General features: G+C 61.2%; 55 protein-coding genes, 2 tRNA genes and 5 pseudogenes (1 of these 62 cut by a window edge). 35 read left to right on the forward strand and 27 right to left on the reverse strand.

The annotated features are described in order from the left end of the window. Window positions 1-5: 5 nt before the first annotated feature. The 3 genes from phaC to EJ079_RS26360 all read left to right on the forward strand — a co-directional run bounded on the left by phaC (window position 6) and on the right by EJ079_RS26360 (window position 3,819). Window positions 6-1,841 carry a class I poly(R)-hydroxyalkanoic acid synthase gene (gene phaC / locus EJ079_RS26350; RefSeq protein ID WP_127396079.1) on the forward strand — a complete coding sequence of 612 codons (1,836 nt, stop codon included), beginning with the start codon at window positions 6-8 and terminating at the stop codon, window positions 1,839-1,841. A gap of 216 nt (window positions 1,842-2,057) precedes the next feature. Then, entirely contained in the window at window positions 2,058-3,305 is a 1,248-nt protein-coding gene (locus tag EJ079_RS26355) for a YcbK family protein (protein WP_127396080.1), read from the forward strand. A gap of 439 nt (window positions 3,306-3,744) precedes the next feature. Continuing rightward, window positions 3,745-3,819, forward strand: a tRNA-Glu gene (locus EJ079_RS26360). Window positions 3,820-4,197: 378 nt separating this feature from the next. Here EJ079_RS26360 and EJ079_RS26365 read toward each other — a convergent pair. The 9 genes from EJ079_RS26365 to EJ079_RS26410 all read right to left on the reverse strand — a co-directional run bounded on the left by EJ079_RS26365 (window position 4,198) and on the right by EJ079_RS26410 (window position 9,324). After that, window positions 4,198-4,500: a DUF1330 domain-containing protein gene (locus EJ079_RS26365; RefSeq protein WP_127327465.1), complete on the reverse strand. Its 303-nt coding sequence runs from the start codon at window positions 4,498-4,500 to the stop codon at window positions 4,198-4,200. A 114-nt stretch (window positions 4,501-4,614) separates the two neighbouring features. Next, the gene (locus EJ079_RS26370; RefSeq protein WP_127396081.1) at window positions 4,615-4,857 is read right to left on the reverse strand and encodes a hypothetical protein; all 243 of its coding nucleotides are present in this window, start codon (window positions 4,855-4,857) and stop codon (window positions 4,615-4,617) included. A 411-nt stretch (window positions 4,858-5,268) separates the two neighbouring features. After that, complete coding sequence (locus tag EJ079_RS26380; protein WP_127270088.1) at window positions 5,269-5,676, reverse strand: TadE/TadG family type IV pilus assembly protein; 408 nt, start codon at window positions 5,674-5,676, stop codon at window positions 5,269-5,271. Continuing rightward, window positions 5,666-6,106 (reverse strand): TadE/TadG family type IV pilus assembly protein, encoded by a 441-nt coding sequence (locus tag EJ079_RS26385; RefSeq protein WP_245466311.1) that lies wholly within the window; start codon window positions 6,104-6,106, stop codon window positions 5,666-5,668. Before EJ079_RS26385 ends, EJ079_RS26380 begins: the two co-directional genes overlap by 11 nt. Before the next feature lie 4 nt (window positions 6,107-6,110). After that, window positions 6,111-7,337, reverse strand: coding sequence for a pilus assembly protein TadG-related protein (locus EJ079_RS26390; protein ID WP_164873857.1), 1,227 nt, complete (start codon window positions 7,335-7,337; stop codon window positions 6,111-6,113). Window positions 7,338-7,618: 281 nt separating this feature from the next. After that, complete coding sequence (locus EJ079_RS34015) at window positions 7,619-8,047, reverse strand: DUF6074 family protein (protein WP_245481740.1); 429 nt, start codon at window positions 8,045-8,047, stop codon at window positions 7,619-7,621. Between the two features lie 46 nt (window positions 8,048-8,093). Continuing rightward, complete coding sequence (locus EJ079_RS26400; RefSeq protein WP_127271426.1) at window positions 8,094-8,390, reverse strand: DUF982 domain-containing protein; 297 nt, start codon at window positions 8,388-8,390, stop codon at window positions 8,094-8,096. Window positions 8,391-8,550: 160 nt separating this feature from the next. Then, the gene (locus EJ079_RS26405) at window positions 8,551-8,790 is read right to left on the reverse strand and encodes a hypothetical protein (RefSeq protein WP_127396082.1); all 240 of its coding nucleotides are present in this window, start codon (window positions 8,788-8,790) and stop codon (window positions 8,551-8,553) included. 111 nt (window positions 8,791-8,901) lie between these two features. After that, a complete protein-coding gene (locus EJ079_RS26410; RefSeq protein ID WP_127272230.1) occupies window positions 8,902-9,324 on the reverse strand; it encodes a hypothetical protein in 423 nt (140 codons plus the stop codon). 200 nt (window positions 9,325-9,524) lie between these two features. Between EJ079_RS26410 and map the strand changes: the two genes are divergently transcribed. Next, window positions 9,525-10,352 carry a type I methionyl aminopeptidase gene (gene map, locus EJ079_RS26415; protein WP_013532002.1) on the forward strand — a complete coding sequence of 276 codons (828 nt, stop codon included), beginning with the start codon at window positions 9,525-9,527 and terminating at the stop codon, window positions 10,350-10,352. Window positions 10,353-10,378: 26 nt separating this feature from the next. Here the strand turns inward: map and EJ079_RS26420 are convergent, their stop codons facing one another. The 3 genes from EJ079_RS26420 to EJ079_RS26430 are packed head-to-tail and all read right to left on the reverse strand — an operon-like array spanning window position 10,379 to window position 13,361. After that, window positions 10,379-11,704 (reverse strand): HAMP domain-containing sensor histidine kinase, encoded by a 1,326-nt coding sequence (locus EJ079_RS26420; protein ID WP_127810576.1) that lies wholly within the window; start codon window positions 11,702-11,704, stop codon window positions 10,379-10,381. Then, entirely contained in the window at window positions 11,701-12,462 is a 762-nt protein-coding gene (locus EJ079_RS26425; RefSeq protein ID WP_164873858.1) for a response regulator transcription factor, read from the reverse strand. Before EJ079_RS26425 ends, EJ079_RS26420 begins: the two co-directional genes overlap by 4 nt. Before the next feature lie 41 nt (window positions 12,463-12,503). After that, entirely contained in the window at window positions 12,504-13,361 is an 858-nt protein-coding gene (locus tag EJ079_RS26430) for a MipA/OmpV family protein (protein WP_127396957.1), read from the reverse strand. A 236-nt stretch (window positions 13,362-13,597) separates the two neighbouring features. Between EJ079_RS26430 and radC the strand changes: the two genes are divergently transcribed. After that, window positions 13,598-14,359: a DNA repair protein RadC gene (gene radC / locus EJ079_RS26435; RefSeq protein ID WP_127810578.1), complete on the forward strand. Its 762-nt coding sequence runs from the start codon at window positions 13,598-13,600 to the stop codon at window positions 14,357-14,359. Window positions 14,360-14,406: 47 nt separating this feature from the next. Here the strand turns inward: radC and EJ079_RS26440 are convergent. Then, window positions 14,407-14,910 (reverse strand): annotated as a pseudogene (locus tag EJ079_RS26440) (DJ-1/PfpI family protein); the annotation flags it as partial. 552 nt (window positions 14,911-15,462) lie between these two features. Between EJ079_RS26440 and EJ079_RS26445 the strand changes: the two are divergent. From EJ079_RS26445 to EJ079_RS26495, 10 genes and pseudogenes are all read left to right on the forward strand, one after another. Then, window positions 15,463-17,259, forward strand: a complete 1,797-nt coding sequence (locus EJ079_RS26445) for an autotransporter domain-containing protein (RefSeq protein WP_127810579.1) — start codon at window positions 15,463-15,465, stop codon at window positions 17,257-17,259. Between the two features lie 785 nt (window positions 17,260-18,044). Next, window positions 18,045-18,188 (forward strand): annotated as a pseudogene (locus tag EJ079_RS26455) (JAB domain-containing protein); the annotation flags it as partial. A 254-nt stretch (window positions 18,189-18,442) separates the two neighbouring features. Beyond that, a pseudogene (locus EJ079_RS26460) lies at window positions 18,443-19,021 on the forward strand (PfkB family carbohydrate kinase); the annotation flags it as partial. Window positions 19,022-19,136: 115 nt separating this feature from the next. Further along, window positions 19,137-19,337: pseudogene (locus EJ079_RS26465) on the forward strand (JAB domain-containing protein); the annotation flags it as partial. A 154-nt stretch (window positions 19,338-19,491) separates the two neighbouring features. Continuing rightward, window positions 19,492-20,376 carry a cytochrome c oxidase subunit II gene (locus EJ079_RS26470; RefSeq protein WP_127321125.1) on the forward strand — a complete coding sequence of 295 codons (885 nt, stop codon included), beginning with the start codon at window positions 19,492-19,494 and terminating at the stop codon, window positions 20,374-20,376. Between the two features lie 24 nt (window positions 20,377-20,400). After that, on the forward strand, window positions 20,401-22,170 hold the full coding sequence (ctaD, locus tag EJ079_RS26475) for a cytochrome c oxidase subunit I (RefSeq protein ID WP_127321124.1): 1,770 nt from the start codon (window positions 20,401-20,403) through the stop codon (window positions 22,168-22,170). Continuing rightward, window positions 22,167-22,871 carry a cytochrome c oxidase subunit 3 gene (locus EJ079_RS26480; protein ID WP_127396523.1) on the forward strand — a complete coding sequence of 235 codons (705 nt, stop codon included), beginning with the start codon at window positions 22,167-22,169 and terminating at the stop codon, window positions 22,869-22,871. The genes ctaD and EJ079_RS26480 overlap by 4 nt, the downstream gene beginning before the upstream one ends. Window positions 22,872-22,883: 12 nt before the next feature. Beyond that, entirely contained in the window at window positions 22,884-23,606 is a 723-nt protein-coding gene (locus EJ079_RS26485) for a heme-copper oxidase subunit III family protein (protein ID WP_127379816.1), read from the forward strand. Window positions 23,607-23,615: 9 nt separating this feature from the next. Further along, entirely contained in the window at window positions 23,616-24,017 is a 402-nt protein-coding gene (locus EJ079_RS26490) for a cytochrome C oxidase subunit IV family protein (RefSeq protein WP_127379815.1), read from the forward strand. A gap of 177 nt (window positions 24,018-24,194) precedes the next feature. After that, window positions 24,195-24,669 (forward strand): annotated as a pseudogene (locus EJ079_RS26495) (aminoacyl-tRNA deacylase). Between the two features lie 49 nt (window positions 24,670-24,718). Here EJ079_RS26495 and EJ079_RS26500 read toward each other — a convergent pair. The 5 genes from EJ079_RS26500 to tig all read right to left on the reverse strand — a co-directional run bounded on the left by EJ079_RS26500 (window position 24,719) and on the right by tig (window position 29,702). Continuing rightward, the gene (locus tag EJ079_RS26500; protein WP_127379813.1) at window positions 24,719-25,531 is read right to left on the reverse strand and encodes a DUF2189 domain-containing protein; all 813 of its coding nucleotides are present in this window, start codon (window positions 25,529-25,531) and stop codon (window positions 24,719-24,721) included. A gap of 337 nt (window positions 25,532-25,868) precedes the next feature. Continuing rightward, a complete protein-coding gene (cyoE, locus tag EJ079_RS26505; RefSeq protein WP_127396522.1) occupies window positions 25,869-26,840 on the reverse strand; it encodes a heme o synthase in 972 nt (323 codons plus the stop codon). Between the two features lie 137 nt (window positions 26,841-26,977). Further along, a complete protein-coding gene (locus EJ079_RS26510; RefSeq protein ID WP_127323209.1) occupies window positions 26,978-27,358 on the reverse strand; it encodes a cytochrome c family protein in 381 nt (126 codons plus the stop codon). Window positions 27,359-27,550: 192 nt separating this feature from the next. Further along, the gene (locus tag EJ079_RS26515; RefSeq protein ID WP_127810582.1) at window positions 27,551-28,075 is read right to left on the reverse strand and encodes a hypothetical protein; all 525 of its coding nucleotides are present in this window, start codon (window positions 28,073-28,075) and stop codon (window positions 27,551-27,553) included. A 160-nt stretch (window positions 28,076-28,235) separates the two neighbouring features. Continuing rightward, complete coding sequence (gene tig / locus EJ079_RS26520; protein ID WP_127270945.1) at window positions 28,236-29,702, reverse strand: trigger factor; 1,467 nt, start codon at window positions 29,700-29,702, stop codon at window positions 28,236-28,238. 375 nt (window positions 29,703-30,077) lie between these two features. Between tig and EJ079_RS26525 the strand changes: the two genes are divergently transcribed. Further along, window positions 30,078-30,162: transfer RNA gene (locus EJ079_RS26525), tRNA-Leu, on the forward strand. A gap of 90 nt (window positions 30,163-30,252) precedes the next feature. Here EJ079_RS26525 and EJ079_RS26530 read toward each other — a convergent pair. Then, window positions 30,253-30,831 carry an NUDIX domain-containing protein gene (locus EJ079_RS26530; protein ID WP_127379810.1) on the reverse strand — a complete coding sequence of 193 codons (579 nt, stop codon included), beginning with the start codon at window positions 30,829-30,831 and terminating at the stop codon, window positions 30,253-30,255. A gap of 224 nt (window positions 30,832-31,055) precedes the next feature. Here EJ079_RS26530 and EJ079_RS26535 point away from each other — a divergent pair, with 224 nt between their 5' ends. The 3 genes from EJ079_RS26535 (at window position 31,056) to EJ079_RS26545 (ending at window position 32,955) form a co-directional block, all read left to right on the forward strand. Continuing rightward, entirely contained in the window at window positions 31,056-32,159 is a 1,104-nt protein-coding gene (locus tag EJ079_RS26535) for an NADH:flavin oxidoreductase/NADH oxidase (RefSeq protein WP_127810583.1), read from the forward strand. A 247-nt stretch (window positions 32,160-32,406) separates the two neighbouring features. Then, on the forward strand, window positions 32,407-32,685 hold the full coding sequence (locus EJ079_RS26540; protein ID WP_127810584.1) for a DUF982 domain-containing protein: 279 nt from the start codon (window positions 32,407-32,409) through the stop codon (window positions 32,683-32,685). Window positions 32,686-32,715: 30 nt separating this feature from the next. Next, window positions 32,716-32,955, forward strand: coding sequence for a DUF2188 domain-containing protein (locus EJ079_RS26545; protein WP_095090749.1), 240 nt, complete (start codon window positions 32,716-32,718; stop codon window positions 32,953-32,955). Window positions 32,956-33,108: 153 nt separating this feature from the next. Here EJ079_RS26545 and EJ079_RS26550 read toward each other — a convergent pair whose 3' ends face one another. After that, window positions 33,109-33,390 (reverse strand): hypothetical protein, encoded by a 282-nt coding sequence (locus EJ079_RS26550; protein ID WP_127810585.1) that lies wholly within the window; start codon window positions 33,388-33,390, stop codon window positions 33,109-33,111. Between the two features lie 321 nt (window positions 33,391-33,711). On the opposite strand from EJ079_RS26550, the gene EJ079_RS26555 reads away from it, so the two are divergent. From EJ079_RS26555 to EJ079_RS26590, 8 genes are all read left to right on the forward strand, one after another. Continuing rightward, window positions 33,712-34,455: a competence/damage-inducible protein A gene (locus EJ079_RS26555; RefSeq protein WP_127810586.1), complete on the forward strand. Its 744-nt coding sequence runs from the start codon at window positions 33,712-33,714 to the stop codon at window positions 34,453-34,455. A gap of 81 nt (window positions 34,456-34,536) precedes the next feature. Further along, window positions 34,537-35,370: a universal stress protein gene (locus tag EJ079_RS26560; protein WP_127810587.1), complete on the forward strand. Its 834-nt coding sequence runs from the start codon at window positions 34,537-34,539 to the stop codon at window positions 35,368-35,370. A gap of 133 nt (window positions 35,371-35,503) precedes the next feature. Beyond that, entirely contained in the window at window positions 35,504-36,004 is a 501-nt protein-coding gene (gpt, locus tag EJ079_RS26565) for a xanthine phosphoribosyltransferase (protein ID WP_057145797.1), read from the forward strand. Window positions 36,005-36,216: 212 nt separating this feature from the next. Continuing rightward, window positions 36,217-36,705 carry an NUDIX hydrolase gene (locus EJ079_RS26570; protein ID WP_023810435.1) on the forward strand — a complete coding sequence of 163 codons (489 nt, stop codon included), beginning with the start codon at window positions 36,217-36,219 and terminating at the stop codon, window positions 36,703-36,705. Between the two features lie 132 nt (window positions 36,706-36,837). Next, on the forward strand, window positions 36,838-37,149 hold the full coding sequence (locus EJ079_RS26575) for a PilZ domain-containing protein (RefSeq protein ID WP_127810588.1): 312 nt from the start codon (window positions 36,838-36,840) through the stop codon (window positions 37,147-37,149). Between the two features lie 599 nt (window positions 37,150-37,748). Beyond that, window positions 37,749-41,531 (forward strand): vitamin B12-dependent ribonucleotide reductase, encoded by a 3,783-nt coding sequence (locus EJ079_RS26580; RefSeq protein WP_127810589.1) that lies wholly within the window; start codon window positions 37,749-37,751, stop codon window positions 41,529-41,531. Window positions 41,532-41,537: 6 nt separating this feature from the next. Continuing rightward, window positions 41,538-41,738, forward strand: coding sequence for a type II toxin-antitoxin system HicA family toxin (locus tag EJ079_RS26585; protein ID WP_013532021.1), 201 nt, complete (start codon window positions 41,538-41,540; stop codon window positions 41,736-41,738). 4 nt (window positions 41,739-41,742) lie between these two features. Further along, a complete protein-coding gene (locus EJ079_RS26590; protein ID WP_127810590.1) occupies window positions 41,743-41,949 on the forward strand; it encodes a type II toxin-antitoxin system HicB family antitoxin in 207 nt (68 codons plus the stop codon). A gap of 329 nt (window positions 41,950-42,278) precedes the next feature. Here EJ079_RS26590 and fghA read toward each other — a convergent pair whose 3' ends face one another. From fghA to EJ079_RS26625, 6 genes are all read right to left on the reverse strand, one after another. Further along, window positions 42,279-43,109, reverse strand: coding sequence for an S-formylglutathione hydrolase (gene fghA / locus EJ079_RS26600; protein WP_127810591.1), 831 nt, complete (start codon window positions 43,107-43,109; stop codon window positions 42,279-42,281). A gap of 102 nt (window positions 43,110-43,211) precedes the next feature. Further along, a complete protein-coding gene (locus tag EJ079_RS26605; RefSeq protein WP_127810592.1) occupies window positions 43,212-44,021 on the reverse strand; it encodes a formylmethanofuran dehydrogenase subunit C in 810 nt (269 codons plus the stop codon). Then, a complete protein-coding gene (gene fhcD / locus EJ079_RS26610) occupies window positions 44,018-44,926 on the reverse strand; it encodes a formylmethanofuran--tetrahydromethanopterin N-formyltransferase (protein ID WP_127810593.1) in 909 nt (302 codons plus the stop codon). The genes EJ079_RS26605 and fhcD overlap by 4 nt, the downstream gene beginning before the upstream one ends. After that, window positions 44,914-46,545: a formylmethanofuran dehydrogenase subunit A gene (locus EJ079_RS26615; RefSeq protein ID WP_127810594.1), complete on the reverse strand. Its 1,632-nt coding sequence runs from the start codon at window positions 46,543-46,545 to the stop codon at window positions 44,914-44,916. Before EJ079_RS26615 ends, fhcD begins: the two co-directional genes overlap by 13 nt. Continuing rightward, window positions 46,539-47,402 carry a tungsten formylmethanofuran dehydrogenase gene (locus EJ079_RS26620; protein WP_245270310.1) on the reverse strand — a complete coding sequence of 288 codons (864 nt, stop codon included), beginning with the start codon at window positions 47,400-47,402 and terminating at the stop codon, window positions 46,539-46,541. Before EJ079_RS26620 ends, EJ079_RS26615 begins: the two co-directional genes overlap by 7 nt. A gap of 343 nt (window positions 47,403-47,745) precedes the next feature. Further along, window positions 47,746-48,126 (reverse strand): 4a-hydroxytetrahydrobiopterin dehydratase, encoded by a 381-nt coding sequence (locus EJ079_RS26625; RefSeq protein ID WP_027036898.1) that lies wholly within the window; start codon window positions 48,124-48,126, stop codon window positions 47,746-47,748. A 156-nt stretch (window positions 48,127-48,282) separates the two neighbouring features. Between EJ079_RS26625 and EJ079_RS26630 the strand changes: the two genes are divergently transcribed. From EJ079_RS26630 to fae, 7 genes are all read left to right on the forward strand, one after another. Beyond that, window positions 48,283-49,254: a beta-ribofuranosylaminobenzene 5'-phosphate synthase family protein gene (locus tag EJ079_RS26630; RefSeq protein WP_127397427.1), complete on the forward strand. Its 972-nt coding sequence runs from the start codon at window positions 48,283-48,285 to the stop codon at window positions 49,252-49,254. A gap of 29 nt (window positions 49,255-49,283) precedes the next feature. Further along, window positions 49,284-50,177, forward strand: coding sequence for an NAD(P)-dependent methylenetetrahydromethanopterin dehydrogenase (locus EJ079_RS26635; RefSeq protein WP_127397428.1), 894 nt, complete (start codon window positions 49,284-49,286; stop codon window positions 50,175-50,177). A gap of 13 nt (window positions 50,178-50,190) precedes the next feature. Continuing rightward, on the forward strand, window positions 50,191-51,285 hold the full coding sequence (locus EJ079_RS26640; RefSeq protein ID WP_127810595.1) for an ATP-grasp domain-containing protein: 1,095 nt from the start codon (window positions 50,191-50,193) through the stop codon (window positions 51,283-51,285). Next, on the forward strand, window positions 51,282-52,238 hold the full coding sequence (gene mch / locus EJ079_RS26645; RefSeq protein WP_127327523.1) for a methenyltetrahydromethanopterin cyclohydrolase: 957 nt from the start codon (window positions 51,282-51,284) through the stop codon (window positions 52,236-52,238). The genes EJ079_RS26640 and mch overlap by 4 nt, the downstream gene beginning before the upstream one ends. Before the next feature lie 132 nt (window positions 52,239-52,370). After that, the gene (locus EJ079_RS26650) at window positions 52,371-53,318 is read left to right on the forward strand and encodes a RimK family alpha-L-glutamate ligase (protein WP_127810596.1); all 948 of its coding nucleotides are present in this window, start codon (window positions 52,371-52,373) and stop codon (window positions 53,316-53,318) included. Between the two features lie 11 nt (window positions 53,319-53,329). Continuing rightward, window positions 53,330-54,190, forward strand: a complete 861-nt coding sequence (locus tag EJ079_RS26655; RefSeq protein WP_127810597.1) for a triphosphoribosyl-dephospho-CoA synthase — start codon at window positions 53,330-53,332, stop codon at window positions 54,188-54,190. 149 nt (window positions 54,191-54,339) lie between these two features. Further along, on the forward strand, window positions 54,340-54,846 hold the full coding sequence (gene fae / locus EJ079_RS26660) for a formaldehyde-activating enzyme (protein ID WP_127810598.1): 507 nt from the start codon (window positions 54,340-54,342) through the stop codon (window positions 54,844-54,846). A 137-nt stretch (window positions 54,847-54,983) separates the two neighbouring features. Here fae and EJ079_RS26665 read toward each other — a convergent pair whose 3' ends face one another. After that, the gene (locus EJ079_RS26665) at window positions 54,984-55,778 is read right to left on the reverse strand and encodes a HisA/HisF-related TIM barrel protein (protein WP_245481741.1); all 795 of its coding nucleotides are present in this window, start codon (window positions 55,776-55,778) and stop codon (window positions 54,984-54,986) included. Between EJ079_RS26665 and EJ079_RS26670 the strand changes: the two genes are divergently transcribed. Continuing rightward, window positions 55,728-55,791: the 5' portion of a hydantoinase/oxoprolinase family protein gene (locus EJ079_RS26670; protein ID WP_127810599.1), read on the forward strand. The gene runs 974 nt beyond the window's last position; 64 of the gene's 1,038 nt are visible here — the first part of the coding sequence; the start codon lies at window positions 55,728-55,730; its stop codon lies beyond the right edge, outside the window. The two genes, EJ079_RS26665 and EJ079_RS26670, sit on opposite strands and share 51 nt — an antisense overlap.

A 55,791-nucleotide genomic window follows, 5' to 3' on the forward strand; every position in this document is an offset into this window, starting at 1 on the left:
CAACCATGTCCAAAACACCCGATTCGGGCAAAGCGGAAGATGACGAGCCTTCGACCGTCGAGCAATATCTGGTGAAGGACCCGGAACGCTTCGCCCTGAACATGGCGCGCATGATCGAGCAGGCCGGCAAGGCCGCTTCCGCCTGGGCCGAGCCGCGCGAAAAAGGCGACGTGCGCGACCATGTCGCTGAGCCCGTTGTCGATATGGTGAAGACCTTTTCCAAGCTCAGCGAATACTGGCTTGCCGATCCGCAGCGCGCGCTGGAAGCGCAGACGCGGCTGTTCTCCGGCTATATGACGGTCTGGGCCAACGCCATTCAGCGCACCAGCAACGCCGCGCAAGACACCGAAGACGCGGTCAAGCCGGAGCGCGGCGACAAGCGGTTCCTCGACCCGGAATGGGGCCGCAACGCCTTCTTCGATTTCCTCAAGCAGGCCTATCTCGTCACCTCGCGCTGGGCGGCCGATCTGGTCGAGCACGCCGAAGGCCTTGACGAGCACACCCGCCACAAGGCCGGCTTTTACGTCAAGCAGGTGTCCAACGCCATCTCGCCGTCGAATTTCATCCTGACCAATCCGGAACTGTTCCGTGAAACCGTCGCGTCGAACGGCGAAAACCTGGTGCGCGGCATGAAGATGCTGGCCGAGGACATCGCCGCCGGCAAGGGCGACCTGAAGCTGCGGCAGGCCGACTACTCGCCCTTCGAGATCGGCAGGAACATCGCCACCACTCCTGGCAAGGTGGTCGGCCGCAGCGACGTCGCCGAAATCATCCAGTACGACCCGGCGACCGAGACGGTGCTCAAGCGGCCCTTGCTGATCTGCCCGCCATGGATCAACAAATTCTACATCCTCGATTTGAACCCGCAGAAATCCTTCATTCGCTGGGCGGTTGAACAGGGCCACACCGTGTTCGTCATCTCCTGGATCAATCCGGACGAGCGCCACGGCACCAAGAGTTGGGAAGCCTATATCCGCGAGGGTCTGCAATACGGCCTCGACACCGTCGAGAAAGCCACCGGCGAACGCGACGTCAACGCGATCGGCTATTGCGTTGGCGGCACGCTTCTGGCGGCGGCACTGGCGCTGATGGCGCAAGAGGGCGACGACCGCATAAAATCGGCTACCTTCTTCACCACGCAGGTCGACTTCACCTATGCAGGCGACCTGAAAGTGTTCGTCGACGAAGAACAGGTCGCCGCTGTGGAAAAGTCGATGAGCGAAAAGGGCTATCTCGACGGCACCAAGATGGCGACCGCCTTCAACATGCTGCGCTCAGGCGACCTGATCTGGCCCTATGTCGTCAACAACTACATGCGCGGCAAGGATCCCCTGCCCTTCGACCTGCTCTACTGGAATGCAGATTCCACCCGCATGGCGGCGGCCAATCACTCTTTCTACCTGCGCAACTGCTATCTCGAGAACAACCTTTCGCAAGGCACGATGGAACTGGCGGGCCACACGGTCTCGCTTGGGGACATCACCATCCCGGTCTACAACCTCGCCTCCAAGGAAGATCACATCGCGCCGGCGCTTTCGGTGTTCCTCGGTTCGAAATATTTCGGCGGCACGGTCGAGTATGTGATGGCCGGGTCGGGCCATATCGCAGGGGTCGTCAATCCGCCGGCATCCAACAAATACCAGTACTGGACCGGGGGTACGCCGACGGGCGACTTCAGCCAGTGGATAGCCAATGCCACCGACCATCCAGGATCCTGGTGGCCGCACTGGCAAGACTGGATAGAGGCCAAGGACAACACCCGCGTGCCTGCCCGCAAACCGGGCAAGCATATGAAAACCTTGGGTGATGCTCCCGGCACCTATGTGAAAGTACGTGTGTAACGGACTGTAATGTGTGGTGAGTTGACGGACCGCCAAAAGCGGGCGAAATGGTGTCGTCAACCATCAAGCGGCCGTAATTCGGCAATCACCGCAAAAATACTTCCAGGCTTGCGGATTTGACACAGGTCTCGTTTCCGGATCGGAGACAAAGGTCACCCTGGCATCGACGCATGCGTGTGGCGCCAAGGATATACCGACCGGACATCGAGGGGGAATTTGACTTTGAAATCAGCAGGATGGAGCCTCGCAAAGGGAGAACGCCGCGCCATTGTGGCAGCGCTCTGCTCCTTGCTTCTGGCCTCCTGCACTTCGGCTGGCGACCCGACAATGTCGGTCGGAATGCCCGGTTACAATGCCACCGCATCGGATATGAATGCCGCCTCAAGTGGCAAGTCGGCCGCTGTCGCCGATTCGTCCGAGATCACGACCGAGCAGTCGACCGTGATGACGAGCGATACGGCGCTGCCTGAAAAAGTCGCCTACGTGCCTATGTCCAAACCGGGAGCTGCCTTTCCGCTGACCACGCCGGCGGGCGCCGAAACCATCGTTGGAAACACGCCGCAATCGCTGACGCAGCAGGCACAGACCGCGCAGCAAACCGACGCGGTCGCCCAGCAGATTGCCGCGGTCGACGGCGACGTGGCGGCGCCGAAGCCCGCTGCCGCTCCGGCCATGAACAACCCGGTCTATGTGACGGCTGGCGAGATGCCGCAGGCCGAAGCACCAAAGAAGAAAGGCTTCCTCGCCTCGATGTTTGGCGCAACGCCAGCCTCGGCGACACCATCCCCCATCATCAGCAACGCCCGGACGGGCGAGCAGCCCCCGGCGCAGGCAAAAGCGGCGCCAGCAGCGGCAAAGCCGATCATCACGCTGGCCTCGGCCAATTCCACGGCCAAGCCGGTGCAACTGGCTTCGCTCGGTGGCGATAGCGGTCACATCACCGGCAGCGATGCCCTGCCCGGCGTGCGCCAGACGGCCCTGTTCGAGATCAAGCGCAAGTCCGGCCTGGACGACGAAAGCGACGTCGACCTCAACGAGGATGAGGGGCCAATCGGCGGCTCCTATCAGGTTGCGTCAGCCGCCGGCATGGCCCGGTTGGCGCCCAACGGGCTGCTCAAGCAGAACGAAAGCGTCGATGTGGCCTGCCTGAAGCCGTCGCTGGTGCGCGTGCTGAAGACGATCGAAGGCCACTACGGCCGCAAGATGACGGTGACGTCAGGCTATCGCGACCCGGCCCGCAACCGGCGCGCCAACGGCGCCAAGAATTCGCTGCACATGTATTGCGCCGCCGCCGATATCCAGGTTCCCGGCGTTTCGAAATGGGAACTGGCGAGCTACATCAGAAGCATGCCCGGCCGCGGCGGCGTCGGCACGTACTGCCACACAGAATCGGTTCACGTCGACGTCGGCCCCGAGCGCGACTGGAACTGGCGCTGCCGCCGGCGCAGCGGCGGTGACGGCTAGTCTAGCAGACGGTCTTAGGCCTATTAGCAGCCAAGATCGTACCGGTGACCATTCTGAGCATTCGGGATTAGCCGAAGCCTCCCACAAACTTCGTCATCCTAGGGCGAAGCAGGAGCGAAGCTCCGTCGCGAGACCCTGGGATCCATGCCGCGACGGCTGTCGAGGAATGCGACGGAGCAGAATTCTGCACCGTGGTGATGCGTTTGAGTCGCGGCATGAATCCCTTGGGTTGCGGAGCAGCTCCAGGGGTCTGCGCTGCGTCGCTGCGCTCCTTGCTCCGCCCGAGGATGACGAAACGATGGGTGTCGCCGCTAATTATCAAAGCCTGCCAACCCTCGGGAAATCGTTGATTTGGCTGGCCCGGAAAAAAGTTGTCCAAGGTGGCACCTGACGGGTTGCCGGTTGCGCACAACGCCAGTATAAGCCGCTTCGTCTGAGCGCGCCCATCGTCTAGCGGTTAGGACACCGCCCTTTCACGGCGGTAACAGGGGTTCGATTCCCCTTGGGCGTACCAGAAAAATAATGCGTTTAGCGCAAACCTCCCTCCCAATGTGGCCAATTTCGACTGGCTCCCTGCCGCGGTCTTCAACTGACGCGCAGCTTCCGCGATCACACCATAGGCTAACGCGGCCACACAGGTCATAATCCTGCTACAAAGTGGTCGATTCCTCAGGGATGTAGCCGCTCCAAGAGCCCGCCGCAGGTCGCCCCCGTGGCGGGCTTTTCATTGCACGGTCGAGTTGGGTTCTCGGGCACCGCGACAAATGAGAAAGCCCCGCAGTGGTAAGCCCGCATTTATTGCCTGGTTTCCCGGCTTTAAACAGCTGACTTCGCGGTGTACGGATTCGGGCGCAAAAGCCGGATACTACCTGATGAACGCGAGCCACCACGGTCAAAGAGTGGGTGTTGCAACCCCCTCAAGCGCAATGATCCTGGTGTTGGCGCAACGCTTCCGGATTTCAATAAGGCGGGCGTATTCCGGCGAATTGTACCAGCCCATCAACGACGTCATGTCGGGGAATTCGATAATAACCAAACGGTGTGGCTCCCAATCGCCCTCCAAAACCTTGGTCGCACCGCCACGACCTAGATATCTCCCACCATAACGCTCCTCGGTGGCTGGCACATCCCGCCGGTATTCCTCGAACGCGGCAGCGTCCTTTACGTCTACATCCGCGATCAGATAGGCGGCCATTTGCGCTTCCTCCTTCTCGACGGCGCCCGACCGTTACGGTCCGGTCCCGGGGGCGGGGCCTGTCGGTTAAGACGACTCTCTTCAGCGCTTCAACCGGCATCCGCCAACGCGAAGTCAAAAGCCTGTTATAATCCACGGATTGGCGTCGTATCCGAGGCGCGGCTCTGCCTTTGCGCCGCTATCTTCCGATTTGGCTGTTCCCGTGAAACCACAGTCCAGATTTGGAGCGGGCTTCTTGGCTGACGGGTTGGTGGAACATAAAGCGGCGGCGTCACTGACCGCCGCCTTCTTTTCCTTGGCAACAGCGATACCAGTCGCAGCGAAAACGACAGCCACGCAAAATACAGCCACTCTCATTGGAACCCCCATATTGCACCCGACAGATGGTCGGACATGACCTAGCGTCACCTTAATATTAGCACTACGAAATATATTATCTAGCCCCGTGCCATCAAAAGCAGGCTGATTGCCAAGCTTGCATCGTGACCGCCAAAACCGGTGCCGATCTGGACACCAGCCGGCATGAGTCGCATTCTGCTCGTGGAGAAGGACCTGGATCGACAAAACACAGGGGCTGATCAGGCCAACGCTGGCGGGACCGGGCCCTGCGCAGTCGCCGGAGGCGTCCGTCACACAACATTGTGTCGTGGGCGCTGATCCTCATGGCGATAACCATTCTCGGCGGTCTGATCGCGCTCAAGGCGTATCTGATCGCGCTCAAGGCGTACAAGTAAGCAGAGCCCCAGCGCGAGGCTATCAGGCCACAGCCTAGCCGCTGCCAAGCAGCGGCACCGTAACGGTTGTCGCGTAGTTGATCGGGAAGGAACTGAAGTAGGGAAAGTCGATGACGAAGGCATAGGCGGCGGTCAGATGCGCCATGCGGAAGCCGCCGCTCACGGGGTCGATGGCGATGGTGACGTTCACGTCCTTGAACCCCAAGGCCTGCAATTTCTGCGTGGCGATCGATTGAATGTCGGCCTGGGTCAGCGTGTTTTTAAGCTGCAGCGAGCGCGCTGACGTCTCCAGCGTATAGCGAACACTGGAGACCGAGTGCATCGACCAGCCAAAGGCGAAGATTCCGAACAGCAGCATGACAAGGAAGGGCGCGATCAGCGCGAACTCCAGCCCGGCCCCGCCCGATCGATCCCGCCGGAACGCGCTTACCCTAGCGGACACGGATCGTCTCCTGGTGACCGATGACGGTGGAAGTGGCAAAGGCGCCGAAGGCAATTGGCGGCACCCAGGTGCCCGATGCCTGTATCTGGACATAGACCGCTGGCACCTTCGGCCCACTGCACATGGTGGACGCGTCGACCACCGTCGCCCCGCACATACGGATGCGGCTTAGCGTGACCTGGCCGTCTTCCGGCCGATTTTCCCAGCTCGCAATGGCAAGGGCCTGGGTCGCCGCATCATCGGTCGATCCGCTCATGACCAGGTTCGCGGCGGTCTTCACACCGGCGCGCATCGACAGTGAACTCGTTACGTAGGACCAGCCGTCCAGAATGCCAAGCAGCACCAGGCACAGAATCGGCAGCACCATCGCGAACTCGACCGCCGCAACGCCCGAATCATCGCCAAGGATCGGTATCGATCGGTGACGCACGGCGCTACTCGGACAGTGCCACGGACCGCGCGGCTGGAATGTTGGGCACTCCGAGGCTCGAGCAATCCTGACTGATGGTTGAGTTACCGGACCATTGGATCGTGTTGGCGACGACCCTGGTGCAGCCGCCATTGCCCGAGAAATTGCCAAGATAGTTCACTTGCTGCTTAGGGAAATAGATGGCCCCGGTCAAAAGCGAGTCCGCGGTGCCGTTGAACGTGCTGGATGCGCTCATGCCGGTCCTGTCGCCGTAGAACAGAACGCCTGAATAGGTGCCCGAAGTCGCCGCGCTGAGCTTCACGGACGCATTGCCATTCATGCTGACCGTCGAACTGCCCGACATGAAGATGGTCACCCCGCTGCCGGTGATGGCTGCGTTGGCGTTTATCTTGAAACTGCCCTGGACGACATAGACGCCGGGCGAAAGCGTGACATTGCCCTTCAGGTTCATGCCGCTGCAATAGGTGCCTGGACCGAGCGTCGCCTTGTTGTCGTTCTGGCAGGGGGTTGCGGCCACTGGGGCCGGCAGGTCGACAAAGGGATCGCCGGCAGGCAGTGCCTGGGTGATCGGGGCCGCGCAGACGGTGGTGACGGGATTGCTGAGAGAGACCCCGCCCGCCGATATAAGACAATCGGCCTGCAGACCAGCCGAGCCCTGAAGCTTGATGGCGTCCGAAGCGATCGAATTGGACATGACCGAGCAGCCGTTGAGCTTAACGCTGGTGCTGCCGGAAAACAGCGCCGCCTGCGAAGCGGACGGATCGAGCGCGAGCATGCAGGCACTCGAGGCATCGGTAATAACGGCCACCGCCCTCGCCTGTTCGGGGACCTTGTCCTGCGTGAAGATCAGGGTGAACATCCGGTCGAGCTGCTGGCCGACGATCACCTCGACCGCTTTTTTCGCCGTATTCGGTCCGGACGCCGGCGGCGTATTGACGACGATCGTGCCCGAACCCAGTCCGTTCGACGCCGCGGACTGGGTCGCGGCCGCGACGATCGTCGGCTTGTCGGAACCCGAAATCTGTTCGAGCGCACCGGCATAGGCGGCTGCATCGGCCGTCGCCTGCAATCTCAGGCTGTTGTAGTACCAATAGGAGGTCTCGACGCCGAAGCCCGCAGCGCCGACAACGACCGGCAAGGTGAGGGCAAAAATGGTGGCGACATTTGCGCCCGTGCTCCGGCGCAGGGCGTCCATTACAAGCCGAACACGGGTGAAGCTACTCAAGGCCATGGATTAAATTAGAAAGCACGCATAAATGAACGAATGGCTAAAAAGTTCGTTGCATTTTCGAGCAGTGGTCGATTGGCTTCAAAAAAAAGTGTTTCGCTGGCTGACCTACGCGCAAGCGCGTCGATGTCTCAGAGTGGGCCGCCCCTCAAGGCCGGCGGGAAATTGCCGGATTCGCAGCCGAGACCGCGCGAACAACGACCGGGTCTCCGAAAACCACACCGGAGCAAACGTATTTACAAATTATTGAAGCATGTATTGAGGCTGGAGGTTCAGGATTTGCTTCAAGCGGAAAGAATTGGCATCGACTCTGCGACCGTATCAGCCAACATCTCTCGCTGCACGGCCAGGAAAAACCTGCGCACTTCATCGCTGGCTGCCGTTCTGTCCCTGCCGGACCCGACGACGAGATCGAGCAACTCCGACGCCTTGGCTCTCCAGAACGAGGTGGCGGTCTCGCCATGCAGATTGCCGAGCTTGGCGGCAACCTCCCTGACCAAGAATACCTGACGGTCGATCGGGAATGCACGGACTTTTTCTGGGGACATCTTCCAAACCATGAGACTGACGCAACGAATCAACCATTGCCAACAAGCAAAGGCGTAGCCGGGAAGATGGAAACGGAAGCTTAACAGGGCCGGCCTTGGTGCGGTGCAGTCGTCGGGACGAAACGCGCGCAGCGGCGCGCTCACGACATTGCCGCGTGCGTTCAAACACGATCGCCGGTGTTTTGATCGGGCAACGAACAGGGCACAGCCCTCAGGCCTGGAGCGCCCTCGCCTCACCGCCGCGCTTGCGCGGCGTCATCATGTCCCTGGCCATCAGTCCACTGGCGCGGCAAAACGCCATGAACGCCCGGCAGGCATCCTCGGTCTTGACCACGTCCACCGTGGCGCCAAAGCAGGCGTTGAACGCTTTCTGATAGATCGGGCCCTGACGGCGCGCAGGCCAGTCCTGGAGAAAATCGAGCGCCTGTTCGACGCCATAGATTTCCTCGACTGGCAGACCGGGTCCAGGCGCTATGCGCACAGGCACCTCGAATTGCAGTCTATCCATTTCCTGTCTCCCGAACGGCATCGCCGAGGCAACGCCGTTCGTCGTCAAAAGTTGCTTTGACCGGCCTCTGGCCCAGAAATGTGTCGTCACTTGGGTCGCGGGCCGCCATGTCGCGCCAAACAAATCGCGCACCCGAGATCTGTCCTGGGGTGACATATGCTCACTGGTTCGCCGGATCCGTCTCCGCGTCGAAGGCCATGCGACTGGCGGTGATCAGTACAAATACCGTCGGCACGGCGAAGATGCCGCCGAGAACAAGGGCCGCCATCGCCGACAGGCCGAGCGTCTCGGCAACCGCCCAATAGACGGTTCCGATGCAGATGAGCGCCTGGACGCAGAGGAACGCGGCAGCCGAGGCCACGCGCGACAGGGTTTTGAAGGTCTTGATGCGTTGTTGCATTGAAAAAATCCGGAAATGACGCGCCGCGCGACCGCCGCGCGACCGACAGCCGCCGCACGATCACTACGCGAACAGGAATAGCGATGAGGTGGGGGTACGGCCCTGGGCCGCTCAGGCCGTGATGGTCGGGGGTGCGCGCGGCTGGTTGGTGCTCGCCCCGGGAACCGAGGCGGCCCCATATCCCGAAACCATCGCTCTTTGCGATGGCCGTTCGGCCCAAAGAAAAACAGCGTCGGGGACCGGAAGCGCGGGGTGGCCGCCGGCGAACTTGACCAGGACCGGACGGCCGGCACGAACCTCCAGCGCTTGCGCCTTGCCGGTGACACGCAGCAGCGCCGCCACTTCGCCCGACCGCTCGACACCGACGCTGACACCGCTTGGCGCAGACCCCGCAAAGCCTGACGCCACCGGCAGGCCGAAGCACAGCATCGCGAGCAGCACCATGCCCATCAGGCATGAGCACGCTGCCGTCAGCGGCGCTTCAGGCCATCCGGTTTGCCTGGCCGCCGCGAAGGGTCGCGATCTCGAAAACATCACCCGCCCTAACGCACCATGGCCAGAAAGGGAAGCAAACCGGGCAAAAACCGGCAAGACATCGCCCTTGCGAGGCAAATATCGGGAAGCGCGCGGCCGCATCAGACAGTTCTTCCTTGAACCTTTTGCCCTCAAGTGCCAAATCTGGGGAAATTTTCACGCTGGCTCTCCTGCAGAGCCCTACCCGCTACACGGACAAAATGGTCACCTATCTCGACGCTGCCACGGCCCCGCTCAGAAATACCGGCCAGATCCGCCTCTATGGCGAGGACGGCTTTGCCGGCATGCGCAAGGCATGCGATCTCACCGCACGCTGCCTCGACGAGCTGGTGCCGATGGTCCAGCCCGGCGTCACCACCGAAGCAATAGACCGCTTCGTCTTCGAATTCGGCATGGACCACGGCGCGCTGCCGGCGACGCTCAACTATCGCGGCTACACGAAATCGTCCTGCACCTCGATCAACCATGTCGTCTGCCATGGCATTCCCGACAACAAGCCGCTCAAGGATGGCGACATCGTCAACATCGACGTCACCTATATCCTCGACGGCTGGCACGGCGATTCTTCGCGCATGTATCCGGTCGGCACGATCAAGCGCGCCGCCGAGCGCCTGCTCGAAGTCACGCATGAATGCCTGATGCGCGGCATTGCAGCGGTCAGGCCGGGCGCCCGCACCGGCGCCATCGGCGCCGCCATCCAGACCTTTGCCGAAGGCGAGCGCTGCTCGGTGGTGCGCGACTTCTGCGGCCACGGCGTCGGCCAGTTGTTCCATGACGCGCCGAACATCCTGCATTACGGCAGCGCCAATGAAGGCGTCGAGATGCGGCCAGGCATGATCTTCACCATCGAGCCGATGATCAATCTGGGCAGGCCGCACGTGAAGGTTCTGTCGGACGGCTGGACTGCGGTGACGCGCGACCGCTCGCTGTCGGCGCAGTACGAGCACACGATCGGCGTGACCGACACAGGGTGCGAGATTTTCACGCTGTCGCCCAAAAAGCTCGATCGCCCCGGCCTGCCGGCTTAGAGCGCGTCTACCCGGTAGGAGGCCGTCTATGCCGACTGCACGCCAGCGGCATTCGGCAGGTCGATGGTGACGACCAGTCCGCTGGGCTGGTTGTCCTGCAATTCGATCCTGCCGCCGTGGCCCTGGACGATGTCGGCAACGATCGAGAGGCCCAGACCGAAGCCATGCTTCGATGCAATGCCGCGCGACGCATCTTCCTTGAAGAATGGTTCGAAAACACGGGCGCGTGCCGTCATCGGAATACCCGGCCCGTCGTCCCCTACCGTGATGCGCGCCGCCGTGCCGGTCGCCGTCAAGGCGACCGTAACGTTGCCAGCGAATTTGACCCCGTTGTCGCAGAGATTGGCGATCGCACGCGCCAATGCATTGGGCTTGCACCAGCCCAGGAGCCGGTCCGGCCCGGAATATGAGACAGGAAATCCGACATCGGAGAATTCGGCGCAGACGGTTTGCAGAACGCTGGCAATGTCGGCGCGCTGCAGCTTCTCCGTCGAAACATCGTTGCGCAGATAGGTCAGGGTCTCGTCGATCAAGATTTCGATGTGCTGGACATCGGACAGGATTGCGGTTCGGATGGGGCCATCATCCATACGCTCGGCGCGAAGCCGCAGCCGCGTCAACGGCGTGCGCAGATCATGACTGACGCTGCGCAACATGCGCGTGCGGTTTTCGATCATCGTGCGGATGCGCGTCCTCATCCTGTTCAGGGCGCGCGCCAATCCCACCATTTCAATGGAGCCGTGTTCGACGAAGAGCTGGTCGCCATTCTCGATCTCGGCGGAACCGACTGCTGCCGAGATGCGCTTCAATGGATCCGTCACGGCCCAAACCGCAAACAGCCAGATCAGCACGGGCAAGGCGACGAAAGCCATGAACCTGTAGAACGAGGCACGGACGAGGCCTGATGTCAGCCAGGAATCGGGCATGCCAAAATGGGCCAGGACGTCCTGCTGGTCCAAGTCGATGACAAACGCGTATCGGCCGCCGATCCTTAGCCAGCGTCCATCAACCGTCCCCCTGTCGATACGCAAAAGCCATTCGACACTTCGCCATTGCAGATAGGACTGGGGAATGCCGGCTATCTGGTCCTTAGGCAATATCTCGAAATCAAAGCCGGCCCGCTTTGCTGTCGCCAGAATTGCGCTACGCGCCTCCGCCGGCGTTTCTTGCAACAAGGCAGCAACAACGCCTGCACGCCTTGCGTTATCTTCCGCGGCGGGAAGGTCGACGTTCTCTATGAAACTCTCAACGACCGAGCCGACGAACATGATCACGATCACCGCGATGAAAATGATCGCCACAAACTGCCCACGCACGGACTGCGGCAGGAAACGGCGGAGGATACCACTCATGCTTCCTCCACCGTCGCGGTGAAGATGTAGCCACCCAACCGAACGGTCCTCAAAAGCACCGGATCGCGCGCATCCTTTTCGATCTTCCTGCGGATTCGACTGATATGGACATCGACGCTACGCTCGATCGGCCCCGCGAGCCCGGCATGGGTTACGCCCAGAAGTTCCTCGCGAGAGAGAACCCGGCCCGCATTGCGACAAAAGGCAAGCAACAGGTCGAATTCATGTGTCGTGGTCGTAACCCGCGCATTGTTGGGGTCATGCAATTGCCGGCGTATTGGATCGAGGCGCCAGCCGTTGAAACGGAGCACCTTCGACCAGTCCCGCTCGTCTGGAGCATAGGCTGTACGGCGCAGCAGCGCCCGTATCCTGGCCGTCAGTTCGCGCGCGCTGAACGGTTTCGTCACATAGTCGTCGGCGCCGATTTCCAGCCCGAAGATGCGGTCGATTTCCTCGCCGAGCGCGGTCAGCATCAGGATCGGAATGTTGGTTCCGGCCCGAAGACGGCGGCAGATGTTGAGACCGTTTTCGCCCGGCAGCATGACATCGAGCACGATGAGATCGAATTTCTGGTTGCGAAGCGCGGCGTTCATCTGGACGCCGCTCTCGGCAATTTCCACGATCATGCCGTTGTCGGTGAGCGTCTCGCCCAGCATGCGCGCGATCTCAAGATCGTCTTCGACAATGAGGATGCGCGAACCTTGCCATGCCGACCTGGATTCGGCGCTCAAATCGCTTTGGTGCCGTTGCTGTGCCATTCCGGAGTTTGTCTAGCCTGCATTTGGTGCCTGGGTAGGCGTCAGAACCGATATCCGACGAGAAGCATCCCTGAAGGCTGGATCTTTTCGACGACAACAGGGCTGTCGGCAGCGTCACCCAAGAGAACACCGGCCCCCGCTTCGCCGCGCACCATCCAGCTCTCGTCGAGCATATATGTGGCGGAAATCGAAAAATCGGCGCGCTTCAAACCGGCACCGGCATCATAGCGCGCCAGCCCCGAGCGAGCCGATTGTTCGGGCGTGACACCAAAATAGGCCTGCATGTAATTTTCGTCGGCGAAGACGGCGGACGCGCTGGCGCCGATCATCAACGATTGAGACAGAGGCCGGGTCACCTCGATCCCCACCCTGCCCTCAAGGCCATCGCTGCCGCCGATGGTCTTGTCGAGTTGCGCGAATATTTCGGCCGGACCGAACTTCGCCGCTGCCTTCACGCCGACCGTCGCGCCCATGTCGACGTCCCCCAAGCCGCGCAGATGGTCGGAGTCGTCTTCCTTGCGGCCCATCTCGTAGCCAAGCCGAGCGCTGAACGCGAACGGTCCTTGTTCATAGACGGCGATGTTGGCACCTGTCGGGTCGATCGTCACCGTGTCGAGGAATGTCGCCGTGACGAAAGGCACCGGCATGATCTTGAACTCATTGCTGCCTTCGTATTTGGGGACGATGATGGCGCCGCCGCCGACCACGACATGCCAGTCGGACAGTTTCCGTTCGATGCGCCCGAAACGGGAAGGCTCGGGCGGCGGGGTGAAATCGTCGGTATCGACGGCAATGGCGTCGGCCGCGAGTGCGCCCTCCGAATGGGCTGAAAGCAGGATTGCCATGGCCGCAAGAGATGCCCGGCGGGCAAACAGTCCAGAGTCAATTTTGGTGAACATGCGTGCGCTCCAGTATAGCGAGGCAACGAGCCTCCGATGGCGCCAACATGTCAGGTGAAAGTGGCCGCATGCGTTAAGTGATGTTAAGTTTTGTTGCGCAATCGTGGTTTCATCTTGCCGTATGAGAAAGCCATGGCCACGATCTGCCGTGGGGCGTCTCGCGATCGGGGAACAGAACTGTTTCAATCCCGGCCAGAACAGTTCTAATGTCTGCGCTGGAGCAATGTGGGCGGTGTATGGGGAACACAAACGACGACGACGAGCGGAGTTTCTTCTCCGAAGCGCCGATGCGGCCTGCGGCGAAAGCCAAGGCTACGCTCGACGAAAAGCCGCATTACCTCGGTCACCGCGACCGACTGCGCGAGCGTTTTGCCCTGGCGGGTCCGGACGCCCTGCCCGATTACGAACTTCTGGAACTTCTGCTTTTTCGCCTGATCCCTCGTGCCGACACCAAACCGGCGGCCAAGGCGCTGCTGGCGCGCTTCGGCACGCTGGCCGAAGTGCTCGGGGCGCCGGTTGGCCTCTTGCAGGAAATCAAGGGCATTGGCCCTGCGGTGGCGCTCGATCTCAAGATCGTCGCGGCAACCGCGCAGCGCATGGCGCGCGGAGAGGTGCAGGGTCGCGAAGTCCTCTCGTCCTGGACACAGCTTCTTGCCTATTGCCGGTCGGTCATGGCCTTCGAGGCGCGCGAGCAGTTCCGCATCCTGTTCCTCGACAAGAAGAACGCGCTGATCGCCGACGAGGTTCAGCAGACAGGCACCGTCGACCATACGCCCGTCTATCCGCGCGAGGTGGTCAGGCGCGCCCTCGAACTCTCGGCCACCGCCATCATCCTGGTCCACAATCACCCGTCGGGCGACCCGACGCCGTCGCGCGCCGACATCGAGATGACGAAGCTGATTATCGAGACGGCAAAACCGCTTGGCATTGCCGTCCACGACCACATCATCATCGGCAGGAAAGGCCACTCCAGCATGAAGGGCCTGCTGCTGATCTGAAGCTTGATGCTACCTGCCTGGCCTGCCATGCGCATTTGGCGCGACGCTCAACGCCGATCGCGCCGGCAAATGCAGGGACCGGCGCTCAGCTGGGGCGCTGGCGCCGAGACCCGGCAAAAGGCTCGGGCGTGGCGGATTTCCGTTCCCAGCACCTTCAGGCATTCACGGATGAACGCCGCAAGCGCCGTCCAACCTTTGGCCGACACCATCGTCCCGTCCACATAGCCATCGGTGGGAGATAGATCGATGTAGGTGCCGCCAGCAAGCGTCACCTCCGGCTCGCAAGCCGCGAGCGCCGCCACCTTCTTGCCGCGGACGACGCCGTCGACCGCAATCAGAATCTGGACGCCATGGCAGATCGTGAAGATCGGCTTTTTCGCTTCGTGAAAATGACGCACCATCGCCTGCACGCGCTTGTCGGTGCGGATATATTCGGGGCCACGACCGCTGGCGCAGTAGACAGCATCGTACTGGCTCAACTGCTTCTCGGCGTCGGAAAAGGTCTTGTTGATCAGCGCGTTGTGACCGGGCTTTTCGGTGTAGGTCTGATCGCATCCGCCGCTGCTTCCCCGGTAACTAGGCCTGCAGCTCTGTCATATGGTGGTGTCGGTTTTCAGTACCCGCGAAATCGCCGCACTGACCGATATGCGGCGCAAAGCTGGCGCCGGTTGGTTACTGCTTCGGTGAGACGCCGATGAGCGAACTGACCTTGCTCGCCGGCTTAACAAGCGCGTGCTGCACGTGAACATCCGCATCGGCATCGGAGTGGACACAGACAAAACACTGGAAGGACATTGGTCGGAGTCCCCGGTGAAGCGCGAACGTTTTCGCAATATCCAGGCCGAGTCTGCTCAAGCTGAGGCATCCAGCCGGTCGCGAAAGCTGCGGGGCTTGCTAGAGAGCTATGCAAATAGCGCGGGCTGGCGCTTGCAGTCTTAGTTCAATACTTACGCACCGCTGCTCCTAGCTAGCTGCAGCCAAAGGCAATCGGGGCATGTTGCACGATTGCCACATAACTGCAAAATCCAACAATTTTTATTGGCGATGGCTGGTGATGTGCCTGTCACTAGATTTAATGCGAATCGCTCTCGGAGGGGTGGCCGATGCAGTTTTATTTGATTTATTCGTGGTTACTGCGCGCGTCTCGGTCATGCTTCACTGTTCCATTGTGCGTTCTGGCATTCGCAGCGGCCGCGGCTAACCCGGCTTTTGCACAAACGATCTCGGTCGGCGACGTTGCCATTGTCGAGGGCGATGCGGGGACCACGTCAGCCCAGTTTGCGGTGACACTGAGCAGCGCGAGCGCTAACTCTATCAGCGTGCAGGTGGGGACGGCCGACGGTACAGCGACTGCAGGTTCCGATTATGYGGCTCAGTCTGTGGGCCTTACGTTTCTGCCTGGTGCCACGACGGCGACAATCAATGTCCCGGTAAATGGCGACACGATTTYSGAGCCGGATGAGACGTTTACGCTCAAYCTGAGCAACCCGGTCAATGTCACCATCGCCGATGGTCAGGGGSTTGGCACGATCCTCAACGAYGATGCCGCTCYGCCAACGGCACCGAACTTGACGGCCACTGTTTTGGCAGGTGCGACTGTCACTGTGCCATTGACTCCCGGCGCGACCGGGGGGCCGTTCTCGGCGGCAACTATCGTGTCCAGTCTTCCCGTGGAGGGCGGTGTCTCAACCATCGTTGGCGCGCCCAATTACGCTCTGCAGTTTGACGCAACACCTGTGTTCGAAGGGGTCGTAGTCGTTAACTACACGCTAACGGGGCCGGGTGGCGTATCCGACCCCGCAACCGTGACGATTACCGTGCAGGCGCGGCCCGATCCATCGACCGATCCAGATGTGCGCGGATTGTTAACGGCGCAGGCGCAGGCTGCGCAGCAGTTCGCCCAGAGCCAGATGGACAACATCAACCGGCGCATGGCGGCTCTGCACGACGAGAGCTGCCGCCAGTTTCTTGCCAACACTGTTCAGCTTTCCGGTCCTGACGCTGATGGCGGCACCGAGAGACTGTCAACGCCGCAACTCAACGAACTTTGTGATGACGGCGCGCAGAAGCTCGGCCTGTCGATGTGGACGAGTGGCTCGGTCGATGTTGGCAGTACTGACCGTGCAGGCGAGGCTGGGCGTGACTCGATCGCTTACAATCTCACGGCAGGTGTCGACTACCGTTTCAGCCAGCGTTTCGTTGGCGGCATTTCTTTGGGCTACAGTACCGACAGCAGTGACATAGGTACAAACGGCACGACTAGCGACGGCGAAGCGATAAGCGCGGCTATCTACGGAAGTTTTATGGCAACACCGAGTTTCTTTGTCGATGCGTTGATCGGCTATGGCTCATTCGACTTCAACTCAAGGCGTTTTGATACGAGCTCAGGTGCGTTTGGGAGCGGCGACCGAGATGGTGACCAGTTTTACGCATCGCTTACCGCGGGGTATGACACGCAGCTGAGAGCGTGGAAGCTGACGCCGTTTGCTAGGTTGTCGGGCTCGTCGTCGATCTTGAACGGCTTTTCGGAAACAGGGGCCGGCGAATACTCGCTTGCGTATGGCAGGCAGCAGGTTGACAGCTTTGGTGGCTCGCTGGGCTTTGCGGCGTCTACCGATTTAGCACTTGAAGTCGGCACACTGACCCCGCGTCTAAGGCTTGAATATATGCACGAGTTTGAGGGCGACAGCTCCGTTGATATCCGTTACGCAGATCTTCCGGAAGGCTTGATTTATAATGTTCAAACACAAGCTTTTGCGCAGAACCAGGTCACGCTAGGGTTGGGTGCAGATCTTCACTTGAATAACGGCATGCGGTTGGGGCTGGACTACACCGGCAACTTCGGCTTCGAGGACAGCCGTAGGCACGGCGTGAGAGCCAGTGTCGGCGGGCAGTTCTAGCCGATAGTGTATTGAGGTTTGCGCGGACTTTCACAGGCTACACTTGCGCGGCCGAGTAGAATCTAATTGTCCCACGAGTTTCTACTACCACCCTGATAGTCGTTGCTTCTTAGACCGTGGCAATTAACACTATTGCCGCCCGGCTCACGCCGATCCAACGTGCGTGGATCGGGCGCCTTTTGCGCGCATCGCCGGACTGGTGCCGCATCGCGACCTCGGATTTTAGAGAGACCTCATTGCAAAGGCCGCCTCTGGGAGATCGAGCCTCAGTTCGGAATGACCGGAAAGAGGGCGCAAAGCAGTCATCGCCTGAGACGGTCGGAGCATTTTGTCGGGCCATCGGTCGCTGCCAACTCTACGCTGGGGTGCTCCCGGCGGCTCGGCAGTAACCAGCGTGGTGGCGCGCCGACAGTATCCGCCGTGTTCGCTCCGCCTTCGGAGGGCCCTGCTGGTTGATCCTGCCCGGAGCATCAGACTAAATGATCGCACTTCCCTCCGGCCTTTTTCTAGCCGGCAGCCGCGATGGTTCTACCTTGGTCAGAACCCGCTTTCAGTCTTGCGCGAAGTCGCGGCGCTATCTCGACCGGGACATTGGTCAACTGGCGAGCAATGCGCGTCGAGCCAGCGTTCGTGAAGATTGGAAAGTCCATCGTCTATCCCGTGGCCGACCTAAACCAATGGGCAAATCAGCAAACCGTTAAGTGTCGCGCGACAAATCGACTCAACGGGAAGGAACATGAGCAATCGTGAACCTCGCGAATAGAGTTCCCTACGCATCCCAGAAGGGCGACCCCACACCCTCACGAGCCGATATCGAAATGACGAAGGAGATCATCAAGGCGGGCAAGCGGCTGGGCATCGCGGTGCATGACCAGATCATCGTCGGGCTGAAGGGATATGCCAGCATGAAGGGCCTGTTGCTGATCTGACGGGCCGGGGGCATGCCAAGACCGTCCGATCAAGCCCGGGCGATCGAATGAAGTGCAGGAAATTCGCTTGCACAATCTTTTACCAAAAAATTTGAAAATTGTTCAATCTTGGAAAGAGGGCCCAAGGTCCGCTCTATCTCTGGATTAAACTTCCAATCGAGAGGAGTGCTCTCTTGATTTTTAGAAGACAATTCCGGTGAGGCATCGCATTTTCGCTGCTACCGTTTTGAAACGCTTCAATTGGAACTCCGCCATTGCAACGCAAGCGCCCGACCATAGCGGATGTCGCACGAACCGCCGGTGTCTCCATCGGCACGGTGTCGAACTTCATCAATGGAACGGCAAGCCTGAAGGAAGGCACGCGCGACCGCATCGAGAAGGCGGTTGCCGCGCTGATGTATCGGCCGAGCTCCTTTGCGCGCTCACTGCCGGGCCGCGCACCACGCAGGCCAAAGAACCTAGATCACCTGCCAAGACTTCTGGTCGCAGGTAGGGTGAGTGTCGACTTCCTGTGCCGCGTCGACGTGCTGCCGCATCGCGACGACCGGATCACCGCCAGCCACATCGACAAGGCGCTGGGTGGCCCCGCGGCCAATCTCGCGGTTGCCGCCGCCGGCATCGGAGCACCCTACGCGCTGGACGTTGAACTGGCGACAGCAGTTGGCCAGGATCCAGAGAGCGATTGGGCGCTCGGCGCGCTTTCGAAACTGGGTGTCCACGCCTTGCCGATCCGCAACACGCCCAACAACCGCCTCTCCCAGGCGATCGTGATCATCGAGCGCAATGGCAGCCGGACGATCATCAGCGAACCGTTCGAGCTTGGCGAGGTCGACCTGACAGCCAATCTGGATATCCAGCCCGAGCAACGTCCGGCCTGCCTTCATATCGAAGGCTTCCACTACGAGACGATGACCGCGTCCATCGCTCGCTTTCATCAGGCGGGCTGGAAGGCGCGCCCTCGAACTCTCGGCCACCGCCATCATCCTGGTCCACAATCACCCGTCAGGCGACCCCACACCCTCACGAGCCGATATAGAAATGACGAAGGAGATCATCGAGGCGGGCAAGCGGCTGGGTATTGGCGTGCACGACCATGTCATCATCGGGCGCAAGGGCTATTCGAGCATGAAGGGCCTGCTGCTGATCTAGGAACGGCCCTTCTCGAAGGTCGCTGTAGCAAAAAGGCGGTATTTTTCCCGTCAAGATAGTCGGCTCTGGAATTTCGATCGCAAAAAGAGCTATGATGAACTTGGCATTCGCCGGGACAGCTTCGATCGCCCTTTGAATGCCGGGAGGACGGGACATGGCCGTAGCGCTTGTACTCGTTTTGATCGTTGTGGGCTCGGTGCTGTTTCACCTGCTGAGTCCATGGTGGTGGACGCCTATTGCCTCGAACTGGGGCTATATCGACAACACCATCAGCATCACCTTCTGGATCACCGGTGTCGTCTTCGCCGCCGTGGTTCTGTTCATGGCCTATTGCGTCTTCCGCTTCCGTCATCGGGAAGGGAATCGGGCTGCCTACGAACCGGAAAACAAGCGCCTCGAATCGTGGCTGACGATCGTCACCGCGGTCGGGGTTACGGCGTTGCTGGTTCCCGGCCTGTTCGTCTGGAGCCAGTTCGTCAACGTTCCCAGCGACGCAACCGTGGTCGAAGTCGTCGGCCAGCAGTGGCAGTGGAGTTTTCGTCTGCCTGGCAAGGACGGCAAGCTTGGCAGATCCGACACCCGCGAGGTCACCGCGGACAATCCGCTGGGCGTGATCGCCGGCGATCCCAACGGTCAGGACGATGTCGTGGTCGAAGCGGCTGATTTGCATTTGCCGGTCGGCAAGCCGGTCAAGATGCTGCTCCGCTCGATCGACGTGCTGCATGATTTCTACGTGCCGGAGTTCCGCGCCAAGATGGACATGATCCCGGGCTCGGTCACCTATTTCTGGTTCACGCCGACCAAGACAGGAACCTTCCAGGTGCTGTGCGCCGAGCTTTGCGGCCAAGGCCACCCTCTGATGAATGGCATCGTCATAGTCGACACCGAGCAGGACTATGTGGCCTGGCTCGACCAGCAGCAGACATTCGCGCAATTGTCGGCGCCCCAGCAGACGGGCTCGGCGCAACAGGCGCCGGGCAAGGCAACGGCATCAGCTTTAAAAGTTGCGGCAAAACTCGAAACTGTCGGGTCCCGCTGAAAAGGGCACGGAGGAACTCCTCCTATGGTCGATATCACGCCTGCAGATGCGGTCCCGGCCGCCGAAGTCCCGGAAATGGAACTCTACCATCCGCACAGCTGGTGGACGAAGTATATCTTCTCGCAGGACGCCAAGGTCATCGCCATCCAGTATTCGGCGACGGCGACGGCAATCGGCATGGTGGCGCTGGTGCTGTCCTGGCTGATGCGGCTGCAGCTCGGTTTCCCCGGCACGTTCGACTTCATCACCCCGGAAGCCTATTACCAGTTCATCACCATGCACGGGATGATCATGGTGGTCTACCTGCTCACGGCGCTCTTCCTGGGCGGCTTCGGCAACTACCTGATCCCGCTGATGGTCGGAGCTCGCGACATGGTTTTCCCCTATGTCAACATGCTGAGCTACTGGATCTATCTGCTTGCCGTGGTGGTTCTGGTGTCGAGCTTCTTTGCGCCCGGCGGACCGACGGGTGCCGGCTGGACGCTTTATCCGCCGCAAGCCATCATGACCGGTACGCCAGGCGGCCAGGACTGGGGTATCATCCTGATGCTTGTCTCACTGATCCTGTTCATCATCGGCTTCACCATGGGCGGCCTGAACTATGTCGTGACGGTGCTGCAGGCCCGCACGCGGGGCATGACGCTGATGCGCCTGCCATTGACGGTCTGGGGCATCTTCACCGCCACCGTCATGGCGCTGCTCGCCTTCCCGGCGCTGTTCGTCGCCTGCGTGATGATGTTGTTTGACCGTGCGCTCGGCACCTCCTTCTTCATGCCGGCGATCGTCGAGATGGGCGAACAACTGCAGCATGGCGGCGGCAGCCCGATCCTGTTCCAGCATCTGTTCTGGTTCTTCGGTCACCCCGAGGTCTACATCGTGGCACTGCCGGCCTTCGGCATCGTCTCCGACCTGATCAGCACCCATGCGCGCAAGAACATCTTCGGCTACCGGATGATGGTCTGGGCGATCGTCGGCATCGGCGCGCTGAGCTTCGTGGTCTGGGCTCACCACATGTATGTCAGCGGCATGCACCCCTATTTCGGCTTCTTCTTCGCCACCACGACATTGATCATCGCCGTGCCGACCGCCATCAAGGTCTACAATTGGGTGCTGACGCTGTGGCGCGGCGACATCCATCTCACCATACCGATGCTCTTTGCCCTGGCCTTCATCGTCACCTTCGTCAACGGCGGCTTGACCGGCCTGTTTCTTGGCAACGTCGTCGTCGACGTTCCATTGTCGGACACGATGTTCGTGGTTGCGCATTTCCATATGGTCATGGGCGTCGCTCCAATCCTCGTGATTTTCGGCGCAATCTACCACTGGTACCCCAAGGTAACCGGTCGGATGCTGAATGAGACGCTCGGCCAGTTCCACTTCTGGGTCACGTTCCTCGGCGCCTATCTGATCTTCTTCCCCATGCACTATCTTGGCCTAGTGGGCCTGCCACGGCGCTATGCCGAACTGACCGACATGACGATCATGACGGAATCGGCCCACCACCTGAACTCCTTCATCAGCATCATGGCGTTCATCGTCGGCTTTGCCCAGATCGTGTTCCTGTTCAACCTGATCTGGAGCATCCGTCACGGCCGTGAGGCCGGCGGCAATCCCTGGCGCGCCACGACGCTCGAATGGCAGACGTCCGAAACCCCGCCGGCCCACGGCAATTTCGGCAAGGATCTGCCGATCGTCTATCGCTGGGCCTATGACTACAGCGTGCCGGGCGCCAAGGAGGATTTCATTCCGCAGAACGTGCCAGGCTCCTTCGGCACCTACAAGGAGCCGGCATGAGCGTCATCCTGGTCTTCCTGCTGGTGGTCGTCGCCTTTGTCGGATGGTGGCTTTCCCATCAGCGGCTGATGTCGAAGCCATGGCTCGAGCAAGGCATGGCCGAGGATTTTGTCGCCCTCGACCGCTCGGCGCTGCCGACGGCTAAGATCGGCCTCGGTGTCTTCCTCGCCGTTGTAGGCTGCCTGTTCGCGCTGTTCACCAGCGCCTACTTCATGCGCATGGCGCTGTCGGACTGGCAGCCGCTGCCGCTGCCGCGCCTGCTCTGGCTCAACACCGGCGTGCTGGTGCTCAGCAGCGTCGCGCTGCAATGCGCCTCGGCCGCCGCGCGCAAGCGGCAGAGCGATATGGTCAGACTCGGCCTCGCCACAGCCGGGCTCACGGCGCTTGCCTTCCTGGTCGGGCAGTTGGTGGCATGGCGGCAGTTGGCCGAAGACGGCTATCTGCTGAGCTCCAATCCGGCCAACAGCTTCTTCTACCTAATCACCGGCATGCATGGCCTGCACATACTCGGCGGGCTGGTCGGTCTCGGCAGAACGACTGCCGGCGCCTGGAATGGAGCGCGGCCGGAACGGCTTCGCCTCGGCGTCGAGCTGTGCGCCATGTACTGGCATTTCCTGCTTTTCGTCTGGCTCGCCATATTCGCCCTGCTTGCCGGCTGGGGCGCTACGTTCATAGACATTTGCCGACAATTGCTGACCTAAGGGATCAAGCGGATGTCCGAGACGACAATGACGCATATCAGCCAAACGACGCCCCGGCCAGCGGGTTGGCAAGGCATTGCCGCCGACTGGTCCTCGGATCAGCGGGCGTTCAAGAACGTGTCCTGGGGGAAGGCCATGATGTGGATCTTCCTGCTCAGCGACACCTTCATCTTCGGCTGTTTCCTGCTCTCCTACATGACCGCGCGTATTTCGACGCGCGTGCCGTGGCCCAACCCGAGCGAGGTCTTTGCGCTGCACATAGGCGGCTCGAATGTTCCGCTAATCCTGATCGCCATCATGACCTTCGTGCTGATCTCGAGCAGCGGCACGATGGCCATGGCGGTCAATTTCGGCTATCGCCGCGACCGCCGGAAGACGGCAATTCTGATGCTTCTGACCGCGGCACTCGGCGCGACCTTTGTCGGCATGCAAGCCTTCGAATGGACCAAGCTGATCACTGAGGGGGTGCGGCCCTGGGGCAACCCCTGGGGCGCCGCACAATTCGGTTCGTCTTTCTTCATGATCACCGGTTTCCACGGCACCCATGTGACGATCGGGGTAATCTTCCTGCTCATCGTGGCGCGCAAGGTCTGGCGCGGAGACTACGACACCGGACGGCGCGGCTTCTTCACCAGCCGCAGGGGTCACTACGAGAGCGTCGAGATCATGGGGCTCTACTGGCACTTCGTCGACCTGGTCTGGGTGTTCATTTTCGCTTTCTTCTATCTTTGGTGAGAGGCAGATATGGCTGAAGCAACCGCAAACGGCCTCGGACAACACGGACTTGGCGCTGGTCACGCCCATGAAGCTCGGACGGCTGCCCCCCATGCCGAGGTCCATCAGGAACACCCGATCAAACTCTATCTGGTGGTCTGGGCATGGCTGTTCATCCTAAGCGCCTGTTCCTACATGGTCGATTATTTTGGCCTCCACGGCTATCTCAGATGGTCGCTGATCCTGATCTTCATGATGCTCAAGGCGGGCCTGATCGTCGCCTTCTTCATGCACATGGCTTGGGAGCGGCTGGCGCTGACCTATGCGATCATCCTGCCGCCGATACTGGTGCTTGTGTTCGTGGCAATGATGGTCTTCGAAGCGGATTACACGCTTTTCACCCGGTTGGTGTTTTTCGGAGACGGGCCCTGAATCAAGAGCTGGGTGAGATCCATCTGCCCCGACTTCAGTTGTGCGACGATGCTGCTTGCCGTTCGGTTGCCTTGAAACAACGGGCGGCTGGTCCATTTTCCAGATATCGGAAGCGACATCGGCAGAATGACTTCTCTCGTTCTACGCGCGTCGCGAAGTCTGGCAAGGGAGGCCAAGATGACGATCGCAAACAGATTAAGGGATTTCATCGACGGCAAGGGAATTTCCTACGACACCGTCGCCCATCATCGCACTTCAACAAGCCGGCAGTCGGCAATATCCGCGCATGTGCCCGGCAGCATCCTGGCGAAATCCGTGGTCGTTCACCACGAGCTTGGCTATACGCTGGCCGTCGTTCCGAGCACCCACAGGATCGAACTTGGCAGGTTGCAAGATGTCATGGACAAGCGTCTCGGACTCGCCTCCGAAGACGAGGTGGTTTCGCTCTTCGATGATTGCGACACCGGCGCCATTCCGCCGATCGGCGCTGCCTATGATGTACGCGGTGATTGTCAAAGAAAGCCTCGCCGATGCCGCCGACGTCTACTTCGAAGGCGGCGACCATAGAACGCTGGTGCATGTCAGTGGCGCGGATTTCCGTAACCTGATCATGTGCGCACACCAGGCTCGCTTCAGTCACCCGGCTTACTGACAGTTTCGATCAGAACCGCCCCCTCGCCTGTGCGGCGAGGAGACTTTGCTCAAACCGCCGGCCTTGCGGGCGGCTCCACGACCTTGCGGTAGACATGCCAGGTGGCGTGACCGAGGATCGGCAACACGACAGCCAGCCCGACGAACACCGGCAGCGAGCCGATAATCAGGGCGACGGCGACGATCAGGCCCCACACGGCCATGGTGATCGGGTTCGCCAGCACCACACGCACCGAGGTGTGGATGGCTTCGTAGGCGCCGACGTCCCGGTCGAGCAACAATGGGAAGGCGACGACCGTTGTGCACAACACCACCACAGCGAAGACCAAGCCTATGGCGTGCCCCAGGATAATCAGCGTCCAGCCACGTCCGGTGGCAAATATTTCATTGATGAAGCCGGATATCGATTCAGGCGGAGCCGGGCCGAAAAGGTATTGGTAGAACATCTGCGCGGTCAAAAGCCAGGTGATGAAGATTGCAAACAGCATGATGCCGACCGCGGCAATGGCCGGCAGCGCCGGAGAATTCCTGACCTCGAAAGCATGCCTCCAGGAGGAGTCCACGCCGGCTTCCCGTCTGCGGCTGATTTCATAGAGGCCTATCGCCGCGAATGGGCCAATCAAGGCGAAACCGGAGACCAGCGGAAACAGCAACGGCAACGCATTGGCGCCCGAAGTCCAGGCGGCGAGCACGACACCCACGAGCGGATAGATCAGACAGAGAAAAACGATATGTGACGGTTTGACCATGAAATCGTCGACGCCCCGCCTGAGCGCGTCGAAAAGGTCGGAAACACCGATTTTTCGAATTTTGGTATGTTCCAGCGTCTCGCTGGCGCCTGCTATCACATGAAAGCTAGCCATGACCATTCCTCCAGACCAGGTCCGGTAAGGTCGCGGCTTCGCGGTGCTGCCGTTTGCGTGGCCACGCAAAACCGCGACCTGCACCGCAATCAACATACTCTCTTGCCAGAGACTTGTCGCCCTTTGTCAGAAGGGTCCCGGCGGTTCGGCTAGCTCTGGTGGTCTTTTTTCGATATTCTCGGGTTCAAAGGTGAAGGTCATGGATGGAAGGACGCTTCTCATACTCGGCCTCGGCGTGGTCGCCCTGCTGATCCTGGGATTCTGTGCGATTCCTTCGTGATGTTCGAGCCGATTCTGGTCCGCAACGCCTTCAATTCGGCAGTACAGACTGGCTGCCTCATCCGACCAGTATTCCGTTAACAGCGGTCTTGCCGTCAACTCCAGTTGACGTGGACGCTCGCATCGCGATCGTATCGGCAAGCAGTATGGCAAAGATCGCGAAAAGATAGAAAATCGAGAAGGCAAACAGCGCCTTTGCAGGCTTCATCTCCTCTTCGGGAGCGATCAGGACCTTCCAGGCGTGCCAGATGAAACCCGCGCCCAATGCAGTCGAAACAATTCCATAGAACCCACTCGCGAATCCGAACGCCCAGGGCAGCACGCCGATTGGCGCCAGGAGCAGCGAATAGGCGAATATCTGTTTTCTGGTCGAGGCCAAGCCAACCACGTTCGGCATCATCGGGATACCCGCAGCGGCGTAGTCGCCGACCTTGAACAGCGCGAGTGCCCAGAAATGCGGCGGCGTCCACAGAAAGATGATCAGAAACAGGATGAAGCTTTCAACGCCGATCGCGCCAGTGGCGGCCGCCCAGCCGATGACAGGAGGAAGGGCACCCGCCGCGCCGCCGATGACGATGTTCTGCGGCGTCGAGCGCTTCAGCCACATCGTATAGATGACAATGTAGAAGAAGATGGTGAAGGCCAGCAGCGATGCGGCAAGCCAGCCCACCAGCACGCCGAGCGTGATGACCGAAAGTGCGGAAAGCACCAGGCCGAAGCCGAGGGCTTCACCCGGCGTGACGCGGCCTGACGGAACCGGCCGCTTTGATGTGCGCGACATCAGCGCGTCGATGTCGGCGTCGTACCACATGTTGAGAGCCCCGGCCGCTCCTGCTCCGATCGCAATCGCACCGATTGCAATCACGGCGATGACCGGATTCATCGCACCGGGCGCCGCCATCAGGCCAACGAACGCAGTGAATACAGCAAGCGCCATGACCCGCGGCTTTAAAAGCGCGAAGAAATCACCCGCAGTCGCTTCCGAGAGGCGGATGTCGGTATCCTTGAGGCGGTTTTCCCTAGTCGACATCTCTGATGGAAGCACCTGGGCCATGATCCGAACTAAAGGCGCGAGCGAAAACTGAAAACCGGTCTTTGCTTACGCTGCCCTGGTTCGGATAAGATCACAGTAAAACAAGAGGTTAAACGCAGGACGGAGGTGTCAGGTCACTTGGAGAACGTTTTCAGATAGGCAATGACGTTGGCCACGTCCGCATCGTTCTTGAGGCCGGCAAACGCCATCTTGGACCCTTTTACCATGGCCTTGGGATCGTGAAGATAGGTCGTCAGTGTTGATTCATCCCATTTGAGGCCGGATTTGCCGGCCGCAATCATGGCATCGGAATATTTGAAATCTGGATGCGTCCCCGCGGTGCGGCCGATGACGCCGTGCAGCGATGGACCGATCTTGTTCTTGTCCTCCTCCACGATGTGGCAGGCCTTGCATTTGGCGAAGACCTTCTCGCCAGCAGCAGCATCCTGAGCCTGCGATGGACCGGCGACGAAGGTTGCAACAGAGATGACGGCGAAAAACGCGACTAAGCGCATGACTTTCCTCCCTGATCGTCAAATGTGCCCGAGACGATCCGCGCGTGCCGATCACACCAGCAATAGGCCTTGCACGGCGGAACAGATTATCCGCTTCTCCCCCCAAATGGAATTACGGCACCTATATACCACAGAGTCTGGCCGGCGGGTAGAAGAGGTCGACCGTACAAGGTTTAGGTGGCCTACAGTGGCTCAAGGTACATCCGTGTTGCAGCTGCCGGCTACCTGATTGACCGCTTCTCCGAACCCGGCGAGGTCGAAATCGGCCTCGCCGCGCCCCGCCAGCAGCCCGAACCGCCACGAAAGCTGGAGCCGGTTCGCGGCGACAAGGCGCCTGATGCCGTCGGCTCCATCGCGCACCAGCATCCGGCCGCGCGGCCCGACCGACCAGCTTTCATCGAACTTGCTCTCCTGATCGACCGTGATCGACATGGTGATCTTGCGGCTGGCCGAAACAGCGTCGTTCAGTTGCAGCCATTCAGTCCAATGCGGCTCGCCGTTTGCCCGGCAGGCAATCGTCAGGATCGGGCTGTAGCTCAAGGCACCGCCGCCGGTGATCAGCTTGTTGGTGGCATAGAGCGAGGCCGTGACGAGGCCGTCTTCACTCGTGCCGAAGCGCCAGTTGTCAGACACCGTGCCGGCCTGGGCAATGCCGCAGGCCGAGACAAGGACCAGCGCGATTGCCGAAGCGTGTCCCAATTCGACGAACAGTCTCAACACGCCCTCCAACAACCAAGCGGCTTGCAATAGAAGCGCAGATAATGATCAAAGCTTGGTCGCCACAGGCCGCCGCTCGCGAAGCATGGCGGCTGTTGCAGTTTGGCAACGAAAAAGGCCGCCTCGAGGGCGGCCTTCCTGTTTCAGCGGAGCGCTGGTGTTATTCGGCGGCCTTCTTCTTCGGCGCGGCCTTCTTCTTGGGCTCTTCCGCGTCGTCGGCCTTCTTGGCGTCGGCCTTCTTGGCGGCGGCTTTCTTCGCCGGCTTCGCCTTGACGGAGGTCTCGTCCTCTTCGTCGTCGGCCATCAGCTCTTCCTTGCTGACCTTGACGTCGGTGACCGAAATCTGACCGAGCAGATGGTCGACCACTTTTTCCTCGAACATCGGCGCCCGCAGCGTGTTCAACGCTTCCGGGTTGTTGCGGTAGAACTCGAAGACTTCCTGCTGCTGGTTGCCCGGATAGCGGCGCACCTGCTCGAACAGGCCGCGCTGCAGCTCTTCGTCCGATACGGTCACGCCGGCCTTCTCGCCGATTTCAGCCAACACAAGGCCGAGGCGCACGCGGCGCTCGGCAAGCCGCAGATACTCGGCACGCGCCTCTTCTTCCGTCGTCTCTTCGTCGGCGAAGGTGCGTCCGGCTGCTTCCAGGTCACGATTGACCTGCGCCCAGATGTTGTTGAACTCGGCGTCGACGAGCTTCGACGGCGCCTCGAACGAATAAGCCGCGTCGAGCTGGTCGAGCAGCTGGCGCTTGACCTTCTGGCGCGTCATGGCGCCGAACTGGTTCTCGATCTGGCCGCGTACGACGTCGCGCAAGCGCTCCAGCGACTCCAGGCCGAGGTTCTTGGCGGTCTCGTCGTTGATTTCCAGCGCGCCGGGCTGGGACACTTCCTTGACGGTGACGTCGAAGGTCGCTTCCTTGCCGGCAAGATGCGCGGCCTGGTAGTTCTCCGGGAAAGTCACGGTGACCTGCTTTTCGTCACCGGCCTTGGCGCCGACCAGCTGATCCTCGAAGCCGGGGATGAATTCCTTCGAACCCAACACCAGCGGCTGATCGGTGCCCGCGCCGCCATTGAAGGCTTCGCCGTCGATCTTGCCGACATAGTCGATGGTGACGCGGTCGCCATTGGCGGCCTTGCCGGTCTTCGGCTCGTAGCTGCGCGCCGATTCGGCAACACGCTGGACCTGCTCGTCGATCTCGGCATCAGGCACGTCGAACACCTGGCGTGTCACCTTGATGTCGGAAAAGTCCTTGATCTCGATTGCCGGGATGATCTCGTAGTTGAGGCGGAATTCGAAGTCGGCGCCGCCGGCCAGGATCTTCTCGGCTTCCTTCTCGTCCTCGGTCATGATGACTTCGGGCTGCATGGCAGCCTTTTCACCACGCCCGGTAATGATCGAACGGGTCGAATCGTTGAGGATTTCGTTGACCACTTCGGCCATGAACGACTTGCCGTAGACCTTGCGCAGGTGTTGCACCGGCACCTTGCCCGGGCGGAAGCCGTTGATGCGGACCTTGTTGCGGGCATCCGAAAGCCGCGCCATCAGCTTGGCTTCCATGTCACCGGCCGGCACGGTGATCTTGATCTCTCGCTTGAGACCGGAGTTGAGCGTTTCGGTGACCTGCATCGTAAAACCTTTGTTTTCACCAATGAGACTGCCACGGCCTCTGCCGTTCACAGCCTGCCGGTATATTCTTGCCGGGAATGGCTTTTGGTACGGAACCTGGCGATTTGACCGAAAACCCGGCTCAAACTCTCCCAAACTGCGTTCCAAAATGTGAATAAGTTCTTGTTTTTCCTACTTCTTATCACATTCTGCAGAAGCGGATCGTCGCGTCCCGTCACATTTGACACGCCTTTTGTCACAGGCGAGGCCAATTTTCAACAGTCTTCGCATCCCGGCGAATAACCAGCATTTGGACCTGACCACATCTTGTCCCTGACCTCTACATCTTGTCTCCGACATTGACAGAATGATGGCCACATGGGATTGCCGGTCCATGCGGATGTGGCGGAACTGGTAGACGCCCTGGATTTAGGTTCCAGTGCCGAAAGGCGTGGGGGTTCGAGTCCCTTCATCCGCACCACCCTTCGCTCTTCGAGCTTCGGGTGGCGGGCCACCCGAATAGATGAAGGAGTGTCCTCCCGAAGCCTTGGCTAAGGAGGACCGGCGCCGTTCAGGCGGCGATCGGGTTGAGCTTCAGATGCTGGATCAGGATAATGGTCTTCGCGTCGATGATGCGGCCGTCGGCGATGCCGGCCAGTGCCTCGTCGAGCGGCATTTCCAGAACCTCGATGTCCTCGCCCTCTTCTTGCGCGCCGCCGCCGGCCGAGATGCGGTCGGCGGGTGAATAGCGGGCGATGAAGAACCAGAGACGTTCCGTGACGCTGCCGGGGCTCATATAGGGCGAAAACAGCCGCTCGACGTTCTGCAGCCGGTAGCCGAGTTCTTCCTCCGCCTCCTTGCGGATGCAGGTTTCGGGATCGTTTTCGTCCAACAGGCCGGCACAGGCCTCGATCAGCGGCTCGCGGTGGCCGGTGACGTAGGCGGGATAGCGGAACTGACGCACCAGAAGCACGGTCGAACGCAAGGGGTCGTAAGGCAGGATCACCGCGCCATCGCCGCGATCATAGGTCTGGCGGATTTGCGTCTCCCACTGACCGTCGCGCCGGCGGTAGTCGAGAACGGTCTTCTTCAGGACGGCCCAGTCGTCGGAGAGGATTTCCTCCGAACGGACGCGAATACGATCTTCCATCGTGGTCTCCATGCAAAAGCGCGTCGCGCTTTATGCACCTGTTTTATGCATGTCGCTCTCCCAAACCGGGCCACTTTTGGGCGCCATGCATTGCCGAGGCGTATCCGCGAACCGGCATTTCGGCAATCCCGTCAGTGATTGGTCCAGAACCCCTTTCACCGCCTCGTGTCTGGCGCAGGCGCCATCGGTCGCCTAAATAGCTGCGAACCCTCCCGGAGTTTCTCATGACAGCGTCGCTTTTCCAGTCGATCACCCTCGACGGCCTCACTTTCCCCAACCGTATCGCCGTCGCGCCGATGTGCCAGTATTCCGCCGACGACGGCTCGGCCAGTGACTGGCATCTCCATCACTGGATGAACCTCGCAATGTCCGGCGCCGGCATGGTCACAGTCGAGATGACCGATGTCGAGCGGCGCGGGCGTATCACCCATGGCTGCCTCGGCCTTTATTCCGAAAACAATGAGGCCGCAGCCCGCCGCGCACTGGACGCCGCCCGACGCGTCGCCGCACCCGGCACGAAATTCGGCTCCCAGCTCGCCCATGCCGGCCGCAAGGCTTCGAACCGCAAGCCGTGGGAAGGCGGCGGGCCACTGCAGCCAAACGAGGATCCCTGGCAGACCGTCTCCGCCTCGGCCATACCCTACGACACCGGTTGGAACGTGCCACACGCACTGGAGGACGAGGAGATCCTGCAACTGATCGAGCGCTTCGCCGAAGCCGCAAGGCGGGCCGAACGCGCCGGCTTCGATTTCATCGAACTGCACGCCGCGCATGGCTACCTGGTCTTCCAGTTCCTGTCGCCCTTGTCCAACCAGCGCACGGACCGCTGGGGCGGCTCGCTGGAAAACCGCATGCGTCTTGTCGTCGAGATCGCCAAGGCGGTGCGCAAGGCTACGCCAAAGCTGATGCTCGGCGCGCGGCTGTCGGTGATGGATTGGGTGGATGGCGGCTTCGACGTAGCGGACGCGATCGAAGTGGCCAAGGCGCTCAAGGACGAGGGCGTTGCCTATCTCTGCTGCTCGAGCGGCGGCAATTCGCCGTTGCAGAAATTGCCCACCGGCCCTGGCTATCAGGTGCATCTGGCGGAAGCGGTGCGCAAGGGTGCTGATATTCCGACCCGCGCCGTCGGCCTGATCGACGACCCCAGGCAAGCCGAAGCGATCCTCACCGAGGGCCGCGCCGACATGGTGGCGCTGGCGCGGGCCTTCCTGGCTGATCCGCGCTGGGGATGGCGTGCGGCGGCGACATTCAGCGAAACGATCCACCCGGCGCCGCAGCTTGCCCGTTCGGTGACCACGATGCAGCATTGGATGAAGGCGGTGGGCTGAACGGTCCGCGCTCCCGACACGCGCGCCCCTCCTGTCTCCAGACAGCTTGACGGTGCTTCGCTGCTATTCCGTCCGCAAGCAGTTGGCGTGGAGTGGGCGTGGCTGGGCTTGGGAGGAAACCTGTTCAGGGCATTCTTGCCGGTTGCAGCGCTGACCGCAGGTTAGAGCCTTCAAACAGCCTCTGAGACGTTTGGGCGCAGGCTGGCGGCCATGGTTGCAACCAAATTGGCTGCTTTGCGTTGCGGCCATGATGGACAACAAACCTTTTGAAGTGCCGGTCGTCCTCGAACTTGGCCACGTCGGCAAATATCGCCACATCCGCAGCGCCCAGGAGGCAGCGGAGTGCCTGATGACGGTGTGGCCGCTCAATCGCGGCCCGCGCCATCGTGATGCCCTCGACACTTGCCTCAAAGTGCTGGAAGGTTATCGTTCGACAGCAGATGCGCGCCGGGCGCTGATTGAAGCCGCCAAGGAATCGGAAGTGCTGGTGCCCGACGACAGACTGCCCGACGACCGGCTGCATTGAGCAGACGGACCTTTCAACCGGAGGTTTTCCATGGCGAAGCTGACTTACAAGATCGTCGAACATGACGGCGGCTGGGCCTACAAGGTCGGAGCGACCTTTTCCGAGACGTTTCCCACGCATCAGGACGCATTGCGTGCGGCCGAAATCGCCTCGGCCGAGCAGCAGGTCGCCGGAGCGACCGACGGCATCCAGTATGAGGACGCCGAAGGCAAATGGCACGACGAACTGGCCGACGGCCGCGACCGGCCGCAGACAGAAGTCTCAGAGTAATTTATGCGGCTGATGTCGAGCGGCCAGGCAGGACGCCAGCCGCAGCCGTCCAAAGAGAGGACGGGCTAGCGGCCAGCTACGGGCCTTTCGGACTAGCTCTTGAAGATGGCCTTCCAGAAAATCGGTATCCGCTTTTCGGAAATCGCGTTCTGGCTATTTGCCGCAATACTGATCGTTGACGTTTTGCCCAGCGTTAGCGTCCGGGCCTGGCGTGTTGTGGGCACATGGGCCTATTGCGCCGGTGTTGCCTTGGGTGTTCAACCCGGAGCCGTCACGGATGCTTCCCGTGGTATAGGGGTCGACAGTTGTCTGGTCGTTGTTGCCGAACAGCCACCAATCACGATTGTTGGAATACCTGTCGTCCAGTGACTGCGCCATCGCCGATGTTGCGAGACCGATCGTCAGAACAGATGCTGCGAGAATTTTTGTAACCATTGAATCACTCCGTATCTTAGCCGCTTTGGTGGGACACTCATAAAACCCGGTAGTCAGCCGAATGGTTCCTTGAAATTGTCGTGAGGCTCAGGTGAGGCCCTGACCAGCAAAGCCCGGCCGGCGATGCGCTCGATGAACGCGGCGGTTCGCTCCGGGACGACGAATTGCTGCATGTGCCCTATTCCCTCGAACGGTTCGAACCTAGATCCTTGACGTCATCGGCTCGCCTTGGCGGCGCGAAGATGACATTGCGGCCACCGTCGCGCCGCGCTATCTCAGACCACTCGCCTTCCCAGGCCACACGCCTTGCCGGAGCCTTCCATGCCTGAAATCGTGACCGCTGCCATGCTCGTCATTGGCGATGAGATTCTGTCCGGCCGAACCAAGGACAAGAACATCGGCCATCTCGCCGACATCATGACGGCGATCGGCATCGACCTGAAGGAAGTGCGTGTCGTCCCTGACGAGGAAGACGAGATCATCGCCGCGGTGAATGCCGTGCGCAGCCGTTACACCTATGTGTTCACCACCGGCGGCATCGGTCCGACGCATGACGACATCACGGCCGATTCCATATCCAAGGCTTTTGGCGTGCCTTGCGAATACGATGCCCGGGCCTATGAGATGCTGGAAGCAAGCTATGCCGCGCGTGGCATCGAATATACGCAGGCCCGCAAGCGCATGGCGCGGATGCCGCGCGGCGCCGATCTCATTGACAATCCGGTGTCGGTCGCACCTGGCTTCCGCATCGGCAACGTCCACGTCATGGCCGGCGTGCCATCGATTTTCCAGGCCATGCTCGACAATGTCGTGCCGACGCTGAAGGCCGGCACGAAGATGCTTTCGGCGACCGTGCCCTGCCCGTTCGGCGAAGGCCTCATCGGCGGGCCGTTGGGTGATATCCAGAAAGCGCATCCCGATACGATCATCGGCTCCTACCCGAAATATGGCGACGGCAAGTTCTGGACCGAGCTGGTCGTGCGTGCCCGCAACCAGGAGGCGCTGGACGCCGCCCGCGCCGACGTCGAGGCGATGGTCGCCGGCTTCGCCAGCAATCCCGGCTGATCTGGTCCAGACCGGAACAAAGCACGACGCTGCAACGTTTCCCCGGCACGAGTTCACCAGCTCGTAAATCGAGGGATTGTCATGCGATTCAAAACCATCGTCGCCATTCTGCAGAACGAGCAGGACGCCGAGCGCGTGCTCGACTGCGCCATTCCGCTCGCCACCCGGTTCCAGAGCCATCTGGTCGGCATCCACGCCGAAACGCTTCCCGTGCCCTACACCTCTGCCACAGGCTTTCCCGACACCGAATTCCTGCAGGTTTCGGCAGATATGAACCGGGAACGGGCCGAGAAATTAAAGGCGCTGTTTCTCAGACATATCGAGGATTCCGGTCTTTCCTTCGAGTGGCGAAGCCTGGAGAGCTTTTCGGGTGACAGCGCGCTGACAGGGATTTCGAGCGTGCGGGCCGCCGACCTGATCATAGCGGCGCAGCGCGAAACGGGCGGCGATTCCAGCGCGGACGTGGACACGCTGGTCTACGATGCCGGCCGGCCGGTGCTGGTGGTGCCGCACGAGGGTCCGCTGATCACCACCTTCAAACGCGTCTTGCTCGCCTGGAACGGCAGCAAGGAAGCGGCGCGCGCCGCCTTCGACGCGCTGCCCTTCATCATCGAAGCCGAGAAGACTGACATATTGGTTATCGACCCTCCTGAAACGCTCGACGACAGCCCGGAGGCCGCCGGCGCCGAAATCGCGTCGGCGCTGTCGCGCCACGGCGCCACCGTCAGCGTCTCGGTGCAGCAGTCGGGCGGCAATTCGGTCGATGACATCATCCAGACCAGAATCGCGGAAACCGGCGCCGATCTGCTGGTGCTCGGCGCCTACAGCCACTCATGGCTGCGTCAGCTTCTGTTCGGCGGCGTGACGCGCAGCGTGCTGCGCACTGCGTCGGTGGCAGCCTTCCTGTCGCGGTAGGTCCACAGCGATCGCTGGGCCTTGCCTTTGCCAAGGCCCCTTGCTCTTGCCAAGATGGGGGCTTTCCAGCTAATTCCGCGCGCATTCCCCTGTTTTCCTGCGCGCGATCCCCGCGTGCTGTGGAGTGCGCGACATGTCCCTTCCCGAAAAAGCCTTTCCGGTCTCCTGGGACCAATTCCATCGCGACGCCCGGGCGCTCGCCTGGCGGCTTGCCGGCGCCAACAAGGGACAATGGAAAGCGATCGTCTGCATTACGCGAGGCGGGCTGGTCCCCGCGGCGATCATCTCGCGTGAACTCGGCATCCGCGTCATCGAGACGGTCTGCGTCGCCTCCTATCACGACTATACCAGCCAGGGGCAGTTGCAGGTCCTCAAGGAGATCACCCCTGCCCTGCTCGCCGAAGACGGCGCCGGCGTGCTGATCATCGACGACCTGACCGACACCGGCAAGACGGCCGGCATCGTGCGCGCGATGATGCCCAAGGCGCATTTCGCCACCGTCTATGCCAAGCCGAAAGGCCGGCCGCTGGTCGATACTTTCGTCACCGAAGTCAGCCAGGACACCTGGATCTATTTCCCGTGGGACATGGGCTTCACCTACCAGAAGCCGATCGCCGACGACCACGCCGGCTGATTCGCAACTACCTGCCTGTTACAGACCAGCAGCTTGCACCCGCGCCTGATTGCTTTCGCAAACAGGTCCGGCAGGGCCGGATATTTAGCGAAATCCACGTCTATTGGCGGAAATCGGCCAGGCGAATGAAATTTTTTACTTTTATTGCCGACAATTAGCCGTAAGATTCGTGAGACGGCAAACGATTCCGGAGGCTGGGGCTAGCTTCTTCGATGTTGACGAGGCCAACGACACACAATCATCTGGCCGAAAGGGTCCGACGGCTCTTCGGCACGGCGCCGTGCCGTCTGCAGGTTGCCGCCCTGCCCTGGCGCGACACGGGCGACGGCGTCGAAATCATGCTGATCACCAGCCGCGATACTGGCCGCTGGGTTTTGCCCAAGGGCTGGCCAGAGGCCAGGGAGCCGCTCTGCGAGGCCGCGGCGCGCGAAGCCGGCGAGGAGGCCGGGCTGCGCGGCCGTGTCTCTCATCTTGAAGCCGGCCGTTACTTCTACGCCAAGGTCCTGGCTTCCGGCGAAGAAGTGCCGTGCGAGGTCCTGGTGTTTCCACTGCATGTCGACAAAGTCGCGGACCGCTGGAAGGAAAAACACTCACGCACCCGCAAATGGGTCCGTGCGAGCGAAGCGGTGCGCATGGTCAACGAACCCGACCTTTGCCAGATCATCGCCTATTTCTGCGCCGACCCGCACAGCTTCTCCTGACGGGCGGCCACACCGCTCTCTTTGCAAAACGGGACTGGCTTGCAAAGGCTAGACACGCGTTGCCGCGCTTCGACATGAATGCTTTGCTAAGGAATCAAGGGTAGGATTCGGCAGCTCTGGTATTTTTGATCGATGGCGAATCCCGCAAATCCAATTCCAAACGAGTCCGACGACCCACAGCGCGAGCATCGTCCGCGCGTGCTCAAGGGCGGGTCGATCATCACCGGAATTTCGAATTCGGAAGTCGGCTGCACGCTTCGCAATCAACACGAAGGCGGCGCCGAACTGAAGGTACCGCTGGAAGCCCGGGTCCCAGATCGATTCCTTCTCTATGTGCCGCTCGACGGCATTGCCTATCGGTGCGAGGTCCGCTGGCGTCGCAACGACCGTATCGGGGTGCAGTTCACCGGCACCGAGCCAAAGCCCCGGCTGCATTACGGCTGACGCCCGGGCAAGCTTGCGCGCGGAAAATCGTGATCCGCGCCTGCATTCTATCCCCGTTATCCACATATGTGACACACAAGATGTTGGGGTCACAAAAGCTACGCAAACGAATCCTTGACGGCGCAAAACGAGTCGCCTTTTATAGGCCATGCGCTCCTGTTGAGAGTGCGACCGGAAAGTTCTGAGCCCGGTCTTTTTTCCCGGATTATGTGCGTTTTTGCTCGCATTTCCGCCTGTTTACGAGGCCGGCGGAAGCGTTGGGATTGTGGGGCGGTTGGGGACGATAGGGACAATTGTCGGGCTTGAATAAATTGTCTGTTAATACTATATTTAGTGTTTGCAGGTAGGTTCGACGCTAGATAGTGTGAATTTCCCTCGATCGAGGGAATCGGAAAAAATCAGTTTTGAGGGACCCGTGGGTTCGTCGGCGCGTTGGACAGGTACTTCGCAAGGAGTTTGACCAGCAGGGCCGGCGGAGACCGCGAAATGGAGAGCCGGCCGTTTTCGAACGCCCGGCAGACGGCGGACATGCGCGTTTCGCATCGGGGGCAGAAATCCCTAGGGAAAAGCGCTATATATAGACAAAAGGGACCGGACCAATGCGCATCGAGCGTCGTTTCACCAAGCCAGGACAATCTGCCTATGCGGAAATCGAATTCCGCAAGGCGCTTTCGGAGATCAAGAATCCGGATGGTTCGGTGGTGTTCCGCTTGGACAATATCGACGTGCCGGCGCAGTTCTCCCAAGTTGCAGCCGATATCCTTGCGCAGAAATATTTCCGCAAGGCCGGTGTGCCGGCGCGCCTGAAGAAGATCGAAGAGAACGACGTCCCCTCCTTCCTGTGGCGCTCCGTAGCCGATGAGGCGGAACTGGCGAAGCTGCCGGAAGCCGAGCGCTACGGTTCCGAGATCGACGCCCGCCAGGTCTTCGACCGGCTTGCCGGCACCTGGACTTACTGGGGCTGGAAAGGCGGCTACTTCAAGGGGTCGGAGGAAGACGCGCGCGCTTTCCGCGACGAGCTTGCCTACATGCTGGCCACCCAGCGCGTCGCGCCGAACTCGCCGCAATGGTTCAACACCGGCCTGCACTGGGCCTATGGCATCGACGGCCCGAGCCAGGGCCACTTCTATGTCGACCCGTTCACCGGCAAGCTGACCAAGTCGAAATCCTCCTACGAGCATCCGCAGCCGCATGCCTGCTTCATCCAGGGCGTGCAGGACGATCTCGTCAACGAGGGCGGCATCATGGACCTGTGGGTGCGTGAAGCGCGCCTGTTCAAATACGGCTCCGGCACCGGCTCCAACTTCTCGCTGCTGCGCGGCGAAGGCGAAAAACTGTCCGGCGGCGGCCGCTCGTCGGGCCTGATGAGCTTCCTCAAGATCGGCGACCGCGCGGCGGGCGCCATCAAGTCGGGCGGCACGACGCGACGCGCCGCGAAGATGGTCATCGTCGACGCCGACCACCCCGATATCGAGGAATTCATCGACTGGAAGGTCAATGAAGAGCAGAAGGTCGCCTCGCTGGTGACTGGCTCGAAGATCGTCAAGAAGCATCTCGAAGCGATCATGAAGGCCTGCGTCAACTGCGAAGGCAATGGCGACGACTGCTTCGACCCGGCCATCAACACCGCGCTGAAGCGCGAGATCAAGGCGGCCAAGAAGTCCGCCGTGCCGGAGAACTACATCTACCGCGTCATCCAGTTCGCCAAGCAAGGCTATAGCTCGATGTCGTTCAAAACCTACGACACCGATTGGGATTCGGATGCCTACCTCACGGTTTCGGGCCAGAACTCCAACAATTCGGTGTCGCTGAAGGACAATTTCCTACGCGCCGTCGAGGACGATGCCGACTGGCACCTGACCGCCCGCAAGGACGGCAAGGTGCTGAAGACGCTGAAGGCCAGGGATCTCTGGGAAAAGATCGGTTACGCCGCCTGGGCGTCGGCCGATCCGGGCCTGCATTTCAACACGACGATGAACGACTGGCACACCTGCGCTTCGGCCGGTGCGATCCGGGCGTCCAACCCGTGCTCGGAATACATGTTCCTCGACGACACGGCCTGCAATCTCGCCTCGATCAATCTGCTGCCCTACCGCAACGCCGACGGCACGATCGACATCGCAGCCTACGAGCACACGGTGCGGCTGTGGACCATCGTGCTCGAAATCTCGGTGATGATGGCGCAGTTCCCGTCGAAGGCGATCGCCAAGCAGTCCTACGAATACCGCACGCTCGGCCTCGGCTATGCCAATATCGGCGGCCTGCTGATGACATCGGGCATTCCCTACGACTCCGATGAAGGCCGCGCCATCTGCGCCGCACTCACCGCGATCATGACCGGCATGGCCTATGCCACCTCGGCCGAGATGGCCGGCGAACTCGGCGCCTTCGCCGACTACGACCGCAATGCGCAGAACATGCTGCGCGTCATGCGCAACCATCGCCGTGCCGCCTATGGCGAGAAGCAGGGCTACGAGAAGCTCGCCGTCAACCCGGTGCCGCTGGTCGCTTCCGACCTGAAGCAGCAGGACCTTGCGACGCACGCCAAGGCCGCCTGGGACCGCGCCATCGAACTCGGCGAGGAGCATGGCTACCGCAATGCGCAGGCGACCGTCATCGCGCCGACCGGCACGATCGGCCTGGTCATGGATTGCGACACCACCGGCATCGAGCCCGACTTCGCCCTGGTGAAGTTCAAGAAACTCGCCGGCGGCGGCTATTTCAAGATCATCAACCGCGCCGTGCCGGAAGCGCTGCGCACGCTCGGCTATTCCGAAGCCCAGATCGCCGAGATGGAGGCCTATGCGGTCGGCCACGGCAACCTCAACCAGGCGCCGGCCATCAACCCCGGCGCGCTCAAGGCCAAGGGTTTCACCGACGAGAAGATCGCGGCGCTCAACGCAGCCTTGAAGTCGGCCTTCGACATCAAGTTCGTCTTCAACCAGTGGACGCTCGGCGCCGACTGGGTGAAGGAGACGTTCGGCTTCACCGACGAACAGCTCAACGATTTCTCGTTCGAGATCCTGCCGGCGCTCGGCTTCTCCCGGAAAGACATCGAGGCCGCCAACATCCATGTCTGCGGTGCGATGACGCTGGAAGGCGCGCCGTTCCTCAAGGCCGAACACCTCGCCGTGTTCGACTGCGCCAGCCCGTGCGGCAAGATCGGCAAGCGCTCGCTGTCGATCAACAGCCACATCCAGATGATGGCGGCAGCGCAGCCCTTCATCTCCGGCGCGATCTCCAAAACCATCAACATGCCGAACGATGCGACGGTGGAAGACGCCAAGGGCGCCTACATGCTGTCGTGGAAGCTGGCGCTGAAGGCCAACGCGCTCTACCGCGACGGCTCGAAGCTGTCGCAGCCGCTCAACTCCTCACTGCTCGCCGATGGCGAGGACGACGAGGATGAAGCCGTCGAGCAGTTGCTCGCCGCACCTGCGGCGGCACGTGCCGCACAGATCACCGAGCGGATCGTCGAACGCATCATCGAGCGCGTGTCGCGCGAGCAGGAAAAGCTGCCCGGCCGCCGCAAGGGTTACACGCAGAAGGCCAAGATCGGTGGCAACACCATCTTCCTGCGCACCGGCGAATATGACGATGGCCGTCTCGGCGAGATCTTCATCGACATGAACAAGGAAGGCGCGACCTTGCGTGGCCTTCTCAACAACTTCGCCATCGCCATTTCGCTCGGCCTGCAATATGGCGTACCGCTCGACGAATATGTGCACGCCTTCACCTTCACCAAGTTCGAGCCGGCCGGCATGGTGCAGGGCAACGATGCCATCAAGAGCGCGACGTCGATCCTCGACTATGTGTTCCGCGAGCTGGCGATTTCCTATCTCGGCCGCAACGATCTCGCTCATGTCGACCAGTCGGACTTTTCCAACACCGCACTTGGCCGTGGCATCAGCGAAGGCAAGACCGATGCGGTCTCCAAGGGCCTGACCCGTGGCGCCTCGCCGGTGAAGCTGGTGTCGCGCGTCAGCGGCAACGATCCGAAGGGCTTTGCAGCCCCCTCGGGCGCCCCTGCCCGCTCAGTGCCGACCGCCTTCTCCGGCTCCAACGTGCTGGCGCTGAAGCCGGCCAGCGACGAAACGGTCGCCTACAAGCGCGACTATGAGGAGCGGGCGAAGGAACTGGCCGAGGACATCGCCTTCGAGGAAGCAGCGGGCGTTGCTTCCGACGCCACGGCGGGATTATTCACCGACGCGGCGGCCGTTGAGGCGGCCGAAGCCAAGAAACTCGCCAACGACCGCCGCGCCAGGTCCCTGCTCCAGGGCTACACCGGCAATTCCTGCTCCGAGTGCCAGAATTTCACCATGGTGAGGAACGGGACCTGCGAGAAGTGCGATACGTGCGGCTCGACGAGCGGGTGTAGCTGAGGTCTAGTGCCACCTCGGCTTACAGTTCGCGAGATCATTCGCCTGCTGGAGGCCGACGGCTGGTATCTGGTTGCAACCAAGGGCAGCCATCGCCAATATAAGCATGAAGTCAAAGCCGGCCGCGTCACCGTGGCTGGCAAGCCGTCTGAAGAGGTTGCGCCAGGAACACTGAACAGCATCCTAAAGCAGTCAGGTTTGAAGGAGTGATGACATGCGTTACGCAGTGGTGATTGAAAAAGCAGGAAGTAATTTCTCTGCCTATGTGCCGGACCTACCCGGCTGCATCGCGACAGGTGCCACTGTGCCTGAAGTGGAAACCGAGATTCGCGACGCAATACGCTTTCACATCGAAGGTTTGCGAGCCGATGGCCTGAATGTGCCCAAGGGTGTCAGCCTCGCGGAATACATAGAGGCATAAAATTCCTGCAATCGGGATTCTCGGCATCTACCCCGCCGGCAACACCCGCAGCGTCTGCTCGTCAACGGCTCGTCCTGCCCCACGAATAGCAGCTTGCGCCCCGTACCCGCCGGCACCTCGAAATACTGGATCCGTCAGGCATTTCGCCCCAGTCGCCGCACGGTGGCTCCGGGATTTCATCGAGGCTTGCTACCGCTTTCAGCTTTTTCGCATAGGCGGCGTCGCGGCTAAATGTGTAGCGTCTGACGGCGGCAGGCGCGGCGCCCTCGGTGTAAGGCGTCGGATTCAATAACTTGTTTGCATCTGGCCATGCCTTCGGCCTGCCCAGATCAAAGCCTCTCAGCATGCCATCTCAGATGGTCGTCCATGAAACTGGAGATGAAAAGATACGAGTGATCGTATCCATCCTGCATCCGCAGCTTTAGCGGAATACCTGCTTTGGCGCAGGCCGCTTCAAGCAGCCAAGGCCTCAGCCCGTCGTCAAGAAATCCGTCCGACGTTCCCTGATCCACCAAAAATTCGGGGAAACGGTATCCGTCGTCGATGAGCGACGTCGCGTCGCAGGTTCGCCACGAAGGCTCATCCTTGCCCAGATACTTCTCAAAGGCCGGTTTCGACCAGCCGGCGGTGCTTGGCTGGGCGATCGGGGCGAACGCCGAGCAGCTCTTGAAACGCTGCGGATTCTTCAAGGCAATCGTCAGCGCGCCATGCCCGCCCATCGAATGGCCGGAGATAGCCTGGCGCGCCATATCGGCTGGAAATTCAGCCGCGATGAGAGCCGGCAACTCCTCGGTCACATAGGAATACATGCGATAGTTCTTCGCATAAGGTTCTTGCGTCGCATCGAGATAGAAGCCGGCGCCGGAGCCGAACTGCCAGTTGTCTTTTTCATCCGGAATGTCGGCCCCGCGCGGGCTGGTGTCGGGACAAACGACGATCAGGCCAAGCTCGGCGGCCATGCGCCTGTACTCGCCCTTGTCCATTACATTGGCGTGGGTGCACGTCAGGCCTGAGAGATACCACACAACGGGACAAGGCGCCTCCCGCGCCTGCGGAGGTATGAAAACGGCAAAAGTCATGTCGCAACGGCAACTCGTCGACAAATGGGAATAGACGCCCTGCACGCCGCCATGGGCCTTCGTTTGAGAGATGATTTTCATGTGTTCTCCACGTTGCGGGTCGGATGACGGTCGGCCCCACCACTGCCACCCAGCGGCAAGCACTTGCGTCCTGCCATCCTATGGTTCCTGTGTCGACGGATCTCAGCGCGGAAAAAGAACCTCGCCCATTCCGAGCACTGCGTTATCCCCGCCATATTTGCGCGGTGCGCTCCCCAGAAGCGGCCGTTTCAAAATGCCCTCGGCGATCAGATGACGATCGATGATGGCAGCGAAAACGCTCTCGGGCGCGCCACATTCGACGAAGCTCGGGGACGTGCGTGCCGGCGCGCGATCGAGAAGGATCGAACCGCGACGCATCAAATAGCCGGGCATCTCGCCGGTGCCACCGGCCACCACCAGGGTGCCGGCGATCATGCGGCTGCCGGCAAGGTCGCCGGAGCCTTTCAGCACCGCTATCAGGCCGCGCCGCATGCGGTCCGCCGCGAAGGCGCCCGCCTTGCCCCTGACGATCAACACACCGCCGTTCATGCCGGCCAGTTCCCCGACGAGCGGCGCACCGAGGTGGTCGCCGGCATTGCCTGTTATCTCAAGCCTGCCGCCGCGCATGCCGGAACCGGCGTATGGACCCGCATTGCCTTCGATCGTGAGCTTGCCACCGCGCATGGCGCGCCCGGCCTGGGCGCCCGCATTGCCAACGAGGCGAACCGACCCACCCCGCATGCCTTGCGCCACAAGGTCAAGGCGCGTGCTTCCGCCTTCGAACACGATGTTTGTCGGATCGCTGCCGGCGACGCGAAAAATGTCGCCCACCTTCGATCCGTGTTTCGACATGCCGATCTGGATTCTTTCGACGTCGCGCCTTTCGATCCCGGCCAGCCGCTCCGGCGTCAGCGGCGATAGGTCAAGGCGCTCCGGCGGCTCGGCAACCAGGGTGAAGGTCAGCGCCTTCATGGCAGCATATCCTTCAGCGAGTAGATGAATTTTCCGAGCTTGCCGCCGTAATTGCCGGCGCTGATCCGAACCGCGCCTCTTTTCGGGCCGAGTTCTATGACAGCCTTGATGCCTGCCTTCATCGCGGCGGCAACTGCATCATTGGTTTCACCATCGATGACGATTTCCAGGACGGCGTTGATGTCGGGACCGAGCTCACTCGCGACGACGCCGCGCAGCGTTGGCGCGTAGGCTTCGTTGGCCGAAGCGATCATGCCTTTGTATTTGCCACCTATCTTGGAACCCGAACGGGCAATGCCGCCCGGAAACGGCACGATGGCGCCAGGCACCATGCCGATCGCAGCGACCGCGGCCTCGGCAGCGGCCAAAGCGTTGGCGCTGTTTTGCGCCATGACAAAGAAATTGCCGCCACCGACAGCTTCCTTCGTCAGTCCGGTCGTTGCTTCGCACAGGAACTCGCCATCCATGACGGGAATACGCCAGAAATGCCTGTCGCCGATCTTCTTGGAGATTTGCCAGCCGTCGCCGAAATAACGCAGCGCCGAACCGAGCTTGAGCTCGGCGCTGCCTTGCAGCCCGGCAAAGCAGGCGGAACCCGGCGAGGTCAAAACGCACTGGCCGACACGATTGAGCAGTTGCTTCTGCAATTCGTCCGTCCCCATCGCGAAAATCATGACGCGACAGCCGGGCCGGCCATCCGGTGTGGCCGATGGCGGCAGGTCGAGATCGATTGCCGCTTCGCAGCCGCAACCGATCACCGAGGTGGCGAAACCGGTCATCGTGATCGCCGCCTGGCGAGCCCATTTCCGGCTCGGCGCGGTGATGACGATGGCGGTCGCGCGCATGCCGAAGGCTTCGGCGAAGGTATCGTCGATCGTTACCCCATTGACGCTCATGTTCGGCATGGCACCTCGCCGAATGGCTGTTCGCGCGCAATCGCGGAATCCGGAAAATTGAACCAGTCCAGCGACAGGCCGTAGCGCTGCTGGTGATAGTCCTCGAGCCGTCGCACCATTGCCTTGTCGACAGGCGGCTTGAGCCTCAATGCCTTGCCCCAGCGGTAATGGATGATTTCCCCGTCTTGCACGACGAGATCGCCATCCTTGAAAACATACGCCGCTTGTCCGAGCATTTTCGCGATACTGCGGTCCCTGCGATAGACAGCGATGTCGGCTGTTGCACCGGCGCCGAGATGGCCTCGATCCGTCAAGCCAAGCAGCTTGGCCGGCGCCGCGCGCGTCATGATGGCGATTTCCTCGAACGTGTATTCGCGGTCGATTGCGGCCAGGGTAGAGAGCGCCAGGGCGGATCGTGAAAGTCCAGCGGTCATTTCGGCGCGCGCTTCCCGGCTCATCAGCAGTTCGAACAGCGCCGGATAAGCCGTAAAAGGTGCACCGTTGGGATGATCGGTGGTGAAGAACACACGCCAGGGATCGTCGATCAGGAGAAAAAGCTCGAGCCCGATCGCCCACTGCATCGTGCCGTAGAAGTCCTTGCCATAGCTGTAGGGCACGATGCCGCCGCCATTGCCGTCACCATCATGAATGACGGTCTTTTTCGGGTGCGCGCTGCCACGCGCCGAAAACTGCCGCATGACGTCGGAGGAGACCGTGACCGTCTGGCCGAACATGACCTGGCCGATATCGATGGTGACTTCCGGCGTCGCGTTGACCAGTTCGGCAAGCCGTGCGGCGGCAGAGGAAAACCCACGTTTTCCTTCCGTGCCATAGCCATAGAACTGGAGGTGGGCGAGATGCAGCGGCAGCCCATCCGCCGCTGCGATCGTCGCAGCCGCCGTATTCGCCGATCCGGGGCTGCCCAGATTGTTGCAATGGACATGCAGGGGATGCGGCAGGCCAAGACTGTCGACGGCGGCCTGCAGCGTCTTGACGATCTTGCGCGAACTGACGCCATAGGAAGGCACGACATCGTCCAGCGAGAAGGTGCGGACGTTCTCCTTGAAGGCGGCCGCCGCACCGGCGTTGATCACCTTGACCCCAAGCGCTCGCGTCGAAGCGACCGTCCAGGCGACATAGTCCTCGATCATCGTGGAGGGGGCGTCATCGCGGATCATCGACAGAAGGAAATCGTCATTGCCGAGAATGGCAAGGGTTGCTTTGTCGATGATCGGGATGTCAGCCAGTTCGAGATGCGTGTGAAGCGCCGCTCCCGGCGACATCGCCGGCTCGACCACCGTCGTAAAGCCCATCTTTGCGTAGAGGCAGCCCGTCTGGAACGTCGACCAGCCGGCATTGGAGAGCGGCGTCGTTGCTGGCCTCAGCTGATGGGCGGCATGCTGTTCGGGCAAGAGCAGCCGCGCGGTGTTCACATTGCCGCCACCGATGTGGGAGTGGATGTCGATGGCGCCAGCCATCACGATGCAGCCGCTGGCTTCTATGGTCCGGTCGGCCGCCCCTCCCGCCGGCGCCGGGACGATCTTGTCGTCCTTGATCCAGAGGTCGCCTTTGCCGAGACGGCCGTTGACGGGATCGATGATGTCGCCGCCGGCGATTTTCGTCAGCATGGCAGTGGCTCGGCGAAAGCGTGGGTAGCGATCAGGCGGATGATCGTCGCGGCGGAGGGCAATTGCGAGGCCGCTTGCGCCTCGGTCGACCTGAGCGAGCCCGTGCGGCTGGAATAGACAACCGCATCGTGATCAAGCCCAGCCTCGCCGATGGCGATGGTGACTGCGGCACCGGCAACCGGCTCTTGCGTTTTCGTCAACGCAATCAGTGCCATGCGGCGCTTTTTTTCCTTCGGTTGGGCCGTTGCGGCGGAGATCCGCAGGTGCAGGTCGGCTTCGCCGGCAGCGATCATGCGCGCCACATCGCAGCGCCAGGGATCGAATTCCGGGAAGCCGCGCGCAAAGCCGGTGCGCAGCGGAAAACCTGTCATCCAGGCCGAGGCGAGCGTGCTACCCCAGCCGTTTTCGTTCGCCGGCAGATGAAGGCCGGATGCGCGCGAGTTGCGATTGAGATCGGCGATCAGTCCTTGCAGCATCTCCAATGCCAGGCCTTCGGCGGCGTGGCCTGAAAACAGGAACACGGGAAAACGCGCGGCCGCCAGAGCTTTGGCGAAATCATTGAAATTCGACACCGGTTGCGATGTACGCCGCCCTTTGTACTGTGCTCTCAGTGCCGCCAGCGTGGCGGCGAGGCTAGCTTGGCCACAGGAAAGTCGCGTTGCCTCGCGCCCGCCGTTCAGCGGCGGCACAGACATCCCGTTCGGGCCTACCACGAAGAACGCGCGCTGGTTCACGGTCGAGAGGTCGGGAACCGTCCCGGCGAGTTCGCCAACAAGACCATGATGGATCCGCGGGAGCTCGCCCACGATCACCACGACATCGGCACGCCGGCGCGTCTCTCCGGGGGCGACGGTCATTGCCCCCTTGTCCGTAAAAAGCGCAGTCTCCCGGGCAAGTGCCGCGCCATCGGCATGGTCGTATGCCGCGCCAGCCCTCTCAGCCAGCGCGATCGCCGCCCTCGTGCCGTCTATATCCGTATCAAAGCTGAAAACCGGGCACCGACTTGACGACAGTAGCGACGCGGCATGCGCAGCCGCGCGCTCAATCAGCGCTTCCCGGTTGCCGATCCAAGCAACCGCCATTCGCTAAACTACTTTCTGGTGCCGCCACGATCCTAGACGAAACTGGATTGGCCGTGAACCCCACCTCGCAGCGGATCAGCGAATGTTTTCATACGCTATCAACAAATTCCGACCCTGCTTAGTCATATTTGACGTAAGCGAAGCGTTGATCGGTCAGCGGAGTGCCCTCCAGCGCCCCGCCTTCCTTGGCCGGCTGCCACTGGACAACATCCTCAATCTTTTTCGCCAACTCGAAATCCTTGTCGGTAATGCCTTTCGCCGCGTGGTTCATCAGGCGCACCTCGACCCAGGCATAGGAGGCGGTGATATCGGGATGGTGCCACGCCGCCTCGGCGAGATGGCCAACCGTGTTGATGACCATCAGCGTCGATTTCCAGCTGTGGGTCTTGTATTTGCGCCGGATCCAGCCGTTTTCGTAGCGCCATTTTGGCAGCTCCTTCTCAAGCCGCTCGGCGATCTCGGCTTCCGAATAGACCTTTTCCTTGACTGTCTCGTTCATCTCGACCTCCGCGAATTGCTCGGTCTGTCTACACGCCGGAGCCGGCAAACACCTGGATGCATTCTCTTTGGCTTGCTCCATCGACGAAAACAGTTATCATGGTACCGGGCACCTAAACTTCCATGATGCATCCATGATGCACCCATCGGGGGGCAGATGTCGAATTCTGTTACCATACGAGTGCCCGCTCGCCTGCACCTTGGCTTCCTTGATCTTAATGGCGATGCCGGACGGCGGTTCGGCAGCGTCGGGCTTCCATTGAGCGAACCCGAAACCGTCGTCACCCTGTCGCGATCCGGCGAGACCATCGTCGAAGGCTCCGAGAGCACCCGCGCCAGCGAGCATCTGTCGACGCTCTGCAAGCATCTCGGCATTCGCGGCCAGCACCATCTGGTGGTCGAGCAGTCGATCCCCAGTCATGCGGGTCTGGGGTCCGGCACGCAGATCGCCCTTGCCGTCGCCTCGGCGTTGCGCACTCTCCATAATTTGCCTCTGGATATCGCCGGCGACGCGAGCCTGCTCGAGCGGGGCGGCCGGTCCGGCATCGGCATCGCAAGTTTCGAAGATGGCGGCGTCATAGTCGACGCCGGCAAGAACGACCGCGGCGGAACGCCTCCGGTCGTCGCGCGGCTGCCGTTTCCGGAAGAGTGGCGCGTCATCCTCATCCTCGACCATTCCGGGCATGGACTGCATGGCGCTGCCGAGGTCGAGGCGTTTCGTTCGCTGCCGCCATTCCCAATGGCAGGCAGTGGGGAGATCTGCCGGAGGGTGCTGATGGGCATTATGCCGGCTTTGGTCGAGCGGGACCTTCCGGCATTCGGCGCCGCCGTCACCGCGATACAGATGCTGATCGGCAGCCATTTCGCCCCGGCGCAGGGCGGCGTGTTCACCTCGAAGCGGGTCGAGATGGCGGCCCACCGTCTCAATGAAGCAGGCGCCGTCGGCATCGGCCAGAGCTCCTGGGGGCCGACAGGCTTTGCCTTCGCGCCATCACATGACGCCGCACTCAAGTTCGTCGACGCGGTTCGGAAGACGACAATTGAGGACGGCCTTGAGATCAAGATCGTCAAGGGCAGGAACTCCGGCGCGAAGATCAGCTCAACCAGGCTGAATCTCGTCGGCAGCTGACGCTCCCGTTTCAGGCAGAAAGGCAAGAAATGGCCCGCAAACACATCCTGCACATGCTGACACCGTTGAAGCAGATGAGCCCCTTCGACGTGAACATGGCGCTCGACGCAGGTTTCGACGCCGTCGTCCCCTATGTTGATGTAAGCCTCGCCGAAGTGACAGGCTTGGTCCAGGACGCGATCTTTTCGCGCCCCCCGGATGCGGGTGTCGACACCGGCATCTTCATCGCCGGGAAGGACGCCTCGTTGGCGCTCGACATGTTCGACGCCGCGAAGAAGGCGATGGTGCCGCCTTTCCAGGTTTCGGTGTTTGCCGATCCGGCCGGCTCGTTCACCACGGCCGCGGCGATGGTGGCCAAGGTCGAAAAGGCGCTGGAGAAGAAATTGCAGCGTGCGCTCAGGGATACGAGGGTAGCTGTTTTCGGTGCCACCGGCGTCGTCGGCTTCTGCACCGCCGTCATCGCGGCAGGGGAAGGTGCCCGGGTCACACTTGTCGGCCATGACGGCATCGAGAGGGTCAAGCAGATCGCGGCCGAGATCGAAAGCAGATTCAACATCATCGTCGATGCCGCTGACGGATCGAGCGACGCACGCAAGACAAAGCTGGTCGAGGCAAACGAAATTATCCTGGCTTGCGCCAAAGCTGGCGTCCAGGTGGTCTCCAAAGCCCAATTGCAAGGCAATGACCTGCTTATTGCGGCCGACGTCAATGCCGTTCCCCCGGCCGGTATCGAAGGATTGGCCGTCAATGCCAATGGTGATCCACTCGAAGCGGCAAAAGCTGTCGGCATTGGTCCGCTTGCCATTGGCAATGTCAAATATAAGGTCGAATTCGGTCTCTTCAAAAGAATGATCGAATCCGAAAAGACGATCACGCTCGATTTTCAGGAAGCGTTTTCCCTTGCACGCGAGATTGCCAAGTAACGCCGGATCTCTCTTGATCGCGGCAATTTCAGGCCGGGCGCTGGCCGCCGCCGCGCGCCGCGCCGGCTATCGTCCGCTGGTTGCCGATTTCTTTTGCGATACGGACACCGTCGCGCTCGCAGGACGCGCGACGATGCTGCCGGGCGACCTGCAGAGGGGCATCGACGGCGAGCGCATCGTCGACACGCTTCGGCGATTGGCTGGCGACGACCTGCCGGTCGCCATTATCCTGGGCTCAGGGTTTGAGCGGATGCCTGAGACCGTGGAGGAGATCGCGCGACACTTTCCGCTCGCAGGCAACGGCGGCGCCGCGATCCGCAGGATCAAGGATCCGCAGTTGCTGGCCGATGATTGCGCCGAACTTGGCATCCCGCATCCGCAATTGCGATGGGACCAGCCGCCTGATCCGGAGAACTGGGTGGTCAAGACCGCGGGCGGCGCCGGCGGCGGGCACGTCAGACGAGCAGCCGGAGAAAGCCCGACCGCCGGCCGCTACTTCCAGCGCTTCGTTTCCGGACGCAGCATCTCGGCCCTGTTCGTCGGCAACGGGCAAACCGCGCACGTCGTGGGCTTCAGCCAACAATGGACGTCCCCCTCCCCGACAGCGCCCTATCGCTACGGGGGCGCCGTGCGGTTGAGACGCTTCGATCGCAGACAGGCGGCGGTGATCGGCGGTTGGCTCTCAAGTCTGACGCGGCGCGCCGGCCTGATTGGATTGTGCAGCGCCGATCTCATCCGCGGGCCGGACGGCTACAAGTTCATCGAGATCAATCCGAGGCCGGGCGCCACCCTCGACATTTTCGACGATGTCGACGCGCCATTGATCGAAGCGCATCTGCGCGCCGCGACGGGTCAGGTCTTCCGCTTGCCGCGCTTCGTCGATTCGATGGCGTCGATGGTGACTTACGCCGCGACGCCAATCACTCACTTTCCGTCGATCGCCTGGCCTGAATGGACAGCGGACCAGCAGTCGGCTGGCACCCGTCTGATTGCCGGCGACCCTGTCTGCACGGTCTTCGCGCGCGGGCCGAGCGCCCAATCGACCAAGCGACTCATCAAGGGACAAGCCAGTCAATTGCAACTCCAATGGGAAGGAGACCGGACATGAAAGACGGTTCGGCATTCCTGAACGACAATGCACAGCGCATCGTTGACGGCATGATCGGCGACGCCGAACGCCTGCGCATCGTCGTTTCCAGGGGGCCATTGGGCGAGCGCCTGATCGATGCCGGCGCCAAGACCGTAGGCAGCGTCGAAGCCGGGCTGCGCATGGCTGAGGCCGCGATGGGCGGTCTCGGCAGCGTTTCTGTGTTCATGGATCGCGCGTCACAGCAATGGCCGTTCACTGTCGAAGCGCGATCTTCGCAGCCGGTGCTAGCCTGCCTGGGCAGCCAATATGCGGGCTGGAACCTGTCTGGCCAGGACTATTTCGCGATGGGATCTGGGCCGGCGCGCGCCCTCGCCCGGGTCGAACCGCTGTTCGAAACACTTTCCTATCGCGACATCGCATCGTCCGCGGTGCTTATCCTTGAGACGGCCGAACCGCCTCCCCGCGCGATCGTTGAGAAAGTGGGCAAGGCAACTGGACTGGCGACGGAAAAGCTCACCTTCCTCTATGCGCCGACACAAAGTCTTGCCGGCAGCGTGCAGATCGTTGCGCGCGCGCTCGAGGTTGCCCTGCACAAGATCAACGATCTCAAATTCCCGCTGGAGAACGTTGTCGACGGCATCGGAACGGCTCCGATCCCCGCCCCCCATCCGGATTTCCTGACCGCCATGGGCCGAACCAACGATGCCATCATCTATGGCGGCAGCGTCCAACTCTTCGTGAAAGGATCGGCGAAAGAAGCTGGCAAACTCGCGGAAAAACTTCCCAGCAGCGCCTCACGGGACTATGGCCAACCCTTCGCCGAGATCTTCACGCGGTTCAAGGGCGATTTCTATGCCATCGACCCGCTGCTGTTCAGCCCGGCCGAAGTGATCGTGACAGCGATCGAAACCGGCGATACGTTTCGCGCCGGTCGGCGTGATCTGGAAATGCTCGAACGGAGTCTCGGCTAAGAGGATGGCGGTGCAAAGGGATTCGTCCGTCATTCGCCTGCCCGACGACTGCATTTCGTGCAGCCCTGCCGCGGACGCGGCCATGGGGGCGCGGAATCGCTCGCGCCTCCGTTCCCGTACCCGAGGCGCCACATGATCCCTCGCATCCTGATCGTCAGCGACAAGGTGGACACCGGCTCCAACGGCCTGGCGGCAGGGCTTGGTCGGCGGGGCGCCGCCGTTGCAGCCGTGCCGCTGGCAGCGATCGCATTCGACACCAGCAGCCCGAGCGGACTTTCGATCCCCGGCTTCGGCGGCACGCTGCCCGACGCCGTGCTCGTCCGTTCGATCGCCGCCGGATCGTTCGAAGCGATTACCCGGCGCCTCGGCATGCTGCACGCGTTAAGCAGACTGTCGGTTCCCGTGTGGAATTCCGCGCAGGCGATCGAGCGCTGCGTCGACAAGTCGATGACGACATTCCTCTTGAAAAATGCCGGCCTGCCTACGCCACGCACCTTTGCCGTGGAAGGCCTTGCCGTCGCCGAGGAGATCGCGGCGCAAGAACTTCCGCGGGGGCCGCTGGTGCTGAAACCCTTGTTCGGCGCGCAGGGCCGCGGGATAAAGCTGATCCGCACGCTCTCGGACCTGCCGGCTCCAGAAGAGGTGAACAGCGTCTACTACCTTCAGCAATATGTGTCGCGTGCCGGTCCGCCTTTCCGGGATTTTCGCGTCTTTGTCTGCGCCGGCGAGACCGTGGCGATGATGAGCCGCATCAGCGACCACTGGATCACGAACGTCAACCGGGGCGGCGTGCCGGAACAGATTTCCGATCATGGCAAGGCGGAACTGGCCTCGCTGGCTGTCGCTGCGTCAGCCGCGGTCGGCGCGGATTTTGCCGGCGTGGACATCGTGCGGGCTGACGACGGCAATCTGTTCATACTCGAAGTGAACAGCATGCCCGCCTGGTCGGGATTGCAATCGGTGGTCGCCGTGAATATCGCCGAGGCAATCGCCGATGCCTTGCTGAAACTCCTGGCCGACCGTGCCGAAGCGGCCGCCGCGCCGCGGCCCTACCGTTTTGCCGCGCCTGCGAATTCGTGAGGGCCGGTAGGATGGCGCTGTCGCGTGAACGCCTCCGGGCCAGCTACAAGGATGCCTGCAGGATGGAGATCGAAGCCCTCAAACCGGGCAACGTCCATCTGTTCGCCGACGGACACGGAATGTCCGCCGCCCAGTTCATGATGAGTGCGGAGGTTTCTTCCGGGCCGCTGACCGATCCTCGTCTGCCGGTCGGACAGCGCATGCTGGAGGCGGTGCGCGCTACACGACTGGCGGTCGCAACCAATACCAATCTCGGAATCATCCTTCTGGCAGGGCCACTGATATGCGCCGCCGAAATGGGCGGTGACAGACTGCAGGACAATCTCGACTCGCTGCTTCGGGCTTTGAGCGTGCAGGATACCAAGGCGGTATTCGAGACGATCGTCACGGCCGCGCCAGGCGGCCTGGGAGAAGCCGCCAACGATGTGCGGCAGGAGCCGAAGGTTCATTTGCTGGACGCGATGCGCGAGGCCGCCGACCGCGACATGATCGCCCGCCAGTACGGCAGCTGTTTCGGCGACGTGTTCGGGGTCGGGCTCGCCGCGATGGATGGAGCGTTGGCACGTGGAGAAACCGGCATGTGGCCGACGGTATTCGTCTACATGGCGTTTCTCGCCGGCTTCCCCGACAGCCATGTGATGCGCAAGCACGGCGTTGACGTCGCAAATCAAGCGCGGCAGGAAGCCGTTGCCGTCCAGGCGGCGCTCCATGCCGAGGGCGACGAGCCGTCGCGCATTCGCCTGCTCATGGAGTTCGACCGCCGGCTGAAGGCCGACAACATCAATCCCGGCACCTCGGCCGACCTCACCGTGGCTACTCTTTTAGTCCACACCCTCGCCCTCACCTTGCATAATCGCGGCGTTGGTGCTTGACTTCCAAAAGCGGAAGCTGTGCTTCCGCGGCTATCTAGCCAACCGGTCCGGGCAAATCCGGACGCTGCCAACAAGGATAGCTGTCCATCGAGCGCCTGCTCGGTTGCAGCGTCCGTGGACATCATAATTGTGTCTTGGAGGAAATTGGCATGGCAAAAATATCAAAGGTTATGGTCGGTGAATCGCTGGTGGGAGACGGCAACGAGGTCGCGCATGTCGACCTGCTCATCGGCCCGCGGGGGAGCGCGGTCGAAACGGCATTCTGCAACGCGCTTACCAACAACAAGGACGGCTTTACTTCGCTTTTGGCGGTGATCGCGCCCAATCTTCAATGCAAACCCAACACCGTGATGTTCAACAAGGTCACGATCAAGGGCGCCAAGCAGGCGGTCCAGATGTTCGGCCCGGCGCAGCACGCCGTGGCAAAGGCCGTGCAGGACAGCGTTGCGGACGGGACCATTCCGGCCAACGAAGCGGACGACGTGTTCATCTGCGTCGGGGTGTTCATCCATTGGGACGCGGCGGACGACGCCAAGATCCAGAAATACAATTACGAGGCGACAAAGGAAGCTATCCAGCGCGCCGTTGCAGGAACCCCGACCGCCGCCGACGCAACGGCCCAGCGCGACAAGGTCAAGCATCCGTTCGCAGCGTAGACAAGAGACAGCCCCGCACAGGAAAAACCCTCTTCTGAGACGGATGGTCTGTTGCGCCGGCTGAAAAAAGTTCTGGGCTTTTGAAACGTCACCTCCCGAAGGGCGCACGTCCTTCGGGAGTCGACGAGCAACGATGATCAGGCGCCGAGTGATGCGAGGCGGCCGGGTGTGAGCGTAGCGTTGTGCAATGAGGTTGCTACTAGCGCCGCGGCGACACCCATTGCGGACAAGGCGCCGATGTCGGTCTCATCTCGGACGCCGCCAGCCGCGATGACAGTGCGATTTCCGGCCTTGGCCTTGACCTCCTGCAACCGCCGGAAGTCAGGGCCGGCGGCGGCACCGACCTTGGCCAGCGTCATGACAATCACCTTTTGCGGCCAAAGCTCGGGCTCTTCGAGAAGAGAACGCGGTCCGCAAAAACTATCGCCGATGAAATCAAGGGACAGGATGAGATCGGGATGATCGCGAAAACGCCGCAGCAACATGTCGTCCCGCTGCGATTCAGAGCCAAGAACAGGAGACAGGGAGCGTTCGGCAAGAGCCGCCAAAAGTGTCTTTTCGTCGGCCACGCCGGCATCGACCCAAAGTTCCGGCGGCTCCGCCATCGTCCTCAACCGGGCGAGTGCGTCGCTGTTTGGCGTTCCGCCTTCGATAGCGTCCAGATCTGCGATGTAGAAGGTCGAAAAAGGATAAAGCCCACGCAGTCCTTCAGCGACCGCGACGACATCAGGACTTCGGCTGAGCGGCGTAACGATCGGCCTGTAGCGATCGCGTTTTCCCTGCTGGGCGCGAACCACCACGCCGTCCTTCAGGTCGAGAACCGGAATAATACGCAACGCTTTTCTCACCGACCAATTGCCCCCGTCATGAAAGCTTGAAGCGTGGAAAAAAGAAAGGGCATCATTGCCGGTTTCGACATTGGCGGCGCGCATCTGAAGGTGACCC

The organism is Mesorhizobium sp. M7A.F.Ce.TU.012.03.2.1 (assembly GCF_004006095.1).
Classification (GTDB): Bacteria; Pseudomonadota; Alphaproteobacteria; order Rhizobiales; family Rhizobiaceae; genus Mesorhizobium.

What these genes read in the sequence shown, in the direction of transcription:
- phaC (WP_127396079.1), top strand. Translation starts at nt 6, where the DNA reads ATGTCCAAAACACCCGATTCGGGCAAAGCGGAAGATGACGAGCCTTCG.
- EJ079_RS26365 (WP_127327465.1), bottom strand. Translation starts at nt 4,500, where the DNA reads ATGGCCGCCTATCTGATCGCGGATGTAGACGTAAAGGACGCTGCCGCG.
- EJ079_RS26370 (WP_127396081.1), bottom strand. Translation starts at nt 4,857, where the DNA reads ATGAGAGTGGCTGTATTTTGCGTGGCTGTCGTTTTCGCTGCGACTGGT.
- EJ079_RS26390 (WP_164873857.1), bottom strand. Translation starts at nt 7,337, where the DNA reads ATGGCCTTGAGTAGCTTCACCCGTGTTCGGCTTGTAATGGACGCCCTG.
- EJ079_RS26400 (WP_127271426.1), bottom strand. Translation starts at nt 8,390, where the DNA reads ATGGATAGACTGCAATTCGAGGTGCCTGTGCGCATAGCGCCTGGACCC.
- EJ079_RS26405 (WP_127396082.1), bottom strand. Translation starts at nt 8,790, where the DNA reads ATGCAACAACGCATCAAGACCTTCAAAACCCTGTCGCGCGTGGCCTCG.
- EJ079_RS26410 (WP_127272230.1), bottom strand. Translation starts at nt 9,324, where the DNA reads ATGTTTTCGAGATCGCGACCCTTCGCGGCGGCCAGGCAAACCGGATGG.
- map (WP_013532002.1), top strand. Translation starts at nt 9,525, where the DNA reads ATGGTCACCTATCTCGACGCTGCCACGGCCCCGCTCAGAAATACCGGC.
- EJ079_RS26420 (WP_127810576.1), bottom strand. Translation starts at nt 11,704, where the DNA reads ATGAGTGGTATCCTCCGCCGTTTCCTGCCGCAGTCCGTGCGTGGGCAG.
- EJ079_RS26425 (WP_164873858.1), bottom strand. Translation starts at nt 12,462, where the DNA reads ATGGCACAGCAACGGCACCAAAGCGATTTGAGCGCCGAATCCAGGTCG.
- EJ079_RS26430 (WP_127396957.1), bottom strand. Translation starts at nt 13,361, where the DNA reads ATGTTCACCAAAATTGACTCTGGACTGTTTGCCCGCCGGGCATCTCTT.
- radC (WP_127810578.1), top strand. Translation starts at nt 13,598, where the DNA reads ATGGGGAACACAAACGACGACGACGAGCGGAGTTTCTTCTCCGAAGCG.
- EJ079_RS26470 (WP_127321125.1), top strand. Translation starts at nt 19,492, where the DNA reads ATGGCCGTAGCGCTTGTACTCGTTTTGATCGTTGTGGGCTCGGTGCTG.
- ctaD (WP_127321124.1), top strand. Translation starts at nt 20,401, where the DNA reads ATGGTCGATATCACGCCTGCAGATGCGGTCCCGGCCGCCGAAGTCCCG.
- EJ079_RS26480 (WP_127396523.1), top strand. Translation starts at nt 22,167, where the DNA reads ATGAGCGTCATCCTGGTCTTCCTGCTGGTGGTCGTCGCCTTTGTCGGA.
- EJ079_RS26485 (WP_127379816.1), top strand. Translation starts at nt 22,884, where the DNA reads ATGTCCGAGACGACAATGACGCATATCAGCCAAACGACGCCCCGGCCA.
- EJ079_RS26490 (WP_127379815.1), top strand. Translation starts at nt 23,616, where the DNA reads ATGGCTGAAGCAACCGCAAACGGCCTCGGACAACACGGACTTGGCGCT.
- EJ079_RS26500 (WP_127379813.1), bottom strand. Translation starts at nt 25,531, where the DNA reads ATGGCTAGCTTTCATGTGATAGCAGGCGCCAGCGAGACGCTGGAACAT.
- cyoE (WP_127396522.1), bottom strand. Translation starts at nt 26,840, where the DNA reads ATGTCGACTAGGGAAAACCGCCTCAAGGATACCGACATCCGCCTCTCG.
- EJ079_RS26510 (WP_127323209.1), bottom strand. Translation starts at nt 27,358, where the DNA reads ATGCGCTTAGTCGCGTTTTTCGCCGTCATCTCTGTTGCAACCTTCGTC.
- tig (WP_127270945.1), bottom strand. Translation starts at nt 29,702, where the DNA reads ATGCAGGTCACCGAAACGCTCAACTCCGGTCTCAAGCGAGAGATCAAG.
- EJ079_RS26530 (WP_127379810.1), bottom strand. Translation starts at nt 30,831, where the DNA reads ATGGAAGATCGTATTCGCGTCCGTTCGGAGGAAATCCTCTCCGACGAC.
- EJ079_RS26535 (WP_127810583.1), top strand. Translation starts at nt 31,056, where the DNA reads ATGACAGCGTCGCTTTTCCAGTCGATCACCCTCGACGGCCTCACTTTC.
- EJ079_RS26540 (WP_127810584.1), top strand. Translation starts at nt 32,407, where the DNA reads ATGATGGACAACAAACCTTTTGAAGTGCCGGTCGTCCTCGAACTTGGC.
- EJ079_RS26545 (WP_095090749.1), top strand. Translation starts at nt 32,716, where the DNA reads ATGGCGAAGCTGACTTACAAGATCGTCGAACATGACGGCGGCTGGGCC.
- EJ079_RS26550 (WP_127810585.1), bottom strand. Translation starts at nt 33,390, where the DNA reads ATGGTTACAAAAATTCTCGCAGCATCTGTTCTGACGATCGGTCTCGCA.
- EJ079_RS26555 (WP_127810586.1), top strand. Translation starts at nt 33,712, where the DNA reads ATGCCTGAAATCGTGACCGCTGCCATGCTCGTCATTGGCGATGAGATT.
- EJ079_RS26560 (WP_127810587.1), top strand. Translation starts at nt 34,537, where the DNA reads ATGCGATTCAAAACCATCGTCGCCATTCTGCAGAACGAGCAGGACGCC.
- gpt (WP_057145797.1), top strand. Translation starts at nt 35,504, where the DNA reads ATGTCCCTTCCCGAAAAAGCCTTTCCGGTCTCCTGGGACCAATTCCAT.
- EJ079_RS26570 (WP_023810435.1), top strand. Translation starts at nt 36,217, where the DNA reads ATGTTGACGAGGCCAACGACACACAATCATCTGGCCGAAAGGGTCCGA.
- EJ079_RS26575 (WP_127810588.1), top strand. Translation starts at nt 36,838, where the DNA reads ATGGCGAATCCCGCAAATCCAATTCCAAACGAGTCCGACGACCCACAG.
- EJ079_RS26580 (WP_127810589.1), top strand. Translation starts at nt 37,749, where the DNA reads ATGCGCATCGAGCGTCGTTTCACCAAGCCAGGACAATCTGCCTATGCG.
- EJ079_RS26590 (WP_127810590.1), top strand. Translation starts at nt 41,743, where the DNA reads ATGCGTTACGCAGTGGTGATTGAAAAAGCAGGAAGTAATTTCTCTGCC.
- fghA (WP_127810591.1), bottom strand. Translation starts at nt 43,109, where the DNA reads ATGAAAATCATCTCTCAAACGAAGGCCCATGGCGGCGTGCAGGGCGTC.
- EJ079_RS26605 (WP_127810592.1), bottom strand. Translation starts at nt 44,021, where the DNA reads ATGAAGGCGCTGACCTTCACCCTGGTTGCCGAGCCGCCGGAGCGCCTT.
- fhcD (WP_127810593.1), bottom strand. Translation starts at nt 44,926, where the DNA reads ATGCCGAACATGAGCGTCAATGGGGTAACGATCGACGATACCTTCGCC.
- EJ079_RS26615 (WP_127810594.1), bottom strand. Translation starts at nt 46,545, where the DNA reads ATGCTGACGAAAATCGCCGGCGGCGACATCATCGATCCCGTCAACGGC.
- EJ079_RS26620 (WP_245270310.1), bottom strand. Translation starts at nt 47,402, where the DNA reads ATGACCGTCGCCCCCGGAGAGACGCGCCGGCGTGCCGATGTCGTGGTG.
- EJ079_RS26625 (WP_027036898.1), bottom strand. Translation starts at nt 48,126, where the DNA reads ATGAACGAGACAGTCAAGGAAAAGGTCTATTCGGAAGCCGAGATCGCC.
- EJ079_RS26630 (WP_127397427.1), top strand. Translation starts at nt 48,283, where the DNA reads ATGTCGAATTCTGTTACCATACGAGTGCCCGCTCGCCTGCACCTTGGC.
- EJ079_RS26635 (WP_127397428.1), top strand. Translation starts at nt 49,284, where the DNA reads ATGGCCCGCAAACACATCCTGCACATGCTGACACCGTTGAAGCAGATG.
- mch (WP_127327523.1), top strand. Translation starts at nt 51,282, where the DNA reads ATGAAAGACGGTTCGGCATTCCTGAACGACAATGCACAGCGCATCGTT.
- EJ079_RS26650 (WP_127810596.1), top strand. Translation starts at nt 52,371, where the DNA reads ATGATCCCTCGCATCCTGATCGTCAGCGACAAGGTGGACACCGGCTCC.
- EJ079_RS26655 (WP_127810597.1), top strand. Translation starts at nt 53,330, where the DNA reads ATGGCGCTGTCGCGTGAACGCCTCCGGGCCAGCTACAAGGATGCCTGC.
- fae (WP_127810598.1), top strand. Translation starts at nt 54,340, where the DNA reads ATGGCAAAAATATCAAAGGTTATGGTCGGTGAATCGCTGGTGGGAGAC.
- EJ079_RS26665 (WP_245481741.1), bottom strand. Translation starts at nt 55,778, where the DNA reads ATGCGCGCCGCCAATGTCGAAACCGGCAATGATGCCCTTTCTTTTTTC.